This window comes from Achromobacter sp. RTa, from assembly GCF_000757485.1.
Taxonomy (GTDB): domain Bacteria; phylum Pseudomonadota; class Gammaproteobacteria; order Burkholderiales; family Burkholderiaceae_B; genus Achromobacter.
Genome location: NZ_JPYO01000027.1, coordinates 280,958 through 335,481, shown reverse-complemented (window position 1 = coordinate 335,481; position 54,524 = coordinate 280,958). Strand labels below are relative to the sequence as shown.

General features: G+C 67.2%; 59 protein-coding genes (2 of these 59 running past the window's edge). 30 read left to right on the top strand and 29 right to left on the bottom strand.

Annotated elements, in window-relative coordinates; genetic code table 11:
• A protein-coding gene (locus tag JL37_RS09655; RefSeq protein WP_043543611.1) for a LysR substrate-binding domain-containing protein crosses the window boundary here: on the bottom strand, nt 1–256 show its 5' portion. The gene continues 617 nt to the left of window position 1, outside the view; only the first 256 of its 873 coding nucleotides appear in the window; the start codon lies at nt 254–256; its stop codon lies beyond the left edge, outside the window.
• A gap of 141 nt (nt 257–397) precedes the next feature.
• Between JL37_RS09655 and JL37_RS09650 the strand changes: the two genes are divergently transcribed.
• Genes JL37_RS09650 through JL37_RS09615 form a run of 8 tightly spaced genes read left to right on the top strand, consistent with a single transcriptional unit; the run spans nt 398 to nt 7,232 of the window.
• Nucleotides 398–1,396: a tripartite tricarboxylate transporter substrate binding protein gene (locus JL37_RS09650; protein ID WP_043543610.1), complete on the top strand. Its 999-nt coding sequence runs from the start codon at nt 398–400 to the stop codon at nt 1,394–1,396.
• A gap of 34 nt (nt 1,397–1,430) precedes the next feature.
• Nucleotides 1,431–2,810: an MmgE/PrpD family protein gene (locus tag JL37_RS29695; protein ID WP_197064588.1), complete on the top strand. Its 1,380-nt coding sequence runs from the start codon at nt 1,431–1,433 to the stop codon at nt 2,808–2,810.
• A gap of 58 nt (nt 2,811–2,868) precedes the next feature.
• Nucleotides 2,869–3,852, top strand: a complete 984-nt coding sequence (locus tag JL37_RS09640; RefSeq protein ID WP_052097036.1) for a tripartite tricarboxylate transporter substrate binding protein — start codon at nt 2,869–2,871, stop codon at nt 3,850–3,852.
• A gap of 36 nt (nt 3,853–3,888) precedes the next feature.
• Nucleotides 3,889–4,788: an NAD(P)-dependent oxidoreductase gene (locus JL37_RS09635; RefSeq protein ID WP_043543609.1), complete on the top strand. Its 900-nt coding sequence runs from the start codon at nt 3,889–3,891 to the stop codon at nt 4,786–4,788.
• Nucleotides 4,789–4,815: 27 nt separating this feature from the next.
• On the top strand, nt 4,816–5,559 hold the full coding sequence (locus JL37_RS09630) for an SDR family NAD(P)-dependent oxidoreductase (protein WP_043543608.1): 744 nt from the start codon (nt 4,816–4,818) through the stop codon (nt 5,557–5,559).
• A gap of 34 nt (nt 5,560–5,593) precedes the next feature.
• Nucleotides 5,594–6,487 carry an NAD(P)-dependent oxidoreductase gene (locus JL37_RS09625; RefSeq protein WP_043543606.1) on the top strand — a complete coding sequence of 298 codons (894 nt, stop codon included), beginning with the start codon at nt 5,594–5,596 and terminating at the stop codon, nt 6,485–6,487.
• A 14-nt stretch (nt 6,488–6,501) separates the two neighbouring features.
• Nucleotides 6,502–6,909 carry a cupin domain-containing protein gene (locus tag JL37_RS09620; protein ID WP_043543605.1) on the top strand — a complete coding sequence of 136 codons (408 nt, stop codon included), beginning with the start codon at nt 6,502–6,504 and terminating at the stop codon, nt 6,907–6,909.
• The gene (locus JL37_RS09615; RefSeq protein ID WP_043543604.1) at nt 6,906–7,232 is read left to right on the top strand and encodes an NIPSNAP family protein; all 327 of its coding nucleotides are present in this window, start codon (nt 6,906–6,908) and stop codon (nt 7,230–7,232) included. Before JL37_RS09620 ends, JL37_RS09615 begins: the two co-directional genes overlap by 4 nt.
• Nucleotides 7,233–7,273: 41 nt before the next feature.
• On the opposite strand, the gene JL37_RS09610 is transcribed toward JL37_RS09615, so the two are convergent.
• Together JL37_RS09610 and JL37_RS09605 are read right to left on the bottom strand one after the other, a co-directional pair.
• Nucleotides 7,274–7,618 (bottom strand): hypothetical protein, encoded by a 345-nt coding sequence (locus JL37_RS09610; protein ID WP_156124257.1) that lies wholly within the window; start codon nt 7,616–7,618, stop codon nt 7,274–7,276.
• A gap of 79 nt (nt 7,619–7,697) precedes the next feature.
• On the bottom strand, nt 7,698–8,579 hold the full coding sequence (locus JL37_RS09605; RefSeq protein WP_043543602.1) for a LysR substrate-binding domain-containing protein: 882 nt from the start codon (nt 8,577–8,579) through the stop codon (nt 7,698–7,700).
• Nucleotides 8,580–8,727: 148 nt separating this feature from the next.
• Between JL37_RS09605 and JL37_RS09600 the strand changes: the two genes are divergently transcribed.
• The 4 genes from JL37_RS09600 to JL37_RS09585 all read left to right on the top strand — a co-directional run bounded on the left by JL37_RS09600 (nt 8,728) and on the right by JL37_RS09585 (nt 11,026).
• Nucleotides 8,728–9,123 carry a RidA family protein gene (locus JL37_RS09600; RefSeq protein WP_043543601.1) on the top strand — a complete coding sequence of 132 codons (396 nt, stop codon included), beginning with the start codon at nt 8,728–8,730 and terminating at the stop codon, nt 9,121–9,123.
• A 1-nt stretch (nt 9,124) separates the two neighbouring features.
• The gene (locus JL37_RS09595; protein WP_052097031.1) at nt 9,125–10,279 is read left to right on the top strand and encodes an NADH:flavin oxidoreductase; all 1,155 of its coding nucleotides are present in this window, start codon (nt 9,125–9,127) and stop codon (nt 10,277–10,279) included.
• 154 nt (nt 10,280–10,433) lie between these two features.
• Nucleotides 10,434–10,664 carry a hypothetical protein gene (locus tag JL37_RS09590; protein WP_156124256.1) on the top strand — a complete coding sequence of 77 codons (231 nt, stop codon included), beginning with the start codon at nt 10,434–10,436 and terminating at the stop codon, nt 10,662–10,664.
• 32 nt (nt 10,665–10,696) lie between these two features.
• The gene (locus JL37_RS09585; protein WP_043543599.1) at nt 10,697–11,026 is read left to right on the top strand and encodes a YciI family protein; all 330 of its coding nucleotides are present in this window, start codon (nt 10,697–10,699) and stop codon (nt 11,024–11,026) included.
• Nucleotides 11,027–11,052: 26 nt separating this feature from the next.
• Here the strand turns inward: JL37_RS09585 and JL37_RS09580 are convergent, their stop codons facing one another.
• A complete protein-coding gene (locus JL37_RS09580) occupies nt 11,053–11,982 on the bottom strand; it encodes a LysR family transcriptional regulator (RefSeq protein WP_052097029.1) in 930 nt (309 codons plus the stop codon).
• A gap of 92 nt (nt 11,983–12,074) precedes the next feature.
• Between JL37_RS09580 and JL37_RS09575 the strand changes: the two genes are divergently transcribed.
• Genes JL37_RS09575 through JL37_RS09560 form a run of 4 tightly spaced genes read left to right on the top strand, consistent with a single transcriptional unit; the run spans nt 12,075 to nt 15,251 of the window.
• Nucleotides 12,075–12,869: an SDR family NAD(P)-dependent oxidoreductase gene (locus JL37_RS09575; RefSeq protein WP_043543598.1), complete on the top strand. Its 795-nt coding sequence runs from the start codon at nt 12,075–12,077 to the stop codon at nt 12,867–12,869.
• 13 nt (nt 12,870–12,882) lie between these two features.
• Nucleotides 12,883–13,704 carry an SDR family NAD(P)-dependent oxidoreductase gene (locus JL37_RS09570; protein ID WP_043543597.1) on the top strand — a complete coding sequence of 274 codons (822 nt, stop codon included), beginning with the start codon at nt 12,883–12,885 and terminating at the stop codon, nt 13,702–13,704.
• A 23-nt stretch (nt 13,705–13,727) separates the two neighbouring features.
• Entirely contained in the window at nt 13,728–14,240 is a 513-nt protein-coding gene (locus JL37_RS09565; RefSeq protein WP_043543595.1) for a carboxymuconolactone decarboxylase family protein, read from the top strand.
• Nucleotides 14,241–14,285: 45 nt separating this feature from the next.
• On the top strand, nt 14,286–15,251 hold the full coding sequence (locus tag JL37_RS09560; RefSeq protein WP_043543594.1) for a tripartite tricarboxylate transporter substrate binding protein: 966 nt from the start codon (nt 14,286–14,288) through the stop codon (nt 15,249–15,251).
• A gap of 20 nt (nt 15,252–15,271) precedes the next feature.
• On the opposite strand, the gene JL37_RS09555 is transcribed toward JL37_RS09560, so the two are convergent.
• The 3 genes from JL37_RS09555 to JL37_RS09545 all read right to left on the bottom strand — a co-directional run bounded on the left by JL37_RS09555 (nt 15,272) and on the right by JL37_RS09545 (nt 18,844).
• Nucleotides 15,272–17,185, bottom strand: a complete 1,914-nt coding sequence (locus JL37_RS09555) for a YncE family protein (protein WP_156124255.1) — start codon at nt 17,183–17,185, stop codon at nt 15,272–15,274.
• Between the two features lie 157 nt (nt 17,186–17,342).
• Entirely contained in the window at nt 17,343–18,320 is a 978-nt protein-coding gene (locus tag JL37_RS09550) for a tripartite tricarboxylate transporter substrate binding protein (protein ID WP_043543589.1), read from the bottom strand.
• 38 nt (nt 18,321–18,358) lie between these two features.
• The gene (locus tag JL37_RS09545) at nt 18,359–18,844 is read right to left on the bottom strand and encodes a MaoC family dehydratase (protein ID WP_052097027.1); all 486 of its coding nucleotides are present in this window, start codon (nt 18,842–18,844) and stop codon (nt 18,359–18,361) included.
• Between the two features lie 250 nt (nt 18,845–19,094).
• On the opposite strand from JL37_RS09545, the gene JL37_RS09540 reads away from it, so the two are divergent.
• The 7 genes from JL37_RS09540 to JL37_RS09510 are packed head-to-tail and all read left to right on the top strand — an operon-like array spanning nt 19,095 to nt 25,952.
• On the top strand, nt 19,095–19,841 hold the full coding sequence (locus JL37_RS09540; protein WP_043543587.1) for an SDR family NAD(P)-dependent oxidoreductase: 747 nt from the start codon (nt 19,095–19,097) through the stop codon (nt 19,839–19,841).
• Between the two features lie 22 nt (nt 19,842–19,863).
• Complete coding sequence (locus tag JL37_RS09535; RefSeq protein ID WP_052097026.1) at nt 19,864–21,060, top strand: CaiB/BaiF CoA-transferase family protein; 1,197 nt, start codon at nt 19,864–19,866, stop codon at nt 21,058–21,060.
• A gap of 27 nt (nt 21,061–21,087) precedes the next feature.
• Entirely contained in the window at nt 21,088–22,341 is a 1,254-nt protein-coding gene (locus JL37_RS09530) for a thiolase family protein (protein ID WP_043543586.1), read from the top strand.
• A 24-nt stretch (nt 22,342–22,365) separates the two neighbouring features.
• Nucleotides 22,366–23,226: a MaoC/PaaZ C-terminal domain-containing protein gene (locus JL37_RS09525; protein ID WP_043543585.1), complete on the top strand. Its 861-nt coding sequence runs from the start codon at nt 22,366–22,368 to the stop codon at nt 23,224–23,226.
• Nucleotides 23,227–23,251: 25 nt separating this feature from the next.
• Nucleotides 23,252–24,403, top strand: a complete 1,152-nt coding sequence (locus JL37_RS09520) for a CaiB/BaiF CoA-transferase family protein (protein ID WP_043543582.1) — start codon at nt 23,252–23,254, stop codon at nt 24,401–24,403.
• A 52-nt stretch (nt 24,404–24,455) separates the two neighbouring features.
• Nucleotides 24,456–25,328, top strand: a complete 873-nt coding sequence (locus JL37_RS09515; protein ID WP_043543581.1) for an IclR family transcriptional regulator — start codon at nt 24,456–24,458, stop codon at nt 25,326–25,328.
• A 36-nt stretch (nt 25,329–25,364) separates the two neighbouring features.
• Nucleotides 25,365–25,952, top strand: coding sequence for a GrpB family protein (locus JL37_RS09510; RefSeq protein ID WP_043543580.1), 588 nt, complete (start codon nt 25,365–25,367; stop codon nt 25,950–25,952).
• A gap of 7 nt (nt 25,953–25,959) precedes the next feature.
• Here the strand turns inward: JL37_RS09510 and JL37_RS09505 are convergent, their stop codons facing one another.
• Entirely contained in the window at nt 25,960–26,139 is a 180-nt protein-coding gene (locus JL37_RS09505; protein ID WP_043543579.1) for a hypothetical protein, read from the bottom strand.
• Between the two features lie 246 nt (nt 26,140–26,385).
• On the opposite strand from JL37_RS09505, the gene JL37_RS09500 reads away from it, so the two are divergent.
• The 6 genes from JL37_RS09500 (at nt 26,386) to JL37_RS09475 (ending at nt 32,284) form a co-directional block, all read left to right on the top strand.
• Entirely contained in the window at nt 26,386–27,516 is a 1,131-nt protein-coding gene (locus JL37_RS09500; RefSeq protein WP_043543577.1) for a CaiB/BaiF CoA-transferase family protein, read from the top strand.
• A 40-nt stretch (nt 27,517–27,556) separates the two neighbouring features.
• Complete coding sequence (locus tag JL37_RS09495; RefSeq protein ID WP_043543576.1) at nt 27,557–28,198, top strand: TetR family transcriptional regulator; 642 nt, start codon at nt 27,557–27,559, stop codon at nt 28,196–28,198.
• A 94-nt stretch (nt 28,199–28,292) separates the two neighbouring features.
• A complete protein-coding gene (locus tag JL37_RS09490; protein ID WP_043543575.1) occupies nt 28,293–29,063 on the top strand; it encodes a crotonase/enoyl-CoA hydratase family protein in 771 nt (256 codons plus the stop codon).
• A gap of 10 nt (nt 29,064–29,073) precedes the next feature.
• A complete protein-coding gene (locus tag JL37_RS09485) occupies nt 29,074–30,084 on the top strand; it encodes an NADPH:quinone oxidoreductase family protein (RefSeq protein ID WP_043543574.1) in 1,011 nt (336 codons plus the stop codon).
• 66 nt (nt 30,085–30,150) lie between these two features.
• The gene (locus JL37_RS09480) at nt 30,151–31,107 is read left to right on the top strand and encodes a tripartite tricarboxylate transporter substrate binding protein (protein ID WP_043543573.1); all 957 of its coding nucleotides are present in this window, start codon (nt 30,151–30,153) and stop codon (nt 31,105–31,107) included.
• 37 nt (nt 31,108–31,144) lie between these two features.
• Nucleotides 31,145–32,284: a CaiB/BaiF CoA-transferase family protein gene (locus JL37_RS09475; RefSeq protein ID WP_043543572.1), complete on the top strand. Its 1,140-nt coding sequence runs from the start codon at nt 31,145–31,147 to the stop codon at nt 32,282–32,284.
• 11 nt (nt 32,285–32,295) lie between these two features.
• Here JL37_RS09475 and JL37_RS09470 read toward each other — a convergent pair whose 3' ends face one another.
• The 13 genes from JL37_RS09470 to JL37_RS09410 form a co-directional block, all read right to left on the bottom strand.
• Nucleotides 32,296–32,937 (bottom strand): hypothetical protein, encoded by a 642-nt coding sequence (locus tag JL37_RS09470; RefSeq protein ID WP_043543570.1) that lies wholly within the window; start codon nt 32,935–32,937, stop codon nt 32,296–32,298.
• A 36-nt stretch (nt 32,938–32,973) separates the two neighbouring features.
• Entirely contained in the window at nt 32,974–33,606 is a 633-nt protein-coding gene (locus JL37_RS09465; RefSeq protein ID WP_081955023.1) for a helix-turn-helix domain-containing protein, read from the bottom strand.
• A gap of 87 nt (nt 33,607–33,693) precedes the next feature.
• Nucleotides 33,694–34,620 carry an N-carbamoyl-D-amino-acid hydrolase gene (locus JL37_RS09460; RefSeq protein ID WP_043543568.1) on the bottom strand — a complete coding sequence of 309 codons (927 nt, stop codon included), beginning with the start codon at nt 34,618–34,620 and terminating at the stop codon, nt 33,694–33,696.
• Complete coding sequence (locus tag JL37_RS09455) at nt 34,617–36,071, bottom strand: amidohydrolase family protein (RefSeq protein ID WP_043543567.1); 1,455 nt, start codon at nt 36,069–36,071, stop codon at nt 34,617–34,619. Before JL37_RS09455 ends, JL37_RS09460 begins: the two co-directional genes overlap by 4 nt.
• Before the next feature lie 12 nt (nt 36,072–36,083).
• Nucleotides 36,084–37,088 (bottom strand): ABC transporter ATP-binding protein, encoded by a 1,005-nt coding sequence (locus JL37_RS09450; RefSeq protein WP_052097021.1) that lies wholly within the window; start codon nt 37,086–37,088, stop codon nt 36,084–36,086.
• Nucleotides 37,089–37,096: 8 nt separating this feature from the next.
• A complete protein-coding gene (locus tag JL37_RS09445) occupies nt 37,097–38,110 on the bottom strand; it encodes an ABC transporter ATP-binding protein (protein ID WP_043543566.1) in 1,014 nt (337 codons plus the stop codon).
• A gap of 8 nt (nt 38,111–38,118) precedes the next feature.
• Nucleotides 38,119–38,994 (bottom strand): ABC transporter permease, encoded by an 876-nt coding sequence (locus tag JL37_RS09440; RefSeq protein ID WP_043543564.1) that lies wholly within the window; start codon nt 38,992–38,994, stop codon nt 38,119–38,121.
• 12 nt (nt 38,995–39,006) lie between these two features.
• Nucleotides 39,007–39,942: an ABC transporter permease gene (locus JL37_RS09435; protein WP_043543563.1), complete on the bottom strand. Its 936-nt coding sequence runs from the start codon at nt 39,940–39,942 to the stop codon at nt 39,007–39,009.
• Nucleotides 39,943–39,994: 52 nt separating this feature from the next.
• Complete coding sequence (locus JL37_RS09430; protein WP_043543562.1) at nt 39,995–41,566, bottom strand: ABC transporter substrate-binding protein; 1,572 nt, start codon at nt 41,564–41,566, stop codon at nt 39,995–39,997.
• Nucleotides 41,567–41,619: 53 nt separating this feature from the next.
• On the bottom strand, nt 41,620–43,065 hold the full coding sequence (locus tag JL37_RS09425; RefSeq protein ID WP_043543561.1) for a M81 family metallopeptidase: 1,446 nt from the start codon (nt 43,063–43,065) through the stop codon (nt 41,620–41,622).
• 121 nt (nt 43,066–43,186) lie between these two features.
• Nucleotides 43,187–43,603 carry a RidA family protein gene (locus tag JL37_RS09420; RefSeq protein ID WP_043543559.1) on the bottom strand — a complete coding sequence of 139 codons (417 nt, stop codon included), beginning with the start codon at nt 43,601–43,603 and terminating at the stop codon, nt 43,187–43,189.
• Between the two features lie 24 nt (nt 43,604–43,627).
• On the bottom strand, nt 43,628–44,764 hold the full coding sequence (locus tag JL37_RS09415; protein ID WP_043543558.1) for an FAD-binding oxidoreductase: 1,137 nt from the start codon (nt 44,762–44,764) through the stop codon (nt 43,628–43,630).
• Between the two features lie 177 nt (nt 44,765–44,941).
• A complete protein-coding gene (locus tag JL37_RS09410) occupies nt 44,942–45,313 on the bottom strand; it encodes a tRNA-binding protein (RefSeq protein WP_043543557.1) in 372 nt (123 codons plus the stop codon).
• Between the two features lie 159 nt (nt 45,314–45,472).
• Here JL37_RS09410 and JL37_RS09405 point away from each other — a divergent pair, with 159 nt between their 5' ends.
• Entirely contained in the window at nt 45,473–46,072 is a 600-nt protein-coding gene (locus JL37_RS09405; protein ID WP_043543863.1) for a nitroreductase family protein, read from the top strand.
• Nucleotides 46,073–46,154: 82 nt separating this feature from the next.
• On the opposite strand, the gene JL37_RS29690 is transcribed toward JL37_RS09405, so the two are convergent.
• From JL37_RS29690 to JL37_RS09365, 8 genes are all read right to left on the bottom strand, one after another.
• Nucleotides 46,155–47,090 (bottom strand): hypothetical protein, encoded by a 936-nt coding sequence (locus JL37_RS29690; protein ID WP_052097018.1) that lies wholly within the window; start codon nt 47,088–47,090, stop codon nt 46,155–46,157.
• Nucleotides 47,091–47,364: 274 nt separating this feature from the next.
• Nucleotides 47,365–48,717, bottom strand: a complete 1,353-nt coding sequence (locus tag JL37_RS09395; protein ID WP_197064587.1) for a CsgG/HfaB family protein — start codon at nt 48,715–48,717, stop codon at nt 47,365–47,367.
• A 61-nt stretch (nt 48,718–48,778) separates the two neighbouring features.
• Complete coding sequence (gene lpoB / locus JL37_RS09390; RefSeq protein ID WP_043543554.1) at nt 48,779–49,393, bottom strand: penicillin-binding protein activator LpoB; 615 nt, start codon at nt 49,391–49,393, stop codon at nt 48,779–48,781.
• 18 nt (nt 49,394–49,411) lie between these two features.
• Entirely contained in the window at nt 49,412–50,755 is a 1,344-nt protein-coding gene (locus tag JL37_RS09385) for a COG3014 family protein (RefSeq protein WP_043543553.1), read from the bottom strand.
• A gap of 388 nt (nt 50,756–51,143) precedes the next feature.
• On the bottom strand, nt 51,144–52,505 hold the full coding sequence (locus JL37_RS09380; protein ID WP_052097013.1) for an MmgE/PrpD family protein: 1,362 nt from the start codon (nt 52,503–52,505) through the stop codon (nt 51,144–51,146).
• Nucleotides 52,502–53,380 (bottom strand): alpha/beta fold hydrolase, encoded by an 879-nt coding sequence (locus tag JL37_RS09375; protein ID WP_043543551.1) that lies wholly within the window; start codon nt 53,378–53,380, stop codon nt 52,502–52,504. Before JL37_RS09375 ends, JL37_RS09380 begins: the two co-directional genes overlap by 4 nt.
• Nucleotides 53,377–54,270, bottom strand: coding sequence for a polysaccharide deacetylase family protein (locus JL37_RS09370; RefSeq protein ID WP_043543550.1), 894 nt, complete (start codon nt 54,268–54,270; stop codon nt 53,377–53,379). The genes JL37_RS09375 and JL37_RS09370 overlap by 4 nt, the downstream gene beginning before the upstream one ends.
• A 15-nt stretch (nt 54,271–54,285) precedes the next feature.
• Nucleotides 54,286–54,524 carry the 3' end of an ABC transporter ATP-binding protein gene (locus JL37_RS09365; RefSeq protein ID WP_043543549.1) on the bottom strand. The gene runs 511 nt beyond the window's last position, so only the last 239 of its 750 coding nucleotides appear in the window; its start codon lies off the right edge, out of view; its stop codon occupies nt 54,286–54,288.

The following is a 54,524-nucleotide window of genomic DNA, read 5'->3' as shown; positions in this document are numbered from 1 at the left end:
TGGCCAGCACGCCTTCCAACTGATCGAAAAGTTCTCCCGCCTGTAGCGCCAGCTCGGCTCCGACCGCGGTGAAGGCGATGTCGCGGCCGTCTTTTTGCACCAGTTGCACGCCCAGTTCAGTTTCCAGCCGGCGCACCTGGTGGCTGACGGCGCCGGGGGTGACATGCAGAACCTCGGCGGCCCGGCCGACGCCGCCGCTCCGATACACGGCGTCCAGCACCCGGAGCGGGCCGAGACGATTTCTGAGCTTGTGCATTGTTGAAATTAACTAAACATTAAAAGAATAAGTTTCGACAGACGCCTGAGGAGAACCCGCCTACAGTCTGCCTTGTACGACAAAACTAAATCAAGTGTCCGGGCGCGATGTCCTGTCGGGCCGCGGCAAGGAGGAGACGGAATGAGCGGGTTTTATCGGCGCAAGGCAGGCATCTGCGCATTGCTGCCCATTTTCTGCGCGGCATTGTGGGGCGGGGGCGCCCAGGCGGCCTATCCGGAACGTTCCATCCGGTTGATCGTGCCTTTCGCGGCGGGCAGCGCGGCCGATACGTTGTCGCGCGTCGTGGCGTCGGCCCTGGCCGACGAACTGGGCCAGCCGCTGGTAGTGGACAACAAGGCCGGCGCGGGCGGCACCATCGGCACGGCGGATATCGCCCGCGCCAAGCCGGATGGCTATACCTTGGGCATTGCGGCGCAGGGGACCTTCGTCAACAACCAGGTGCTTTATCGAGAGCCGGGCTACGACTCGGTAAAGGATTTCAGCTTCATCGGCGAGATCGCCGACGTGCAGAATCTGCTGGTCGTGGCCGAGAAGTCGCCCTATCGAAATGCGCCCGCCTTGCTGGCCGACATCAAGGCCAAGCCTCCGGAGGCTTTCCGGTTTTCTTCCAGCGGGGTGGGAACCAGCCACCACATCGCCGGCGCTACCGTGTCGCAGTACCTGGACAAACCGCTGATGCACGTGCCCTATACCGGCGCGCCCCAGGGCCTGAGCGCCATCATCAGCGGCGATGTGGATATGGGTTTGTACAACCTGCCCGTGGCCATCGGCCTGGTGAAGGCGGGCAAGCTCAGGGCGCTGGCCGTCACCGGGCCCAAGCGCTCCACCTTGCTGCCGGAGGTGCCCACGCTGCAGGAGAGCGGCTTGAAGGACTACTCCGTCACCCTCTGGTGGGGGCTGGTCGGCCCGGCGGCGCTGCCGGCCGACGTTTCGACGCGCCTGTACACAGCCCTGGACAAGGTCATGAGCCAGGCCGCGTTGCGTGAAAAGTTGATCGGCCAGGGCTTCACCTTGCCCGGCATGCCGCTTCCCAAGCCCGCGGATTTCGAGGCCCTGGTGCGCCAGGACCTCGCCAAATGGGTCCCTGTCCTCAAGGAACTGGGAACTGCCGCGCAGTGATGCCGGCGCAACGCTTTCGTCAAGGAATCTACCTGTGCAATCCCCCTCCTTGGCCCGCCCCTTGGCGCGCCAACTGGCTGACTTCGTCCTGTCCACGCCCGCCGACGCGCTGCCGGCGCTGGCCATCGAGCACGCCAAGATGAGCCTGGCCAGCACTTTGGCCAGCGCCTCCATGGGCTACGGCATCGAATCCGCCCGCATCATCCGCGAGCTCGCGCTGGCCGATGGCGGCACGCCCGCGGCAGGCCTGTGGTTCGACGGAGGCCGCCTGCCGCTGGCCAGCGCTGCGCGCGCCAATGCGGCGGCCAGCGATGCGGCGGCGTCGGACGACAGCGACATGCGCAGCATCGCGCACATCGGCACCATTGTTTCCAGCGTGGCGCTGGCGGTGGGCGAACGCGAGGGCGCAAGCGGCAGGGACGTGCTGGCCGCGATGGTGCTGGGCTATGAAGTCGCCGGGCGCATCGACGAATCCCTGACGCCGGGCCGCATGCAGCGGGGGTTTCATGGGTCGTGGTCCACGGTGTTCGGCGCTTGCGTCGCCGCGGGCCTGCTTTTGCGCCTGGACGCGCCGCGGCTGGCCCACGCCATCGCGCTTTCCGCGACCTCGGCCAGCGGCATGGCGATTGCGGCCGACACCAGCTGCGCGCGGGAATATCACGCCGGCCAGGCGGCAAGCGCCGGCATCGCCGCCGCGCTCGCGGCGCAGCGGGGATTCGAGGGAGAGCTGGGCGTGCTGGAGCAGCCGCGCGGCATGCTCGATGCCCTGGGAGGGCAGGCGCGCGAGGACATCACGCGCGAGTGGGGCGCGTCCTGGGACATCGTGACCGACATGGCCATCAAGCTCATGCCGGGCGCACACCCCTTCCACGCAACCGCCGAGGCGGCGGCCGAGGCTGCGCGCGCCGGCGCCGTCCAACCGGACGGCATCGCGCGCATCGTCGTGTCGGCAGCCGTGCAGTGGACCAATTTCAAGGGCGAGCCCCATCCGCGCAATCTGGTGGACGCGGCGCATAGCCTGCCGTATTTCGTGGCCGCGTCGATTGCCGACGACGGCTTCCGCTGGGAGCACATGGACGTGGCCAGGATGGCCGACCCGGTGATTGCAGCGTTGCAGGACAAGGTCGAATTCGACCCGGACCCGCCGCCCCTGCCGGATCGTTTTCCGCACCGGCACGGCGGCACGGTGACGATACACATGCGGGACGGCGCAGCGCATCGCGCCACCTGCCGGGCGCCGCGCGGCTCCGGCGCGCGCGGCATCGACTGGCGCGACGTGGAGGCCAAGTTCCTGCAGCTCTTTCCGCTGGCGGGCCTGCCGGCGGGAACGGCCGGAGCCTGCCTGGAGGCCATCGCGCAGTTGGACAGGACGGACTCCGTCCGCACGCTGGCGGGGTTGCTGAGCCGGCGCTGAACCGCTTTTTCCACCGAGGCACAAGGCCGCAAAGGCCGTCCCATAGAGAGGAGACAACATGAAACGACGCATCGTATCCGCGCTTGCCGGCATCGCCCTTTGCCTGGGCGCGGGCCAGGCGGCCAAGGCCGAGGAGAATTTCCCGTCGAAGTCCGTCACCATCATGGTGGGGGTGGCGCCGGGCGGCAGCCTGGACGCGCTGGCCCGCTTGATCGCCAGCGAACTGGGCAAGGCCACCAAGACCACTTTCGTGGTGGAGAACGTCACCGGCGCGGGCGGGCTGCTGGCCTTCCAGCGGCTTTCCAGGTCGGCGCCGGACGGCTACACCTTGATGTTCAGCAATCAATCCATGGTGCTGATCCCGCTGTTGTATCCCAAGGCCGGCCTGGACATCGTCAAGGATACGACCGCGGTAGGCACTATCGCCAATGTGCCCATGGTGCTCAGCGTGAGCAACCAGAGCGGCATCCAGGACCTGCCCTCCATGCTGACGGGCATGCGCAGCGGCGAACTCAAGCTGAACTTCGGTTCCGGCGGCCCGGGCACCACCGCCCACCTGGCCGAGGCGATGTTCCTGCAGATGGCGGGCGTGCAGGCCGAGCTGGTGCAGTACCGGGGCTCGGGGCCGGCCATTACCGACCTGATGGGCGGCACCATACAGTCGGTGCTGGACCAGACGGTCACCATGCTGCCCTTGCACCGGGGTAAGCAGATCAAGGCCATCGCCGTGGCATCCAAAGAGCGCTTGCCCCAGATGCCGGACGTGCCGACCTTCGCCGAGGGCGGCGTGCCTCAGTTCGATCTGCAGATCTGGAATGGGCTGGTGGCGCCCAAGGGCACGCCCAAGGCCGTGGTCGACAAGCTGGCCCAGGCCTTGACCGAGGCGGTCCAGTCGCCTGATTTCCGCGCCCGCATCGACAGCCTTGCCGCGCAGATTCCCTCGGCCGGGGACCGCAGCCCCGAGGCCTTTTCCCGCGTGCTCCAGCGCGATCAGAAACAGTTTGCCGAGCTGGCCAGGCAGATCGGCCTGCAGGCCCGCTAACCCCCGCCGCCAGCGGCATATCTCGAGGATGGAAAGATGAGCGAGACGATTTACGGATTCATCGGATTGGGCAATATGGGCGGCCCCATGGCGGGGCGCCTGCTCGATGCCGGCTACTCGCTGCACGTGGCCGACAGCAACCCCGCCGTGCGCCAGCAGTTGGCGGCCCGCGGCACCGTGGCGCACGATAGCGCGCGGGCCGTGGGCGACGCGGCCGACGTGGTCTTCCTGAGCCTGCCCGACGGCAAGGCGGTGGAGCAGGTGCTGGAAGGCGAGCGGGGGCTGGCGCGGGCCAGCCGCGCCAAATGCGTGGTGGACCTGTCGACCATCGGGCCGGCGGCGGCGCGCCGAGCGTTCGGCACGCTTGCCGCCCACGGCATCGACTACGTGGACGCCCCGATCAGCGGCGGGCCGACCGGCGCCGAGCGCGGCACCCTGGCGGTCATGGTTGCTTGCCCGCCGGCGCGCTACGAGGCGCTGGCGAAGGTGCTGGGCCATTTCGGCAAGCCCTTCTATCTGGGCTCCGAAGCCGGGCAGGCCCAGGTGATGAAGCTGGCCAACAACCTGCTGTCGGCCACCGCCGTGGCGATCACCTCCGAAGCCATGGCGCTGGGGGTGAAGGCCGGCCTGGATCCCAGCGTCATGATCGACGTCATCAACGCGGGGTCCGGGCGGAACTCGGCCACCATGGAGAAGTTTCCCAAGGCCGTGCTGACAGGCACCTTCAACGTGGGGTTCGCCGCGCGGCTGGCGCACAAGGATGTGCGCCTGTGCCTGGAAGAGGCCGAACGCCACGGCGTGCCCATGGTAGTGGGCTCATCGGTGCGCGAGATGCTGGTGATGACCACCGCCATCCGCGGCCAGGACGCCGACTATGCCGACGTGGCCCGCGTGGTCGAGGACTGGGCGGGCGTGAAGGTCCGCGCCAGGCAGTAACAGCCGTCGGCAGAACAAGGAGGCGTCATGGGAGTGCTGGAAGGCAAGGTGGCGATCATCACCGGGGGCGCGGGCGGCATCGGCCGAGAGATCGCGCGGGCCTATGCGCGCGAAGGCGCCAGGGTAGGGCTGCTGGATATCGACGAAGCGTTGCTGGCCGAGGCCGCGCGCGATGTGCCGGGCGCGCGGCCGCTGGCATGCGACATACGCGACCGCAAGCAGGTCTTGCGTGTGGTCGACGCCTATGCGGGCGAAGCGGGAGGCCTGGACATCCTGGTCAACAACGCGGCGTATTTCTTCTATGCGCCCTTGGTCGACATGCCGGAGGACGAAGTCGGCAAGATGCTGGACGTGGGCCTGAAGGGGGCGCTCTGGTCGCTGCAGGCCGCCACCCCGCATCTGATCGCGCGTGGCGGCGGCGCAGTGATCAACCTGTCGTCGGTGGCGGTATCGGTGTCGATTTCCCGGGCGGGGGTCTACAGCGCCATCAAGGGGGCTCTGGACGCTCTGACCCGGCAACAGGCCGTGGAGCTTGGCGGCCACGGCATCCGCGTCAACGCGCTGGCGCCGGGACCCGTCGTCACGCCGGGCGCGAGTTCGGTGATTTCCCAGGAGGGCTGGGCCGCGCGCCGCCGCCGCACGCCATTGAACCGCCTGGCTACCGGCGCCGACGTGGCCGATGCGGCGGTGTTCCTGGCATCGGAATCGAGCGCGACGGTGGCCGGCATCACGCTCAAGGTGGACGGAGCGATGACCGTCCAGGGTTATTAGCGCCCGGGCGGCTCCCGGGCAAAGGAGAAAGCAGATGGACAGGAAACGTGTCGGCTTCATCGGCCTGGGCAATATGGGCGGCCGGATGGCGCGGCGGCTGGTCGGCGCGGGGATTGCCGTGCGCGGGCATGACAGCGATCCGGCGCGCGCGGCGGCGGCCGGCGCCGAGCCGGCCGCGACGATCCGCGAGGTCATGGAATACGCCGACGTCGTCATGCTGTCGCTGCCCGACAGCAAAGCGGTGGAGTCCGTGGCCGAGGGCCCGGGCGGCGTCCTGGAGCACTGCCGGCAGGGCCAGATTGTGATCGACCTGAGCACGGCGGCGGTCAGCTCAACCGTGCGCCTGCACGCGCGCTTCGCCGGGCGCGGCGTGCGGTACGTCGATGCCGGGATATCGGGCGGCGCGGCCGCGGCGGAGAAGGGCGCGCTGACTTTGATGGTGGGAGGCGATACCGGGGCGATCGAGGCCGTCGGCTGGGCGTTCGAACCGATCAGCGCCAAGGTCGTGACCATGGGCGGAAGCGGCGCGGGGCACGCCACCAAGCTGCTCAACAATTTCCTGAACGCGGTCAGCCTGGCCGCTACGGCCGAGGTCATGGTGGCGGGCAAAAAGGCCGGGCTGGACCTGCATCGCCTGCTTGATGTGATCAATAGCAGCAGCGGGGTGAACTTCGCCTCGCTCAACCGCTTTCCCTTCATCGTCGATGGCAACTACCTCGAGGGGGGATTGACCAGCAAGCTGATGAGCAAGGATGTGGTGCTGTATGTGGACATGGTGCGCGAGCTGGGAGTGGCCTCGCTGAATGCGGCCGGCCCCGTGGCCAGCTTCGGCCTGGCCACGGCGCTGGGCTATGGCGACCAGATCAGCAATCGCGTGGTGGACGCCATCGGCGACGTGTCGGGCGGCGTCCGCCTGCAATCCATTTGAACCAAGGAGCTTTGATGCAAGTCTTTCATGGCAGGGACGAAGGCAAGCCTTCTGAACAGCGCAGCGCGACATTCTCCGGCGTGGTCTGGGCCGATCCGGTCATGCCTGCGGCGGACAACGTCGGCATCAACCACGTGTTTTTTTCGCCGGGCGCGCGCACCTTCTGGCACACGCATGAGCACGGGCAGGTCCTGCACGTGACCTCGGGCCGCGGCTGGATCTGTGTCGAAGGCGAGACGCCCCAGGCGATCCGCCAGGGCGACGTGGTGTGGATACGGCCGCACGAGCGGCACTGGCACGGCGCCGCCGCCGATACCTTCATGGCCCATCTGGCCATTTCTCTGGGCAAGGCCGACTGGCAGGAAGCGCTGCCGGAGGCCGACTATGCGCGCGCAGGGCGCGGCGCCATGGAGCAACCATGATCATCGAAACACGTATCTACCACTGCCTGCCCGGGCGGCTGCCGGCGCTGCACGAACGGTTCAGCACGGCGACGCTGGGCTTTTTTAAGAAGCACGGCATCCAGCCCCTGGGGTTCTGGACGACGCTGGCGGGCCCCAGCAACCATGCCCTGACCTACATGCTGCAATGGGAAAGCCTGGCGGAGCGCGAGCGCAAATGGAATGCCTTCCAGGCCGATCCCGAGTGGATCGCCAAGCGTGCCGCCAGCGAGGCCGAGAGGCCCATCGTGGAGCGCATCGAGAACTTCTTCCTCAGCCCGACAGACTATTCACCCCTGCGCTGACCGGCTTGACCCGGGGTCTTGCTCGCCCGCCGGACGGGCGCTCATGGCAAGGTCAGATGCTTGATCCAGGACGGGGCGAAGAAACCCAGGATGAGGCCTAGCGCCACCGCCAGCCCATAGCCTTCGGCGTCCGCGCCCAGCAGGGCGGCGACCAGCAGGCAGCCGGCGACGGCGAAGCCGATTTGCCACAGGACCGGACGACGGAAGGCCCGGGGTTCGATCTCCGGCGCGGCGATGGCGCCGAACAGCGCGCCCGCAACGGACAGGAGAGCGAGGGCCGGCGCCGAGAATCCGATGCTAAGCCCGCCCAGCAGCGCGAACGCCAGGGCGAAGCCCGCCACGATAGCGATGATCAATCCGGTATTCGAGCGGCGGGTATTTCGCATGGAGTGCCTGGCAGGCGAAAAATCAGGGTTCCCGGGTGGAAAACGAAGGTACGGGGGACGGATGATCTTACCAGTATGACTACGCGGCCTGGGCACGCAGCCAGTCCGCAACGGCCTGGACGGGCGCCGAGGGAGGACGGCCGGCGTACATGGCCAGGTGATAGGTGTGGCCGTCTATCACCGGCCCGAAAGGCTGCACGAGGTGGCCGGCTTCCAGTTCTTCGGCGATCAAGGCCAGGCTGACCAGTGCAACGCCATGGCCGGCGACGGCCGCCTGTATTGCGTGTCCTTCATCGGAAAAGCGCAATTGGCCCGTTTCGCTGGGCTGCGGCAACTGCGCGACCGTGAACCAGCGTTCCCAGGTGGGGTTCTCCGGCTGGGGGCGCCGCCAGTCGAAGCGGATCAATGGCGCACCAGCCAGATCCTCCGGGGACTTGATGCCCAGCCGCGGATTCGCGACGGGCGCGAACCGGTCGGTGAACAGCGGCTCGACGGCCAGGCCGGGATACGGCCCCCGGCCATAGCGGATCGCGATGTCGACCGCCGCCGACCGCAGGTCTACGACGTCGTCGCTGGCCTGCAGCTGCAAGTCGATGCCCGGATGCCGGCTGCGGAAGTCGGCCATGCGCGGCACCAGCCATTTCACGGTAAATGCATTCGTCGCGGAGATGGCCACCTGGACCCGAGTCCGCTGCTGCGTCAACCGCGCCAGCGCCGCTTCGAATGCATCGAACCCGTCGCGCAGGACAGGGTAGAGCTGCGCCCCTGCATCCGTGAGCGATACCTTGCGCACCTGGCGATCGAACAGCACAAGCCCGGTCTGCGCCTCCAGCGCGCGGATCTGGTGGCTGACGGCCGTCGGCGTAACGGCCAGCTCTTCGGCGGCGGCCTTGAAACTGCCCAGGCGCGCTGCGGCTTCGAACGCGCGCAGCGCGGAGAGCGGGAGAAATCGGCGTTGCATGGCCGGCACCTGCGTATGGATGAGTTTATCTCTTCTTATAGCTGACAAATGAACCTTTGTCACAGGGGCGCGGCATTCCTAAATTAGAGGCATGGATCGGCTGTTCATGCAGATCCTCCGATAAATCATAAGTGAAGGAATTCGCACCATGCTGCAACGTGTCATCACCCAGCCCGACAACTACGAGCCCTTCCTGCTCTCGCAGGGCATCCGGTTCGGAAACCTGCTGTTCATCTCCGGCCAGGCGGGCGCCGGCGACGACGGCAAGATCGTTACCGGCGGTTTTCCTGCCCAAGGCGAGCAGGCTTTCCTGAATCTGCAGCGCGCGCTGGAGGCGGGCGGTTCGAGCCTGAAGGACGTAATCAAGGTCACCATCTTCGTTACGGACATGGGGCATTTCGACGACGTGGTGGCGTTGCGCCGCCGCTTCTTTTCGGCTCCCTATCCGGCCGACACGATCGCGGAGATCAAGGTGCTTTACGACCCCGCCGCCATGATAGAGATCGAGGCGATCGCGGCGGTGCATCCGCAGGAGGGCCGTTGACATGAGCGCGCTGCCAGATCGTCCGGCAGGCGATGCGCAGGCCGCGCACGCCAGACTGTTCACCCCGCTGCGGTTGGGCAGGGCGCTGAGCCTGCCCAACCGTCTCGCCGTCGCGCCCATGACCCGGGTCAGCGCCACGGCGGACGGCCGCGCCACGCAGCAAATGGCCGATTACTACGCCGCCTTCGCTGCCGGCGGCTTCGGCCTGGTGATCACCGAAGGCATCTATACGGACAAGGCCTACGCGCAAGGCTATCTCTTCCAGCCTGGTCTGGCCGACGACGCGCAGCGCGACGCGTGGCGAGTCGTCGTGGACCGTGTGCATGCCCATGGCGGCCGCATCGTCGCGCAACTCATGCATGCGGGCGCGCTGTCTCAGGGCAATCGCCACCGCAGCACGACGAAGGGCCCCTCGGCCGTATTGCCAAAGGGGCAGCAGATGGTCTTTTATCGGGGCGAAGGGCCTTACCGGATGCCCGAAGCGATGTCGGAGGAGGACATCGCCGAGGCGATAGAAGGCTACGCCCTGGCCGCGCGCCGGGCGCAGGAAGCCGGGTTCGACGGAGTGGAGATACACGGCGCCAATGGATACCTGCTGGACCAGTTCCTCACCGCGCACACCAACAGGCGCGAGGACCGTTACGGCGGCAGCCTGGACAATCGCCTGCGCCTAACGGGGGAAGTCATCCGGGCTGTCCGGCGGGAGGCGTCGGAACACTTTGCCGTGGGGGTGCGCTGTTCGCAAGGCAAGGTCAACGACTTCACGCACAAGTGGGCAGGCGGAGAAGAAGACGCGGCCCGGATCTTCCGTACGCTGGGCGCGCTGCCCATCGATTACCTGCACACGACCGAGTTCGAGGCATGGCGCCCCGCCTTTGGTGAACAAGGCCCCAGCCTTGCCGCGCTGGCGCGCGAGCACGTTCCGGTTCCGGTGTTGGCGAACGGCTCGTTGCATGATGCGATGCAGGCGGATGGTCTGATGGCGCGCGGCGAGGCCGACTTCGTTTCGCTGGGGCGCGGCGCGCTCACGCATCCCGATTGGCCCGAAAGGCTGCGCGCCGGTGCGAGGCTGGAGGCGTTCGATCGAGGCCTGCTGGCGCCGATCGCCGACCTGGAGAATGCGGCGCGGCATCGGGAGGGCCGCGGCCGGGAATGACTCGGCACATGCGCGAAGCCGGCCGCTCGACAAGTTGAGCCCATGCAAGGAAAATCGTTGCACGTATCCCGAATGTCCTTGTGGCTCCAACGCGATGCTCTATCTGTGCGAAATCGAAGACGTGTTTGAATTGAATGGACGGGGATGCGTAGTCGTGCCTGGAGTCCCGCACGCATTGGCGCCGGATGCGCGGGTCCGCGTGGGCACGGCGCTGCTGATCGTGACGCCGGCCGGCGATGAACTGGGCACTACCATCTCCGGCATCGAGATGATCGATCGGGGCAGGCCGCTGAGCCACGCTCCCTTCAGCGTGCCCCCGGCGATTACAAAGAAGCAATTGCCGATCGGGTCCAAGGTGTACGCGCTTCAAGATCCGGCAGCGTGATACGCCCGGAAGATCCGAAAAGGAGACCACCCATGCCTAAGTTCGTGACGATCGGATATGGAACCCGCGAGGGGTATGACCGAACCCCGATAGCCGTCCGGAACGCGGCGCATGCGCACGACGCGAAGTTGCAGAAAGACGGCGTGTTGATGGGCATCGCGGGCAAGCCGGTGCAGGTGCGCAATCCGGACGCCGCCGGGGCGGTTACGGAGGATGGTCCATTCATGGGGGCGCCCTTGCCGGTGGCGGGCTTTGCCATCATCGAGGCGGCGGACCTGGCAGAGGCGGTGGACATGGTGTCGCGTACGCCCTGCGCGGTGGCGCATGGCGTGGTCGAGGTGTGGCCGCTGGAACAGCCGTAGCGTGGCGGGGTGAAGCTCGCTGCCGGCTAACGCGGCGCCGGGCGCGGCCGGGTTTCGGACGGGGACTGCCGGTCCCGGCCCAGGCGGCGCAATTCATCCAGGGTGAGGCGCAGCAGCCGGGTGGGCTGCTCATCGCGGCGCATGTACATGCCTACCGAGCGCGATAGCGCCTGTTGCAGCCGGGTCTTGCGCACGCCGCGCTGCGTGGCGTTGTCCAGCGAGGACTCCGGCAGCAGCGCGATGCCGCAGTTGTGCTGCACGAAGCGGGCGATGGTGTTCAGGTCCCGCAGGGAATATACGGGATGGAAGGGCTGGGACGCGGCCTGGAAGGCGCGTTCCGTCAAGACGCGCACGCTGGTGCCGGGCGGCATGCTGATGAGCGGCAGCCGAGCCAGTTCCGCGGGCGCCCAATGCGTGATGTCCGGCTTGACCTGGGCGCTGTGAAACAGCACGAAGGGTTCGGTGAACAGTTCCTGGTAGACGAGGTCCGAGGCGCCTACGTCGTTCTTGGTGGTGACCGCGATGTCCACGCGCCGCTCGCGCAGCAATTGCAGGGCTTCGTTGGCGATGGGATCGAACACGTCCACCTGGATCCGCGGCTGCCGGCGCCCCAGGCTCTGGATCAACAGGGGAATGAGCGAGGCCGCGAGCGTGGGCAGGGCCGCGACGGCTACGCGGTTGTTGCGGTCGCGCAGCCGCTGCTCCAGTTCCAGCATGCCTTTTTCATGCAGCGCCGTGATCTTGCGCGCGATGTCCAGGATGTCCTGGCCTTCGCGCGACAGGCGCACCATGCGGGTGGTGCGCTCGAAGAGTTTGACGCCCAGCGTCTCTTCCGTTTCCTTCAGCAGTTTGCTCAGCGTGGGCTGGGTGACGTGCAGCATTTCGGCCGTTCTCTGAAAACTCAGCGTTTCGGCCAGCAGCACGAAGATGCGCAATTGTCTCGTCGTCAGATTCATTCTTTTTGTCTATCAATCCCGTCCAAATTGGAACTTAACCTCGGCGCCTTGCTGCCTTAGCCTTTGCATCACGGACTTTCTCTGGAGCTGGGATGTTTCGTCTTGATGGAAAGGTAGCCCTCGTGACCGGATGCGGAACGCTGGGCGAAGGATGGGGCAATGGCAAGGCCGCCGCCGCGGTCCTGGCCAGGCAGGGCGCGGCGATCTACGGCTGCGATATGAATATCGACGCGGCGCGCCAGTCCGCCGAAGCGGTGGCCGCCGAGGGCGGGAAGATCGTGGTCCGGCAGTGCGACGTGACGGATGGCGCGCAGGTGGCGGAGCTGGCGCGGGCCTGCATCGAGACCTATGGCCGCATCGACATCCTGGTCAACAATGTCGGCCGCTCGGAACCAGGCGATCCGGTCTCCATGACGGAGGACCTCTGGAACGACCAGATCCAGGTGAATCTGACGTCCGCGTTCCTGTGCTGCAAGCACGTCATACCCCTCATGAAGAGAGCCGGTGGAGGCTCGATTATCAACATTTCGTCCATCGCCGGGTTGCGCTATGCGGGCAAACCCCAGGTGGGCTACGCGGCCGCGAAGGCGGCCCTGATGCAGATGACGGCCACCACCGCCGTCATCTATGCGGCCGATGGCGTGCGGCTGAATTCGGTGGTGCCCGGATTGATGTTCACGCCGCTCGTCGAACGCCTGGCGCAGAAATACGCCAAGGGCGATTACGACGGCTTCGTGGCGCACCGGCACGCGCAGGTGCCGTCCGGACGCATGGGCGACGCCTGGGACGTGGCCCATGCCGTGGCCTTCCTGGCCAGCGATGAAAGCCGCTACATCACGGGGCAGCAGATCGTGGTGGATGGCGGCATCACCATGGCCACGCGCTGAACGGAGCCGGCTGATGAATACATGCGAGCAAGCGGGCGCGGGGCGCCTGGCAGGCAAGGTGGCCTTGGTTTTCGGAGCGGGCTGCGTGGGGCCGGGGTGGGGCAATGGGCGCGCGATCGCCGTGCGCTTCGCCCAGGAGGGCGCGCTGGTGGTGGCGGTGGACAAGCGGCCCGAATCGCTGCCGGAGACCCTGGAACTGGCGGGCGAGTGCCGTTCGCGCATTCATACCCACATCTGCGACGTCGGCGACGCGGCCCAGGTGGCGGCGCTGGTCGCTGCGGTGGTCCAGCGCCACGGCCGGATCGACATTCTGGTCAATAACGTGGGCGGCCCGATCCCCGGCGGTCCGGTTGCCCTGTCGCAAGACGATTGGCACAGGCAGCTGGACCTGAATCTGACGTCGGTGTTCATGACCTGCCAGCAGGTCCTGCCCATCATGGAGGCGCAGGGCGCCGGCGCGGTGGTCAATGTGTCCTCGACCTCGGCCATACGCTGGACCGGCGCGCCGCAGGTCGGCTACGCGGCGGCCAAGGCCGGCGTGATGCAGTTTGGACGGGTCGTGGGCGTGGAGTACGCCAGAAAGGGCGTGCGCATCAATACCGTCCTGCCCGGCCAATTGCATACGCCGCTGGTGGATGCCTTCCTGGCCGGCCAGCAGACCGAAGGCGATATCGAGGCCTTGCTGGAACGGCGGCGGCGGCGCATTCCGCTGCCGCTCTCCGGGGACGGCCGGGATACCGCCAACGCCGTGCTCTTTCTCGCCTCGGACGAGGCGCGTTTCATCACGGGAACCGAACTGGTAGTGGATGGGGGCATGAGCGCCCGTTGCGACTGAAGATCACTCAAAGGGAAATCACGATGGCGCGCATTGACTACGCGGATATCACCAAACCGGAAACGAAGCCGCTGGTGGAACGCATCGAACGGGAACGGTCCAGCCTGCCGAATCTTTACCGGATGCTGCTCAACAGCCCGCCGGTGGCGCAGGGCTGGCTGGCCTATCTCACGGCGATACGCCAGCAGAGCGGCCTGCACGCCAGGCTTCGGGAGATGCTCATCCTGCGCGTGGCGGTGCTGAACCAGGCCGACTACGAGTTCGAGCAGCATCTGCCCATTGCCCTGCAGGCGGGGTGTAGCCAGGCCCAGGTGGCGGGGCTGAAGGCCGGCGATTTCGCGCCGCTGGATGCGGGCGAGCGCGCGGCGATGGCGTATTGCGACGAGATGACGCGCGAGATCCGGGTCCGGGACGCGACGTTCGCGGCGGTGCGCGCGGCCTACGACGACAAAGAGATCGTGGAGATCACGGCCACGGTGGCCGCCTACAACATGGTGTCGCGTTTCCTGGAGGCGATCCAGATAGATCACGAATGAACGGCTCGCTTGAAGGCCGGCGAACAACGATACAGGGAGACAAGCATGCATAGCTTCAAAGGACTGCGCGGCGCGTTCGCGTCCATCGCTCTGGGCCTGGCCTTGGGCGCACCGGCACATGCCGACTATCCGGCAAGACCGGTGCAGTTGATCATTCCGTTCGCGCCCGGCGATACCGACCAGATGCTGCGACCCATCACCGAGAAGATGGGCCAGTACCTGGGGCAGCCTATCGTGATGAACTACAAGCCGGGCGCGGGCGGAGGCATCGGCGCGGCGTTTACGGCGTCGGCCGCGCCGGACGGCTACACCATTGTCGGAAGCTCGCCGGGGGCGCTGGTGGTGGTGCCGCTGGCCAACAAGGAAATCAAGTACACGACGGATTCCTTCGCGCCGGTCGCGGCGATTTCGCTGGGCGGCATGATGATCGTTGCCTCGGGCAAGTCCAAGTACAAGACGCTGGCCGACGTGGTGGCCGATGCGAAGGCGCGCCCCGACGGGATTTCCTACGGCACGTCGGGCGCCATGGGCATCAGCCACTTGCTGGGCGAGACTTTCGCGTCCGAGGCCAGGATCCAGCTGCGCCATATTCCTTTCCAGGGCAGCGCGCCGGCGGTCACGGCCCTGCTGGGCGGGCACACGGATATCGCGGTGTCCGCCGTGGGTCCGGCCCAGGCGCACATCCAGTCCGGCGGCCTGCGGCCCCTGGCCGTTTTCAGCAGCAAGCGGCTGGCCGCCTATCCCGATGTTCCCACCCTGCGCGAGCTGGGCTATGAGGTCGGCAGCCCGACCATCTACGGCCTCATGGCGCCCAAGGATACGCCGCCCCAGGTGATCGACGCCCTGTACCAGGCCGCGCGCAAGGTCGTTGCCGACCAGGGCGACGAGGTGAGCAAAACGCTGGGAACGATAGGCGCGGAGGTCAGCGTGCTGAGTCCGCAGGAGTACGGCGCCTACTTGCAGGGGCAGCGCGCGCTGTTTTCCAAGGCGATCGGCCTGATCCGTGAATGAACGGCCGACCGGGCGCGGCGCTACCGGCAATCCATCGAATACCCGCAGCGCAGCTGGTCGGGAAAGTCGGCTGCCGCGGCGCCGTCGGCCAAGCCGTCCGGCACGTTCCAGGCGATGAGCCTCGCGCCGTCGGCGGCTCCGACCTTGCGGGCGTAGATCCACAGCTTGTCGCCTTTCCAGGAGAACGCCATGGCGCTTGCGCTTTCGTTCTTGGGTAGGCGCAGGTTGAGCACGGGCTTTTCTTCTGCCATGTCGAGCACGGTCACGGCGTTGTCGGAGCCGCTGACCGCCAGCAGGCGGCCGCGGGCGGAGCGCGCCAGGCTGGAGGTGTTGTGCACAGTCGGCGTGTCCACGTCGAACCGAGGCAACCCGGTGGCCAGGTCGATGACCCGGAACCGGCGGCCGCCGTTGCCGGTGATTGCCGCCAGCGCCCAATTGCCCGGCAGGCTGCCGAAGAACAGGTTTCCCGTTGCGGCCTTGAAGCTGCGGGCGACGCGCGCGCTGCCGGGGTCGATGCCGTAGGCGCCTCGGCCGGCGGACCAGAACAGGCTGTCGCCGAAATGGATGCGGTTGCTGCGCGCCCGCGGCATCGCCTGTTCCAGGGCGTCATCGACCTCGCCGCGCAGGGCGCTGTTCCAGGCGCGCTGGCTCCATTCGCCCTGGGGCGAGAGGACGAACAGGCTGTCGCCTGCCCGGACGGCGACGCCGCCCGCCGGGCGCGGGGACCAGCCATCCGCAGGCCAGTAGCGCAGGTCCTGCGGCGGTGCGTAGGAATGGGGCTTGCCCTGTCCGGGCCGCCACGCCACCAGTGCGTGGGCGCCGTCGTTCCCCATGCTGCTGCCCCACACCAGGCCGTCCGCGGCAATCTTGAGCTTGAATGCCTGCCCGAACCCGGGTGCTGCATCGCGCCGCTCCACGGCATCGCCTTGAGGCAGGTAGAGGTGGGATGCGTTTCCGGAGGCCAGGAGGCTGCCGTCGGGCAAGGCGAGCAGGCTCCAATCGTGGTTGTCGTAGCGCCGCAGCATCGATTCGTCGGCGGGCAGCTCGGCGCCCGGCAGCGAGGTCTCCGGCAGCGATGCGCTCCGGACCACGGGAACCGCAGCGGGACTTACGCCGTAGCCATAGGCGTCGAAATAGCCCTGCATGATCCGGTCCGCATCGGAGGGCGGCAGGGCCTGCATGCGTTGGGCGAATTCCGCCACCGCGCGCTCCAGCGCGGGGTCGGTGCGGGATGCGGACTCGGTCTTGCGCTCGATGTGCGGATTGGGAACGCAGGTCACGCCCACCATGCAGCTGAACAGGTTGAATTGGCGCGATACCGTAGTGGATGTGCCGCCGAACCAGACCAGCGTCATGGGGCTGCGGCCCGCCATGGGGGAGACGTCCATGACCGTGCCGTAGTCCTTTTGCGCGGGCCGGGATTTGGCTTGTTCGCGGTAGAACGACCAGCGCGGAATCGTCTGCGCGAAAAAAGGCGCCTGACCGATGGTCTTGTCCGCATGCCCGGGTTGCGCGGCAATGGCCCGGGCGAAATCCGCGTGCTCGGTTCTGGTGATGACGCCTGCGCGCAGCGCCCGTTCCAGGACCGGCGCCGCGGCTTGCGACGCCTGCTGGCTCAGGGTTTCGCGCAGCGCGGGATCGTGTGTTGCGCTGACCCGCGCCCAGTAGAACTCCATGCGGGACAAGGCCGCGCTGTCGTTGCGCCATTGAAAGCCGCTCAGGCCGGGCGATGCCAGGTCCTGCTCCAGGCTCGTCTTTACCGCCTCATAGGGCTGCGGAATCAGGTAATAGATGCCTTGTTCATACGAGGCGCCGGGCCCGGGCCGCATCATTATCGGCGCGGCGTCCGCCGGGCACATCAGTACCGCGGCGGCCAGCCCCGCCGACAGCCGCGCTGCGGCCCTATGGCTGCTCTTGGGGAGGATATCCGTCACTGCGTAGCTTGGGCGTCGATGAAGAGGATCCGATTGTAGATCGGAGGCCTGGAGGCGAGACGCGAAATCGGACTGATGCGTCCGCGGAGGGCGGCGGACGGAAATGCGAAGGCCGGCTTTCGCCGGCCTTCCTATCGTTGCCGTCGAGGCGGCGCGCCTATTGCGGCTGCAGCCCGGCTTTCTTGACGATGTCTCCCCAGCGCGGCAATTCCTGGCGCAGCATGGTTTCGAAGCCTTCCGGCGTGCTCGTTTGCGCCACCACGCCCAGCCCTTCCAGCTTCTCGATCACTTCCTGGTCCTGAAGCACCGCGTTGAACACGCTATTCAGCTTCTGGACTACCGCAGGCTGGGCCCCCTTGGGCAGGAGGAAGCCGATCCAGACGTGGGCAGGCACGGTGTCAAAGCCGCTTTCCTTCATGGTCGGCACTTGCGGGAATAGCTTGAGGCGCTGCTCCGAGCCGATCGCCAGCGCTTTCAGCTTGCCGGAAGCGACGAAGGCCTGCACGGCGGGCACGGTATCGAAGGCGATGTCGACCTGCCCTGCCAGCAGGTCGGTCATTGCGCGCGCGCTGCCCTGGTAGGGAATGTGCTCGATGCGCAGGCCGTTCTGGAACTTCAGGGTTTCCATCGCCAGGTTGGACGAAGTGCCTGTGCCTGGGCTGGCGTAGTTCAGCTTGCCGGGGTTCTGCTTGGCATAGGCGACCAGTCCGGCCACGTCGTTGAATGGCATGTCCGGGCGCGCCACGAGCACCAGCGGCAGATTCGCCACCTGGCCGACGGGAGTGAAGTCTTCCGGGGTCTTGTAGTTCACTGACTTGTACAGAAAGTGATTGGTGACCGCCGCCCCGGTTGCGGCGATGGTCAGGGTATAGCCATCCGGCGGCTGGCGCACGAACGACGACAGCAGCACGCTGCCGCCCTGGCCAGGCTTGTTTTCCACGATCACGGGTTGTCCCAACCGGGTCGAGGCGCGCTCGGCCAGCATGCGGGCCACGGTGTCGGTGGCCTGGCCTGGCGGGAAGCCGAGCTGCAGTGTTATCGGTTTCTGCGGATAGCCATCCTGGGCCGCATGCGCGCCCAGCGGAACCGCGGCAATGCACGCGGCCATGATGAGGTGGACTGCCGACTGCTTCATGTTGTCTCTCTCCTGTACGCCGGCTTGAGCGTTATTCGTTATTCGGTGGGGCGCTTTCTCAGCAAATATGTCTGCGAGCCTTCCATGACGGTCTCGCCGCGCTGGTTCACCACGCGAGTCGCCATGCGCACCGTGCCTGTGGTGCGGCCGGGCTTGAGTTCCACGATTTCCAGCGTGCTGTACAGGGTGTCGCCTACGTAGACGGGGCCCACGAAGCGCGAGCTTTGCTCGATGAAACCCTTCATGGATGCTTCGGTCATGTGCGGAAACAGCCCGGCGCCCGCTGCCGTCTGGATAGCCACCTGGAAGCCATGGGCCAGCATGTGCGGCATGCCGTTGGCGCGGCAGTACTCCGCGTCGTAGTGAATGGGGTGGTTGTCGCCGCTGGCCAGCTGGAACGCGGCAAACAAGGCGTCGGTCATCGTGCGCGACGGCAGGATGAAGCGCTCGCCTACCTTGAAATCGTCGAAATAGCGTTGTTCGCACATCTGGTGCGAAGTGGGGTCGAAACCGTTGTTCGGCATTGCTCGTCGTCTCCTGTCCGTGTGGTTGAAAGTCGGATCAATGTACATTACGGAAATGGTTTTCGCAATATTCAAAACTGTAGGCGTGTAGATAATTCCCTTCAGGATCTTCGTTTGTTGCCAGGGAAACAATGGTTGGGATATATTGCGAAAATCATTTCTGCAAGTGTTCGACGCGATGATCGGGCGCAGGCCCGGCAGTCGGGCCGAGGCGCCGGACCCCATCAACAAAACAAGACTGGAGACCTGGATGGATTTGGGACTGAAGGGAAAAGTGGCTGTCGTCACGGGCGGCGGCAGCGGCATCGGCGCCGCGATATGCGCGCAGCTGGCTCGCGAAGGCGCGTCGGTCGTCGTTGCCGACATCAACGGACCGGCCGCCCAGGCCCGGGCCGAGGCGCTGGTGCGTGAAGGCGGACAAGCCTGCGCCTGCCAGGTGGACGTCACCGACGAGGCTTCCGTGCTCGGGCTTTTCCAGCGCGCGGGGGCGGAATACGGCGGGGTGGACATCCTGGTGAACAACGCCGGCTTCACCCGCGACATGCGCATTACCAAGATGGGCCTGGGGGATTGGGACAGCGTCGTCGACGTCATTCTCAAGGGCGCATTCCTTTGCACTCGCGAAGCGGCTCGGGATTTCGCCAGGAAGAACTGGGGGAGAGTCATCAATATTTCGTCGCGCGCCCATCTGGGAAATCCGGGCCAGGCCAATTACTCGGCCGCCAAGGCCGGCCTGATCGGCTTTACGCGCGCCATGGCCCTGGAACACGGCCGCCACAACGTGACGGTCAATGCGGTGGCGCCCGGCATCATCGATACCGAGGCGGTGCAGCGGCTGCCGCATTACGCAAAGATCCGCGAGGCGGCGCAGGCGACCACGCCCATTCCCCGCATCGGGCATGTGAACGACGTGGCCAGCGTCGTCACGTTCCTGGCCTCGGAGCCGGCCGGCTACCTGACCGGGGACGTCGTTCACGTCACCGGCGGCCGCTACTGACCGGCCCGGGAGGAACCACACCATGTCCATCAAGCCTCTCACGGGCATACGCATCCTGGACTTCAGCAAGGTGCTGGCGGGTCCTATCTGCACGCAGGCGCTGCAGGACCTGGGCGCCGAGGTCATCAAGGTGGGAGCCGGGGATTCCGGCGACGATACGCGCGGCTGGCCGCCGTTCCGCAACGGGGATGGCGCGGTCTTTCACTATGCCAACCGGGCCAAGCGCAGCATTGCGCTGGATCTGAAATCTCCCGAGGCGCTCGCGGTGGTGAACAAGCTGGTAGAGCGCGCCGACGTGGTCGTCGAGAGCTTCGGGCCGGGCGTGGCCGAGCGGCTCAAGATCGATTTCGCGACGCTGTCGGCCATCAATCCACGCCTGGTGTATTGCAGCATTTCCGGCTATGGGCGCAGCGGCCCCATGGCGCACGGCAAGGGCTACGACATGATCCTGCAGGCCTTTGTCGGCATGTGCTCGATCATGGGCGAGCAGGGCAGCGGCCCGGTGCGCGCGCCTTTCTCGCCGGTGGACCAGGGCACCGGCATGCAGGCCACCAGCGCCATCCTGGCGGCCTTGATGGAGCGGGGGCGCACCGGCCAGGGATGCCGCATCGAAGCGTCGTTGTTCGAAACCGGCATGGCCTTCCTGGGCTATATGTTCCAGAGCTTCTGGGAGCGCGGCACCGAGCCGCAGCGATTCGGCTGCGCGCACGAATCGCTTTGCCCCTACGAGGCCTACCAGGCCCGCGACAGGCAGATCCTGATCGGCGTGGCCAGCGAACCGCTTTGGCGGCGCTTGTGCGAGGTGCTGGGCCTGGACGATATGCGCGACGATCCCAGGTTCGAGAGTAATGCCAAGCGCGTGCAGCACCGAGGCCTGGTCGCGCAACGCTTGAATGAGGTGCTGGCCCGGCAGGATGCCGCGCACTGGCAGGACCTGCTATTGCAAAACGGCATCCCGGGCGCGCAGATCAATACGTTCGCCGATGCCCTCAATCACCCTCACACCCTGGCCAGCGGCATTCTGGTCGATGTGGATAGCGAGCGCCATGGCCCTATGCGCACCGTCGGACAGCCGGTCAAGTTCAACGGTCAGCGCAGCATGGCCAGCGGGCCGGCGCCCGCGCACGGCGAACATACGCGCGCCATTCTGGGCGAACTGGGATACGGCGACGAGCAGATCGAGGCCCTGCGCCAGCGCGGCATGATCAAACTGGCCTGATCGGCCGATCACAAGAAAGAGAGAGATATGAGCGAGACGTATATCGTGGGCATAGGCATGACGCCTCTGGCCAAGCACCTGAGCCTGAGCGTGAAGCAATTGACGGCCATGGCCGTGGACCAGGCCTTGCAAGACGCGGGGCTGGAACGGGGAGCGGTCGAGGCGGCGTGGTTCTGCAATACGCGCCAGGGCGCGCTGGAAGGCCAGCATGGAGTGCGCGGGCAATGCGCGTTGCGCGCCTATGGGTTCGAAGGCATCGCCATCTTCAATACCGACAACGCCTGCGCGAGTTCGAGCTCGGGCCTGCTGCAGGCGCACGCCGCGGTCAAGGCGGGGCTGTACGACGTCGCCTTGGTCGTGGGCGCGGAAAAAATGAACTACCCCGAAAAGCGGCAGCAGATGTTCGAGGCTTTCAAGGGAAGCTGGGACCGCGATCTGGCCGAGCAGCATATGCAGGGCCTGCTGGCCATGGGCGAGGGCATGGCGTTGCCGCCCGAGGCGTTGGCCGATACGGGAGAGCGATCGGTGTTCATGGACATCTACGCGGCGCAGGCGCGTTTCCACATGAAAACCTTCGGCACGACGCAGCGCCAGATCGCTGCCGTGGCCGCCAAGAACCACTGGCATTCGCAGTTCAACCCGCTGGCGCAGTACCGGACCCCGATGACCGTCGAGGAGGTGCTGGCCGACAAGCTCGTTGCCTGGCCGATGACGCGCTCGATGTGCGCGCCCATGAGCGACGGCGCGGCGGCCCTGGTGGTCGCGTCGGAAAAGGCGCTCAAGCGCCTGGACGCCCGCCGGGCGGTTCGGATCCGCGGGATCGCCGCGAGCAGCGGTTCGCAGCGCACCGCCGAACAGGTCGACCGCCATTTGACGAGAGTTGCGGCATGGCGCGCCTATGAGGCGGCGGGGGCCGGCCCGGAGGACATCTCGCTGGCCGAGCTGCACGACGCATCGGCCATCGCCGAGATCCTGCACAGCGAAAACTGCGGTTTCTGCGACTACGGCGATGGCGGAGCGCTGGTTGAAAGCGGGGCGACGCGCCTGGGCGGCCGCCTGCCGCTGAACGTGTCCGGCGGCTTGCTCTCCAAGGGCCACCCCATCGGGGCCACCGGCGCCATCCAGGTACATGAGATCGTGACGCAACTGCGCGGCGAGGCGGGCCAGCGGCAGGTCGCCGGCAGCCCGCGCCTGGGCATGACCGAGAACGGCGGCGGCTTCTACGGGCTAGAGGAAGCGGCATGCGTGGTCGGCATCTTCGAAGCGCCGTCGCGCCACTGAGGCGCGGGCAACGGGAGCAATGAGATGCCCATCGACCGCGAGCAATTGTTGAACTGGAATATTCCCGAAGTCCGGCACGCCTATACGGAGCGCGACACCATGCTGTATGCGCTGGGTCTGGGCGTCGGCGACGATCCGCAATCCCCGCAAGCCTTGCGTTTCGCCTTCGAGCGCGACCTGCTTGCGTTGCCCACGATGGCGGTGGTGCTGGGCTATCCCGGCCTGTGGATGCGCGATCCGGCGCTAGGCCTGCAATGGCATAGGATGCTGCACGGCGAGCAGGGCATGGCGCTCTACCGGCCTCTGCCCACGGCCGGCACCGTGATCGGCCGCACCCGGGTAACGGAGGTATACGACCGCGGGCCGGAGAAGGGCGCCGTCGTACATACGCGCCGCGACGTCGTCGACGCGGCGACGGACGAGCTGCTTTGCAGTCTGTTCGCCACTTCCATGCTGCGAGCCGATGGCGGCTTCGGCGGGCCGCCGCCGCCGGCGCGCCCTGGCGCGGCGCTGCCCGAGCGCGCGCCCGACTGCGTGCGGGACCTGGCCATCCTGCCGCAGGCCGCTTTCATCTATCGGCTTTCGGGTGACTACAACCCACTGCACGTGGACCCGCAGCTGGCGGCGGACGCGGGCTTCCAGGCTCCCATCCTGCATGGCCTGTGCACCTTCGGCATGGCGGGCCGCGCCCTGCTCGACGCCGTCTGCGGCAACGACCCGCGGCGCCTGCAGTCCATGGACGTGCGCTTTTCCACGCCGGTGTACCCTGGCGAAACCCTGCGCACGGAAATCTGGATCGAGCAAGGCGCGGCGGTATTCCGCAGCACGGCGCTGGAGCGCGGCGCCGCAGTACTGACCAATGGCAACGCCAGGCTGGCGGCCTGATATGACACCGGACAAGGAGAAGACAATGGGTCCCCTGGCAGGACTGAAAGTGGTGGAGTTCCCGGCTATAGGCCCCGTGCCGATGTGCGGCATGCTGCTCGCGGACCTGGGCGCCACCGTCATACGGCTGGAGCGGCAGCAGCCCCTCGCCGACCTGGGGGTGGAACGCCCGCTCAAGTTCAACCTGCTGCTGCGCAACCGGCCCAGCATCGGCGTGGACCTGAAGGCCGCCGACGGCGCGCGCTTTGCGATGGAGCTGCTCGGCTCCGCCGACGTGCTGCTCGAAGGTTTCCGGCCCGGCACCATGGAACGCATGGGCTTCGGGCCCGAGGCCTGCCTGGCGCGCAATCCCCGCCTGGTGTATGGCCGCATGACGGGATGGGGGCAGAGCGGTCCCTATGCCGCCATGGCGGGCCACGACCTCAACTACATTGCTCTCACCGGAGCGCTCAACGCCATCGGGCGCAAGGGCGCGCCGCCCACGCCGCCGCTGAATCTGGTCGGTGATTTCGGCGGCGGGGCGCTGTATCTGGCCCTGGGCGTCATGGCAGCCGTTTTCACGGTGCGCAACGGGGGCAAGGGCCAGGTGGTCGACGCCGCCATGGTGGATGGGGCGGCCTCGCTCATGACTCCATTCTTCGGCATGGCGGCCGCTGGCCTGCTCAATCCCGAGCGCGGCACCAACGTGCTGGATTCAGGCGCGCCGTACTACGACGTCTATCGCTGCGCCGACGGCAAATACCTGTCCATCGCGCCCATCGAGACCCGTTTCCGGAAAACGTTCCTTGAAAAGCTGGGGCTGGAAGGCGACGTCCAGGCCGGCGGTCCAGGCGCCGGCTGGGACGCCCTGCGCGAGCGGATCGAGGCCCGCGTCGCCACCCGCACGCAGGAGCAATGGTGCGGGATCTTCGATGGCTCCGACGCCTGCGTCGCGCCGGTCCTGTCCATTGCCGAAGCGCCCGCGCATCCGCACAACCAGGCCCGCGGCACCTTCATAGAAGTTGACGGGGTTCCCCAGCCCGCGCCGGCGCCGCGCTTCAGCGGCACGCCCGCCGGCACGCCCCGTCCTCCCGAACCCGTCAACAGCCGCTACGAAGAATGCCTGCGCGACTGGGGCTGGTCGGCCACGGATATTTCCGGTTGGCGCGGCAACCCTGCGGTGGGCCCCGGCGCCTAGGCAATTCCGCCGACCCGTCTGCTAGACTCATACGCCTGAATCCGGAACTTCCATGAGCAAGACCGACCCCAACTCCGCGCCCGCGAAAGGCCGGCGCCGCAAGGCGATGGACGCCAACCCCGCGGGCCACGCGGCCCGCGATGATCTGAAAGACAGTTCCGACCGGCAATTCGTCGTGGCCCTGGCACGCGGCCTGGACATCCTCAAGGCCTTCCGGCCTCGGGAAGGCCCGCTGGGCAACCGCGAACTCTCCGAACGTACCGGCATGCCCGCGGCCACGGTTTCACGGCTTACCTACACCCTGTGCCGCCTCGGCTACCTGGAATTCAATGCGCGCCAGGAAAACTACGAGCTCGGAAGCAGCACGCTGGCGCTGGGGCAGGTCGCGCTGGCCCGCCGCAATATCCGCAAAGTCGCCGCGCCCCTCATGCAGGAGCTCGCCGACCGCACCAACGGCAACGTCGGCCTGGGCATCCTGCACAAGCGCATGATGCTTTACATCGAAACCTGCGAAGGTTCGGGCCTGCTCGGCCTGCGCCTTTTCAATGGCTCGCGCATCCCCGTCATCACCAGCGCCATGGGGCGCGCCTATCTGGCCCGCATGGAAGACGCCGAGCGGGAAAGCCTGCTGGAAGTCCTGCAGCCGCAGTTTGGCGCCGACTGGGCCACCGCCATGGTCGGCCTGCAAAAAGCCATGCGCGACATGGACCGCTACGGCTTCTGCACGTCGCTGGGCGAGTGGCAAAGTTATATCCACGGCGCCGGCACGGCCATACGTCTTTCCGACGGAAGCCTGTACGGCTTGAACCTGGGCGGCGCCGCCTATCTGCTGCCCGAGCGCGAGCTGATGGAAGTCCATGGCCCGCAATTGGTGGAAGTGGCCGAGAAAATCCGCAAGGCCATGAGCGCGCCGGAAGAGGTGTGACTCTTAGGTATGCTGCCGGCAAGGAGGACCCATTGCATGGCCACGCCCGAACAGATAATGAAGCATTACGACGCCGACCCGGACGAGGATCCATGGGTCCGCGCCAAGCCGGCGCCCGCGCCCGTCGAAGTCGTTTCCTACGATCCCGAATGGCCCGAACGCTACGGGGATCTCGAGGCGCGGATACGCCAGGCGCTGGGGCCGGCGGCGCTGGACGTGGAACACATGGGATCGACGGCGGTGCCGGGCCTGGCGGCCAAGCCCGTGATCGATATCGACCTTACCGTGGCGGATCCGGTGCGGGAAGAGGCGTATGTTCCGGCCTTGCAGGCGATCGGCTATGTCCTGGCGCTGCGGGAGCCTTCCTGGCACCAGCATCGGCTGCTGCAACTGGACGAGCCGAAAGTGAATCTGCACGTGTTCGGCCCGGATTGCCCGGAGAATATCCGGCACCGGATGTTCCGGGATTGGCTGCGCGGCCATGACGAGGACCGCGATCTGTATGCCCGCGCCAAGCAGACGGCGGCCGGAGGCATGATGGAAGTGATGGCGTACAACAAACGCAAGGAAGCGACGGTGCGCCGGATCTACGAACGCATGTTCCGCGCGGCCGGATTCCTGTGACGGGCGCTCAGGCGCCGGGCAGCATGTAGCGGGCGGACACGGCGAGGATCCGCTGGGCGGATTCGCGCAGCAGGCGCGCTTCGCGGTAGGCCTGCAGCGATACGACGGCGTCGTAGCGGCGGGAACTGCGCGGACCGGCCAGCAGCGCGGGGCGGCGGGTCAGAATTGGGGAGATCAAGCGTTGCATGAGGAACCTTCCTGCGGGCGCCAGGCCCGGGGTATATGGCTGGCATCGTAAGCCGGCCGGGAATGCGCGCCAACGATTTACCTTTCATATGGATATCCGGGCTTTCCCCGAGGAATAACGGGGCTTGCGCGCACTGCGCCGCCAGTATCGCCGGCGCATATGACAGTCTGATGCCAATGGCGGGCATGTCTTGCGAATTCACATACTACGCGGTAGCATTAAAAAAACACAGGATCGGAGACAGGAATGCCCTTGCCCTTGGAAGGTCTGTTGGTGATTGCCGTGGAGCAGGCTGCCGCGGCGCCTTACGCCTCGTCGCGGCTGGCCGACGCCGGCGCGCGGGTGATCAAGATCGAACGCGCGGCCGGCGATTTCGCGCGCGGCTACGATGGCGCTGTCATGGGCGACAGCACGTACTTCGTGTGGCTCAACCGGGGCAAGGAATCCATCGTCCTCGATTTCGCGCGGCCCGAGGACATGGCGCTGCTGCGCAAGCTGATTCTCCAGGCCGACGTGCTGATCCAGAACCTCGGGCCCGGCGCGGCCGCGCGCGCGGGCATCGGTTGGCAGGAGATGCGCGCCGCCAATCCCCGCCTTATCACTTGCGATATCAGCGGTTACGGCGAAACGGGTCCGTACGCGGACATGCGGGCCTACGATCTGCTCGTGCAGGCCGAATCGGGAATCGCCTCGGTCACCGGCACGCCGGAGGCGCCCGGGCGCATCGGCATTTCGGCCTGCGATATCGGCACCGGCATGTATGCGCACGCGGCCATCCTGGAAGCCCTGTTGCAGCGGGAACGCACCGGGGAGGGCAGTGCGCTGCATGTGTCGCTGTTCGACGCAATGGCCGACTGGATGACCGTGCCCCTGCTGCACTACGACTACGCCGGCACGGTATGGCCGCGGGTGGGGCTGGGGCATCCCACCATCGCCCCGTATGGCGCATTCGCCTGCGGGGGCGGGCAGCAGCTCCTGATCGGCGTGCAGAACGATGGCGAATGGCGCCGCTTTGCCGGCGAGGTGCTCGGGCGCCCCGAGTGGGCCGACGACGCGCGCTATCGCAGCAATCAGGACCGCGTGCGCCACGCGGCCGAGCTGAAGTCCGAGATCGAATCCGTGCTGCGCGAAATGGACGTGGACGCGCTGCGGCAGCGCCTGGCGCAAGCGAAGATCGCGTACGCCTCGGTCAATGGCGTCAAGGAATTGTCGTCGCATCCGCACTTGCGCCGCGCGCAGGTGCGCACCGCGCATGGCGAGGCGTCCATCGTGGCGCCGCCCGTCCAGGTGCGCGGCGAGCCGCGCCAGCTCGGCGAGGTGCCGGCCATCGGCGCGCATACCGAGGCGGTCCGCGCCGAATTCGGCGGCGGGGCCTGAGGGTAGAATTTCGCGTTTGACTCGGCACATCAAGGAAACCATGGGACGGCCTAGCCTGATCGACAGCACGGAAGGAATCGAGAAGCGGCTCGCCATTCTCGACGCCGCCGCGTCCGTGTTCATGAACCTGGGCTTTTCCGCGGCCTCGCTGGATGACATCAGCGACGCATATGGCGCCACCAAGGGCATCATCTATTACTACTACCGCAATAAGTCGGCGCTGTTCTTCGCCGTGCAGCGGCGCGCCATGGAACTGACGCGCGAGGCCATCGAGCCCCATGCGCTGGCGGACGGGCGGCCCGCCGTCAGGTTGCGCAGCATGGCGCACGATCACACGCTGCTGATGATGGAGCACCTGGCCTATCTGCGGGTGGCTGCGCAGGGGCTGGAACTGCACCTGACCGGCCGCACCACGGCATCCGAACGCGCCGAACTCGAAGAAATCCTCAAGCTGCGGGCGGCGAACGAAGCCCTGTACGTGCGGGTAATCGAAGAGGGCGTGCAGTTCGGCGATTTCCGTCCCATGGATTCCAAGCTGCTGGTCAAGCCTTTGCTGGGGGCCTTGAACTGGACGTCGCGCTGGTACCACCCGCGCAAGAACGAAACCGCCAAGGACCGCGAACGCGTCGCCGACGAACTGGCCGGTTTCGCGGTCAGCGCGCTGTTGCCGCATCCCGGGTAAATCATGGCCGCGCGGCCGGGCAGGTCCGCGCGGCTTTTTTTAATCAATTTTGATACTAATCGGTATTATTTAAATAACAGGACGACAGCGATCTATGGCTCCGAAAATCCTGGTGGAACGCACCGGCTTTGTGACGACGGTGATCATCAACCGGCCCGAAGTGCGCAATGCGCTGGATCGCGAAGCCGCGGCCGCCCTGGCTCGCGCCCTGCGCGAGTTCGACGCCGACGAGGAGGCGCGCGTGGCCGTGCTGTGCGGCGCGGGAGGGGCCTTTTGTTCCGGCGCGGATCTCAAGGAACTGGCGGGAGGCACCGACTACGAGCCGTGGGCCGGCAGCGCGGAAGGCCCGTTGCATGCGCCGCTGTCCAAGCCCGTGATCGCGGCGGTGGCGGGCCATGCCTGCGCCGGCGGCCTGGGCGTGGCCTTGTGGTGCGATCTGCGGATCGCGGAGGAGAGCGCCTCGTTCGCGGTGCTGTCGCGCCGCTGGGGCGTGCCGATGAGCGACGGCACCACCGTGCGCCTGCCCCGCTTGATCGGCATGAGCCGCGCGCTGGACATGCTGTTGACCGCGCGCGTCGTGTCGGCGCCGGAGGCCGAGCGCTACGGGCTGGTCAACCGCGTCGTTCCGGATGGACGGGCGCGCGCCGAGGCAGAGGCGTTGGCGCGCCAGATGGCGCAGTTTCCCCAGATCGCCCTGCGCTCCGACCGGCAATCGGCCTACGCCCAGGCGGGCATGGCGGAGCCGGATGCGGTCGCCGCTGAAATGGCCTACGCCGCCGAGGCGCGCCGCCTGGAGGCGCGGGCGGGCGCGCAACGTTTCGAACAGGGCTCGGGCCGCCACGGCGCCCTGCCCGACGCCGGCTAGGAGAATGCGCATGCGAGCCGTAGTTTGCCGAGGGCTGGACGATCCCAGCCAAGTCAGCGTGGAGACATGCGCGCCGCCGCCGATGACGCCGGGCGCCGTGCGGATCGCCGTGCACTCGTGCGGGGTGAGTTTCGCCAACCTGCTGGTGCTGCAAGGCAAGCACCAGAACCGGCCGCCGCTGCCGTTGACGCCGGGCACCGAGGTCGCGGGCATCGTCACCGAATGCGCGCCCGGCGTAACCCTGTTCCGCCCGGGCGACCGGGTGGTGGCCGGCGTGCGCTCGGGCGGCTTCGCCAGCGAAGTGGTGGCCCCGGTGGACACCACGTTCGCCCTGCCTGACGGCGTGGATTTCGACAGCGCGGTGCAATTCCCCACCATTTACGCCACGGCCTATGGGGCGCTGTGCTGGCGCGCGCGCCTGCAGCCCGGCGAGACCGTGCTGGTGCACGGCGCGAGCGGAGGCAGCGGGCTGGCGGCCATCGAGATCGCCAAAAAGGCGGGGGCGCGGGTCATCGCCTGCGCCAGCACGCAGGCCAAGCTGGACGCGGCGCGCGCCCACGGCGCCGATGAGGGGCTGAACTACCGCGACGGCGACTTCCGCGACGCGGTGCTGTCGCTGACCGGCGGCCGCGGCGCGGACGTGATCTTCGATCCGGTGGGAGGCAAGATCTTCGAGGAATCGCTGCGCTGCGTGGCCCCGGAAGGCCGGCTGATCCCCATGGGGTTCGCCGGCGGCGAGATTCCACGGATTCCCGCCAACATCCTGCTGGTGAAGAACGCCACGGCCATCGGCATCTATTGGGGCTACTACATGGGCTGGGGCCGGGTGCCGGTCCCGCCGGAACGCCGCGCGGCGGTGCGCGCGGCGTTCGCCACCCTGTTCGACTGGGTGGTCGAAGGCGCGTTGAAACCCTATACGCAGCGGACCTTCGGCCTCGAGTCGTACGAAGAGGCGCTGGCCGTCCTGGCCTCGCGCGAGGTGATCGGGCGCGTCGCCCTGCATCCCCAAATTTCCCCCTGACAGCGGGCGCCCAGACCCGTATTCCGACAAAACCGACCATAAAGCACCATCACAGGAGCTGGAGACATGAAACGACTGATCAAGCTGCTCATCGGCGTTACGCTTGCCGCGGGCGCGCAGGCTAGCTATGCCTTTCCCGACAAACCTATCCGTCTGATCGTCCCGTACCCGCCGGGCACGGGCACCGACACGCTGGCGCGCTACACCGCGCGCCAGCTGGAGGCCCGGCTGGGTCAGCCGGTGATCGCCGAGAACCGGCCGGGCGCAAGCGGCATCATCGCGACGCAGACCGTGGTGTCCGCAGCGCCCGACGGCTATACGCTGCTGCTCGCGGCCAATGCGCCGGTTGCGACCAATGTGGCGGCTTTCGCCAAGCTGCCCTACGACCCGCTGACCGATCTGGCGCCGGTGGCCGTGCTGGCCCAGGCTCCGATGGGTTTCTACGTCTACCAGGACTCGCCCTACAAATCCGTGGACGACCTGGTGCAAGCGGCAAGAAAGGACCCGAAGAAGCTGAACTACGGCGCGGGCAGCGCCACGTACCAGATCGCCACGGAGTGGTTCCTGTCACTGGCCCAGGCTGGCGCCAACGGCATTTCCTACAAGGGCGCGGGCCCCGCGCTCAATGACCTTGCAGGCAAACAGGTGGACTTCGTGATCGCGGAGTACAGCGGCGCGCAAGCCCTGGTGCAGGCGGGCAAGCTGCGGCTGCTGGCGGTGACGACGAACGAGCGGCTGGCCAGCGCGCCGGACGCGCCGACCTTGCAGGAGCTGGGGTACAAGGACTTCTTCAAGGTGGCGTGGTGGGCCATGTTCGCGCCGGCCAAGACGCCGGCCCCGGTAGTGAAGACCTTGCAGGACGCACTGCTCGCGATCTATGCCGAACCCAAGACCCGGGAGTTCCTGGCGCAGAGCAATTTCATTTCCTTCATCGGCGACGCCGAAGCGCTGGCCAGGTTCCAGAAGAAGGAGATCGAGCTCGAGATCGCCACGGCCCGGAACGCCAATATCCCCAAACAGTGATCCGCCGCTTGCGGGCGATATCCAACCAGGAACAGATATGACAGGTCCTTTGTCCGGCGTGCGCGTCGTCGACGCCAGCAATTTCGTTTTCGGGCCGATGGCGACCCAGCTGCTCGCCGACATGGGCGCGGAGGTGATCAAGGTCGAGCCGCCGCAGGGCGATCCGATGCGCATGGTCGGCCAGTCGCGCAATCCGAAGATGGGGTCGTTCTTCCTCAACCTGAATCGGGGCAAGCGCAGCGTGGTGCTGGACCTGAAGCAGCCGGGCGACGTGGCGCGCCTGGATGCGCTGCTGGCCACTGCCGACGTGTTCGTGCACAACATGCGTCCGGCCGCCGCGCGGCGGCTGGGCATCGCCTACGAGGATCTGGCGCCGCGCCATCCCGGGCTGGTCTATGCGGTGGCGCTCGGCTTCCATCAGGACGGCCGCTATGCCGAACGCCCCGCCTACGACGACGTGATCCAGGGCATGAGCGGGGTGTCGGGCCTGCATGCGCGCATGTATGGCGAGCCCGGTTTCGTGCCCATGCTGTTCACCGACAAGCTCTGCGGCGTGTACCTGGCCGGCGCGATCGCATCGGCGCTGGTTGCCCGCGCCGCCAGCGGGCAGGGGCAGCAGGTGGAGGTGCCCATGTTCGAAACCATGGCGTCCTTCAATCTGGTCGAGCACCTGGCCGACGGCATTTTCGGCGGCCCGCAGGCGGAGGCGCCGCCGCCCGGCTACGAACGGGTCTTCAGCCGCTATCACCGGCCGCTCAGGACTCGGGAGGGCTATGTGTGCCTGGTCGCCAACACGGACGCTCAATGGCAGCGCCTGTTTTCCCTGCTGGGACGGCCCGAACTGGCCGCGGATCCGCGCTTCGCCACGATGGGAGACCGTATCCGCAACGCGGAACCGCTTTACGAGGCGGTCAGCGAGAGCCTCCTCGGGCGGGGCGCGGCCGAATGGCTGGCGCTGTTCCTGCAGCACGATATCCCCGCCGGGCCCGCCAATGGCCTGGACGAGCTGCTGAACGACCCGCACCTGGCCGACGTGCGGTTTTTCGAAACCGTGCAGCACCCGACCGAGGGCGAATTGCGCTGCGCGCCCACGCCCTTCCGCTTTTCGGCCAGCGCGCGGGCCGCGGCGGGCGGCGCGCCAGGACTGGGCGAGCACAACGCGGAGATCCTGGGGTAGGGGAGCGGCGCCTACATGCGCACGGACGCGATGCCCGCGACCCACACCCAGCGCCCGCCCCGCAGCTCGAAGTCGTAGGTCATGGCGTCGGACGGCATATGCAGGAACGGCGCGAACCAGACGCGCACGCGGCTGGGCGCCTGGACGTCCCATAGCGAAACGCCGCCGATGGGGCTGTCGGGAGACAGGCCCAGCATGGAAATATAGGCTTCATCCCGGGGGCTTTCGCCTTCCGGCTCGACCGGCCATTCGCCCAGCTGCTGGCTGCCCGAGTAGAAGACCAGCCCCGTGGCGAACGGATCGGCGGCCTCGCCGCCGAAGCGGGCGATGTTGAGCTGGCCCATGCCGTCGTCGGATCGGGCGCACAGGATGCGCTCGAACAGCGCAAGCAGGCTTTCTTCCTGCGCAATGCCGAGACGGCCGCGCATCAGCGCGGACACCGGGGCCTGGCCCTCGACGCAGTGGCGTGTTTCCAGCAGCAGGCCGCGTTCGGTGCGCTGGACCGAATCGTCGGGCTTGGCGCCGGTCAGCATGCCGCCGATGTCCCGCAGCACGGATTGCTGCCCGGACGCGTGCGCGAGGGTCGAGGGGCCGGCCGTCAGGCCGGCAATGATAAGGGCCCCGCAAAGGGCCGACGTGAGGGTGATGCGCATTGCTGTTTTCTGTTGATTTACCGATAGGGGGAGGCGTCAGGACGCCTTCAGGCGGGAAGGCACTTCGTCCGTGTCGCTGCAGACGGCCAGGACTTCCGCCGGTTTCTTGCTGAGCGACAGGTAGACGTGTCCGATGCTGCTGTCGAAATAGGCGGTCTCGAGCTTGCCCAGCACGACGCTGTCGCCGTTCTCGAACTGGATGCGGACCTTGCCGGACAGCACCACGGCGAATTCCTGGCCCGGGTGCCGGATGTAGTCCTCGAATTCCACCACTTCGCGCGCATCGATCAGGGCGAACATGGGCGTCATCTTCTTGCCGGGATATTCGCCCATCAGCAAGCGGTAGTGATAGTTTTCCGTGACGTAGTCGCGGGCGTCGCCGAGCTTGTTCTTGACGAAGGTGGGGGCGACGGCGGCCTGGGGGGCGTCGCCGAGCATGAACATGCGGGTCATGTCGATGTCCAGCGCCCGGGCCAGCGCGGCGAACTTTTCGTAGCTGAGGGCGATCTGCCCCAGCTCGGCCTTCGAGAGCGTAGACACCGCGATGCCGCTGGCGCGGGATACCGCCTGCAAGGTCAGTTTCCTTGCCTTGCGCTCTGCCCGCAGGCGAGCGCCCATTTCTTCCTTGCCCACGATCTCGGGCGGGGATGTATTGCCGGATAGGGCCATGTAGCTGTCTGGCATCAAGGGTTGAGGGCTGGGGCAGGGCCCGCAAGCCCCGCCGCGTGTATGCCGGATTGTAAGGGGTGGGCGGGTTCAGGCGGGAGGCAGGGCTCCGGTGCGTTCGACGATCATTCCGTAGTGCTCCGGACGCCGGTGGGCGGCGAAATTGAAGATGTTGGCCCGGTAGTGCTCCGACACCGACAGGTCGCAGACGAAATTGATGACCTCGTCGTCTTCGGAGAACGCTCGCACCATGATCTCTCCCGTGGGCGCGACGATGCAGGAGCCCCCGATCATCGGGTTGCCTTCCTCGACCCCGGCCTTCGCAGCGGCGGCGACCCAGCAGGCGTTCTGGTAGGCGCCCGCCTGCAGGGACAGCAGGTGGTGGTGCATGCGCAGGTGGATCGGCTCGTTCCATTGCACATAGCCGGAAGGGGTGTTGTAGCCGGCCATGACCACCTCCACGCCCTGCAGGCCCATGACGCGGAAAGTCTCGGGCCAGCGCCGGTCGTTGCAGATGCACATGCCGATGGCGGCGTCGGGCGTCCGCCAGACGGGAAAGCCCCGGTCGCCGACGGCGAAGTACTTTTTCTCCAGGTGCTGCAGCGCGGCGCCGTCGCGCGCCTGGGCGTCGCCGGGGATATGGATCTTGCGGTACTTGCCGACGATGCCGCCGTCGCGTCCCACCAGGATGCTGGTGTTGTATTGCCTGCCGTCGGCCAGTTCGGCATAGCCCAGATAGAAGCCGATGCCTTTTTCGCGCGCGGCGTCGAACAGCGGGCAGGTCAGCGGGCCGGGCATTTCGGTTTCGAAGAACGCCTGCACTTCCGCGGGGTCGTCCAGCGACCAGCGCGGAAAGAAGGTGGTCAGCGCCAGTTCCGGAAAGACGACCCAGGCGGCGCCGCGGCTGTGGGCGTCCTCGAGCAGGCCGAGCAGCCGGCGCACGACCTGGGCCCGGGTATCGCCGCGCTGGACGGGGCCCATTTGCGCGACGGCCAGGTGGAGCTTGCGCGCGCTCATGCCGCGCTCCGGTTCAGCACCCGGCCGGCATGCTCGCCGGTGAAAGCCTGGTCCCGCCAGACCGGCGCGCCGTTGACGTAGACGGAATGGATGCCGGCGGCCCGTTCAGTGGGGCGTTCGAACGTGGCGGAATCCGCCACGGTGTCCGGGTCGAAGACCACCAGGTCCGCGAAGTAGCCGGGCTGTACCTGGCCCCGTTCGGCCAGGCCGAACTTGGCGGCGGTCAGGCCGGTCATCTTCCAGACGGCGGTTTCCAGCGGGAAGAGGCCCAGGTCCCGGGAGTAATGCCCCAGCACGCGCGGGAACGTGCCCCAAAGCCGCGGATGGGGACGCTCATCGTGGGGCAGGCCGTCCGAGCCGATCATGGTGGGGCCGAACGCCAGGATGCGCTGGACGTCGGGCTCGTCCATCATGAAGTAGATGGCGCCGGCGGGCTGCAATTCCTGCACCACGTCGTACTTGGACTTGCCCCGTTCGGCGGCGACCTCGTCCAGGTCGCGTCCGCTCAATTCGGGGAAGGGCTTGCACCAGGTAATGAGGGTGCGTCCGGCCAGCAGGACCCGGTCCTGCTTGAGCATGGTGGAGCCCGCCACGTAGGGGTAGGCATCCAGAGAGACGTCTTGCGCCGCCATGGCGGCCTCGATCAGGCGCAGCGTTTCCTTGGAGCGTCCGAAGTTCGGCTTGCCCATGACCTTGTGGTGCGAGATGACGACGGGCACGCCCAGCTCACGGCCGATGCGGAAGGTTTCCTCCAGGGCCGGCACGATGTGCTCGCCTTCGTCGCGCATGTGCGTGGCGTAGATGCCGCCATGCGTGCCGAGCGGGCGGCACACCTCGATGATTTCCTCGGTGCTGGCGCTGGCGGCCGGAGGATAGAACGTGCCAGTGGAGATGCCGATGGCGCCGCTGGCCAGCGCGTCGTCCGCCAGCGCCTGCATGGCCTGGACTTCGGCGGGCGTGGCTTCGCGCTTCAGGTCGGGCATGACCGCGGCGCGTAGCGTGGAGTGGCCGACCATGCAAGCCGCGTTGACCGCGGCGGGCGCGGCGCGCAGAGCGTCCAGATAGTCCGAGAAGCGCTCGAAGCGGTAGGAGCCGCCTTCGTCCAGCAGGTCCAGCGGCGCGGGCGGGCTGGCATGCGCCAGCGGCGCCAGGCTGATGCCGCAATTGCCGGTGACGACCGTCGTGACGCCTTGCGAGATCTTGGGCGTCATGTCGCGGTGCTTGAGCAGGTAGTTGTCGTCGTGCGTGTGCGAGTCGATGAATCCTGGGGCCACCACCTTGCCGGCGACGTCGATGCGCCGGCCTGCGGCGCTGCCGCTCAGGTCGCCCACCGCGGCGATCCGGTCTGCGCGCACGCCGACGTCGGCGCGGCGGCCAGGGGCGTTGGTGCCGTCGATGACGGTGCCGCCGGCGAGGATGTAGTCGAACGGGGTGGCGTCGGGCTGGGTCATGCGTATCTCCGGCTAGGCAAAGTGGCAGGCAACCTGCTGTTCAGGGGCGATGTGACGGGGCTGCGGGGCTTCTTCGGCGCAGCGCGGCTGGGCCATCGGGCAGCGGGTGCGGAACGCGCAGCCCGAGGGCGGCGACAAGGGGCTGGGGATTTCGCCTTTCAGCACCTCGACCGGCGTGCGTTCTCCCTGGCGCGCGGACGGCACCGCCGCCAGCAAGGCGCGGGTATAGGGGTGGGCGGGGCGCCCGAATATCGCATCGCGCGTGCCGGTCTCCACGATCCGGCCCAGGTACATCACGGCGACCCGGTGGCTGATGTGGCGCACGACGCTCAGGTCGTGCGAAATGAACACATAGGTCAGGCCCATATCGCGCTGCAGGTCCATCAGCAGGTTGATGACCTGGGCCTGGACCGAGACGTCCAGCGCCGATACCGGTTCGTCGCAGACGATCAGCCCCGGGTCCAGCGCGAGCGCGCGCGCGATCACGATGCGCTGGCGCTGCCCGCCGGAGAATTCGTGGGGATAGCGGTCGGCGGCGTCGGGCCGCAGGCTGACGCGGGCCAGCAACTGCGCGACGCGTTCGCGGATCGCGGCGCGGCCGTGGCCGAAGTTGCGCAGCGGCTCGCCGATGATGTCGCGCACCCGCATGCGCGGATTCATGGAGGAAAACGGGTCCTGGAAGATGAACTGCATCCGCTGGCGCATGGCGCGCAGCTGGCGTCCGTTCATCCCCGCCAGGTCGTGCCCTTCAAGGAGGATGCGGCCCTCGGTGGGCTCGGCAAGCCGGATCAGGCACTTGCCGGTGGTGGATTTGCCGCAGCCGGATTCGCCGACCAGGCTCAGCGTCTGGCCGCGCGGGACCGACAAGGACACGCCGTCGACGGCGCGCAGCACTTTCGCGCCGCCGGCGCCGTCCACCGGGAAGTGCTTCTTGAGGCCGATGACCTCCAGCATGGGTATCGCGCCGGGGGCGGGCGCGGACACGGCGGGAGCAAGGGGAATGTCGTGCAGGTTCATGGCGGGCCTCAGGCAATCGTGGCGTTGGTCGCGGGCGCCGTCTCCGCCTCGCGGGCCCAGCACCAGGCCCGGTGCCGGCTGCCGGCGTCGACGGCGGGCGGGGCGGCCTCGCTGCAGCGCGGCAGGGCTTGGGAGCAGCGCGCCGCGAAGGCGCAGCCGCGCGAGGCAGGCGTCATCACCGGGACGATGCCGGGCAGCTCGGCCAGCCGCGCGTCGTGGCCCTGGCCATCGACGAAGTCGGGCAGGGAGCGGATCAACGCCTGGGTATACGGGTGCTGCGGACGGTCCAGGACGTCGTCCACGCTGCCTTCCTCCACCTTGCGGCCGGCATACATGACGATGACGCGCTGGCACATCTGCGCGACCACGCCCAGGTCATGCGTGATCAGCACGATGGCGGTGCCGAGCCTGGCCTGGATGTCGCGCAGCAGATGCAGGATCTGCGCCTGGATGGTGACGTCCAGCGCGGTGGTGGGCTCGTCGGCGATCAGGACCTTGGGCTGGCAGGCCAGCGCCATGGCGATCATGGCGCGTTGGCGCATGCCGCCCGACAGCTGGTAGGGGTACTCGCGCACGCGGCGCGCGGGGTCGGATATCTGCACCAGGTCCAGCAGTTTTTCGGCCTGCGCCATGGCTTCGCGCCGCGACATGCCCTGATGCAGCATGAGCGATTCGCTGATCTGCCTGCCCACGGTGAAAACGGGGTTCAGGGAGGTCATCGGTTCCTGGAAGATCATCGAGATCCGGTTGCCCCGGATCTCGCGCATGGCTTTCTCGGGCAAGGCGAGCAGGTCGCGCCCGTCGAACTCGATCCGGCCGCCCGCGACGCGGCCCGGCGCGCGCAACAGGCGCATGATGGACAGCGACGTGACGCTCTTGCCGCAGCCGGACTCGCCGACCAGGCCCAGGGTTTCGCCGGGCAGGAGGTCGAAGGAGAGGCCATCCACGGCGACCACGGTGGCCTCGTCGCCGTCGAAGCAGGTCGTGAGTTCGTGCACGCGCAAGACAGGTTGGGTTTGCATGTGCGCTCCTACAGCTTTTTGGCCAGGCGGGGGTCGAGCATGTCGCGCAGGCCGTCGCCCACGAGATTGACGGCCAGGACGGCCACGCCCAGGAACAGGCCCGGATACAGGATGATGTGGAAGGCCACGGCCACGAAGTTGCGGCCTTCGGCCATGATGTTGCCCCAGCTGGGGGTCTGAGGCGGGATGCCCACGCCCAGGAAGCTCAGCACGGCCTCGGTCAGGATGGCCGAGGCGGCGATGAAGGTGGCCTGCACCATCAGCGGCGCGAACAGGTTGGGCAGGATGTGGCGCAGCAGTATCGCGGGCACGCGGGTGCCGGAGGAGACGGCCGCTTCGATGTAGGGCTGCTCGCGGATCGTCAGGACCAGCGCGCGCACCAGCCGGACGACGCGCGGCACCTCCGGAATGACGATGGCGATGATCACGGTGCCCAGGCCGCCTTTCAGCGTGGCCATCAGCGCGATCGCCAGCAGCACGCCGGGGATGGCCATCAGGCCGTCCATGATGCGCATGATGAACGCGTCCAGGCGGCGGAAGTAGCCGGCCGCCATGCCCAGGGCGACGCCGCCCACGGTGGACACCACCGCCACCACGATGCCGACCACCAGCGAGATGCGGGCGCCCCAGACGGTGCGTGAGTACACGTCGCGGCCGAGCGCGTCGGTGCCGAAGAAATGCTCTGACGAGGGCGGCTTCATGCGCGCCATCGGGTTGATGTCCTGCGGATCGACCGTGGCGATCCAGGGCGCGGCCAACGCAATCGCGGCCAGGACCAGCAAGATGGCGCCGCCCACATACAGCATCGGATGGCGGCGCAGGGACTTGAGGGCCCGGCGGTAGCGCGGGCGGCGGACGGACAGCGGCAGGGTAGCGGTAGTCATGCGTGTCCCCGTTCAGTAGCGGATGCGAGGATCGAAGAGCCGGTAGCTCAGGTCGACCAGCAGGTTGATCAGTACGTATATGCCCGAGGCCACCAGCAGCACGCCCTGGATGACGGGGTAGTCGTGGCGCAGCACGGCGTCGATCGTCAGGCGGCCCAGGCCCGGAATGGCGAACACCGTTTCGGTGACGACCACGCCTCCGATCAGCAGGGCGACGCCCACGCCGATGGTGGTGACGATGGGGTTGGCGGCGTTCTTCAGCGCATGCCATACGATGGGGCCGGCCGACAGGCCCTTGGCGCGGGCGGTGCGGATGTAGTCCTCGGACAGGGCCTCCAGCATGGTGGCGCGCGTCATGCGCGTCAGCAGCGCCATATAGACCAGGCCCAGCGACAGGCAGGGCAGCACCAGGTGGCGCAGATAGGGCGCCACGCCCGCGGCCAGCGGTTTGTAGCCCTGCACGGGCAGCCAGCCCAGCTTGATGGAGAAACCGTAGACCAGGCTGTAGCCGATCAGGAACACGGGCACCGAGAAGGCGCATACCGCTCCGATCATGACCAGCCTGTCGAGCCAGCGGCCCGCGTTCCACGCCGCCAGCACTCCCAGCGGCACCGCCGCGATCACGGCGAACAGCATGGTGAAAATGGCGATGGACAGCGTGGGGCCCATGCGTTGGCCGATCAGCTCGGATACCGGCATCTGGGTGGAGATGGAGGTGCCCAGATCGCCGGTGGCGATGTGGGCCACCCAGATGCCGAACTGCTGCAGCAGCGGCTTGTCCAGGCCCAGGTTCTGGCGGATCTTCTCCACGTCGTCGGCGGTGGCGTTGTCGCCAGCGATCACCGCGGCGGGGTCGCCCGGCGACAGATGGATCAGCAGGAACACCACGACCGCGACGACGGCCATGACTGGAATGACGGCCGCGATGCGGCGCAGGATGTATTTCACGCTGGTTTCCCCCAGGCTTGCGGCCGGGCGCGCGAGGCGCCCGGCGTCCGCCTTACGGTTTTTCGATGTTCCACATCACCGGGATGCCGGTCTTCAGCAGCTCGGTGTGTTTCAGGCCGCGCACCGCGGATACCGGCTTGAACTCGCCGAACATGACGTACGGCACGGTCTGGTAGGCGCGCTCCTGCATCTGGGTGGCGATGTCCTTGCGCTTAGCCGGGTCGGTTTCGCGTATCCAGCTGGTGCGCAGCTTGTCCAGCTCTTTGTCGCAAGGCCAGCCGGGCAGGCTATTGCCGCAGGCGGCGGACAGCCAGGGGTTGGTCACCGGCGTGCTCGCGTCGAAGTAGCCGCCCCAGGTGAGGAATACGCTCCAGCCGCCTTTTTCGGGCGCGTCCTTCTTCAGCCGGCGCGCGGCCAGCGAGGCCCAGTCCATGGATTGCAGGTCGACATTGAGGCCGGCCTTCTTCATGTTCTGCGTCAGCACCATCACGGCCGGGGCGCTCAGGTGGTCGGTCGGGTACAGGACCACGACCTTCTCGCCCTTGTAGCCGGCCTCCTGCAACAGCTGCTTGGCGCGCGCGGGATCGGCCTTGGCGTAGGGGGCCGCGCCGGCGTCGGTGGCCAGCGGCGAGCCGCAGACATAGAGGGTAGGACAATAGTCCACACGGTATTTCTCCGGATACCCCATGGCCGACAGCATTTCCTTCTGGTTGACCAGGTGGTACAGCGCCTGCCGGGCGAGCTGGTTGTCGAATGGAGGATGCAGCGAGTTGACGATGACCATGCCCTGGGAAGCCACCGAGGTGCCCAGGGTGATGTCCGGGTTGGTTTCCAGGACGGGAAGGAAGTCGGGCGTGGTCTGCTCGATCATGTCGACCTCGCCGTTCATCAGCGCCGCCGTGGCCGTGTTCCCGTCGGGGATGTAGACCCACTCCACGCGGTCCACCTTGACGTTCTTGCCGCCCGCCAGGCCGTCCGCCGGTTCGGCGCGGGGCACATAGGCGGGATTCTTCACGTACACCACCTTGTTGCCGGGCACCCATTCGTCGCGCTTGAACAGGAACGGGCCGGAACCGACCATTTCCGTGACCTGCGTGTTCGGGTCCGTCATCGCCAGGCGCTTGGGCATGATGAAGGGCGGCATGCCCGAAGGCTTGGACAGGGCGTCCAGCACCAGGCCGAAAGGCTCTTTCAGCGTCAGCGTGAAGGTATTGTCGCCCGTGGCCGCGAGTTCGGCGCCGGCGGCCATCATGGCCTGGCCGAGCGTGTCCTTTTTCGCCCAACGCTGGATCGAGGCGACGCAGTCCTCGGCCTTCACCGGCGTGCCGTCATTGAATTTCAGGCCGGCGCGCAGGGTGAAAGTCCAGGTCTTGCCGTCTTCGGAGGTGGTCCAGGTGTCCACCATCTGGGGTTGGACCCGCCCTTTGCTGTCCTGCGAGAACAGGGTGTCGAACACCATGTAGCCGTGGTTGCGCGTGATGTAGGCCGTGTTGAACAGCGGATCCAGCGTCTTGAGGTCCGCGTGCGGCACCAGGCGCAGGGTCTTGGATTGCGCGAGCGCGCCCGAGGCGGCGCCCATGGCCAGCAGGGCGGCTGCGCCCAGCAAACTTAAACGTCTGATCATTTTTGTCCCCTTGGTCATTCCGCCGCCCGTCCCGGGCGGCAATGGATGGCGCCTTATGCCGTGAACGGCCATTTCGGCAATTTGCGTTTGGCGTAAGGCAAGGCGTTGTAGTCCTGCGTGATCGCGCCGGGCGTCTCGACGTAGATGACGTGGCGGCCGACCTGCGAGTACGAGGCGTAGAAGTGCTGCGACGATTTCACGATGATCAGTTTCATGGCATGCAAGTCCACCCCGAACTGCGTGAACAGGTCGGTGCCCATGGCCTGGGTGCGGTTGGTGGTCAGCGCGAGGGTCACTCCCTGGCTGCGCACCACCGCGACATCGCCCAGCAGCGCCGGCGTGCCTGCCAGCCCGGTCATGACGGCGTCGCGTTTGAGCGCCACGATTTCGCATTCCAGGTCCAGCGGCTGCCCTGAAACCGGGGCGACCTTGCCGCCGATGCGCAGCTTGATCTGCGCGGCTTCGCCGGCCTCGAAGCAGAGCTGCACCGCGACCGGATCCCAGAACGGGCCCGTCGCCACGTCGCGGATGCCGCGAGCCAGCACGCGCTCCAGGATGAAGGTAGCGTCGCTGGGCGCGCCGCCGCCGGCGTTGTCGGCCGAGTCGGCCAGCACCACCGGGAAGTCGTTCAGCGCCAGCGCCTGGTCCAGCGCCTCGTCGGCGCCGGGGTAGGGAGGAGCCAGCCGGTCGCGGAAACCGATGATCTCCTCGCCCAGCGAGCGCGCCAGCGCGTCGGCCTGGGCCTGGTCGCCGTCGGTGTAGACCAGCACCTTGGAGCCCATGTCCGGCGTGTCGCCCCAGGGAAATCCATGCGCGATGGAAACGGACAGCACGCCTTTCTTGCCTTCCATGGCGAGCAGGCGGTCCACGAAGCCGCGCATCGGTTCGCGGCTGGTGTGCATGATGGAAATCATCTCGCAGTCGTACACGGCGCGCTTGGGCTGGATGCGCCCTTCGGCCCGTGCCACGCAAAGGTCCACCAGGTCGTAGGCGCGGTCCAGGATGTCGGTGTGGGGGTATTCCTTGAAGCAGACCAGGAAGTCGGCGCTTTCCATCATGGCGTCCGTCATGTGGCAATGCGGGTCCAGCTCGGCGCCGATCACCGTGTCGGGGCCGACGATCTCGCGCGCCCGGCTCAGCAGGTCGCCTTCGCAGTCGTCGTAGCCGTCGGCGACCATGGCGCCGTGCAGGCCGAACAGGGCGATATCGACCTTGCCCGCGCGGCGCAGGTCTTCCAGCAGTTCGTCGCGCAGGGTTTCGTAGGCGTGGCGGGTCGTGATGCCGGCGGGCGTGGCGCCCGCCGTCATGCCTTCGATGAGCGTCCAGTCCTTGCCCTGCGCGCGCTGGCGCGCGGCCCAGAGCGGACCTGAGAACATCTGCATGCGGTCGGGGTGCTGGCCTGCGGGGTAGTAGCCGCGCGCACGATAGGCGGACAGGCCCGTCGGAATGGGGGAGAAGGTGTTCGTTTCGGTCGCGAGGGACCCGGAAAATATTTTCATGCTGCCGCTCCGCGTGAAGGTGGACGGGGCGCGGGCGTTGCCGCGCGCGCCGGGGGAATGCTGCGCCGCGCGGCGCCGGGCCGCGCGGAATACCAGCCGATCGAACCGGCCCGGGGCCGGTTCAGGCTTCGGACACGGGCCCCGGCGCCGAGGAGCCGCCGGCCGCGGCGCCGCCCAGCCAGGCCTGCACTTCGATTTCCACGTCCACGTCCATGGCGAGCTTGGCCTCGACCGTCGAACGGGAAGGAAAGTCGGACGGGAAATGGCTGCGATAGGCCTCGTTGAACTGCGCGAACAGCGCCAGGTCCGACAGCCAGACCGTTACGCGCACCACGTCCTTGAGCGTGGCGCCAGCCAGCGCCAGCGTTTCCTTGATGCGATCGAGCGCGGCGTGGGTCTGGCCGGCGATGTCGCCGCGCACGACCTGGCCGCTGGCATCCATTGGGATCTGCCCCGACAGGAACAGGAAGCCGCCCGCCTGGGTGGCGCGCGAAAACGGCAGGGGAAGGGAGCTGGGGTAGCGGGTGATGGAGTTCATGGCGTGTCCGGATGATGGAAAGGGTCAGCGCAGGCGCGCGGGACGCACGGCTTCGGCATCGACGCCGTGCGCATGCAGATGGGCGGGCACCGGCTGGCGCAGGAGCAGCGCGGCGGCGAGTTCGGAGGTCGCGGCGGCGGTCTGGATGCCATAGCCGCCCTGCGCCGCCAGCCAGAAAAAGCCCGGCACATCGTTGTCCCAGCCGACCACGAAATCCCCATCGCGCACGAACGAGCGCAGGCCGGCCCAGGTGTGCCTGGGGCGGCGGATGGTGAGCGAGGTGGCGGCTTCGATGCGGTAGATGCCGGTGGCGACGTCCAGTTCCTCGGGCACCACATCGTGCGCGGCGACCGGGTCGGCGTTGGCGGGCGAGCCCAGCAACTGGCCGGCGTCGGGCTTGAAGTAATAGCTTTCGTCGACGCCGACGACGGCGGGCCACAGGGAGAAATCCACGCCCTCCGGGCCGGAGAAGGTGAAGGCGGTGCGGCGGCACGGCTGCAGCCCCACCGGGCGCGCGCCGCACAGGGCGGCGGCCTGGTCCGCCCAGGCGCCGGCGGCGTTGACCAGCACGCGGGCGCGCAGGCGGCGTCCGTCCGCCAGGGTGAGCGTCCAGGCGTCGTCAGCGCGGGCGGCCGACACGACTTCGGCGTTGTTGTTCAGAACGGCGCCCTGCCGGGCCATGGCTCGCAGGAATCCCTGGTGCAGGGCGTGTACGTCGATGTCGCGCGCGTCCGGCTCTTCGATGGCGCCGCAGATCCGGTCGCCGCGCAGGCAGGGCACGCGAGCAACGGCCTGCGTGGCGTCGATCAGGGCGACGTTGGGCGATTGGCTGTGGAAGTCGTCGAACACTTCCTGCAGCAGGCCCTTCTGGTCAGGGGTTGCGACGTACAGCACCCCGCGCGGGCTGAGCAGGGGATGTTCGCTGAATCCTTGGGGGGGCTTTTCGTAAAAGGCGCGGCTGGCGCGCGTAAGCGCCTTGATCTGCGCGGTGCCATACGTCTCCATGAACATGGCCGCGGAGCGGCCGGTGGAGTGATAGCCCGGCTGGGCCTCGCGTTCCAACACGGCGACGGACGCCGTGGCGCTCAGGCGGTAGGCCACGGAGGCGCCGGCGATGCCCGCGCCGATCACGGCGTAATCGAATAGGGGTTCTGCTGTCATTTTGTCGGAAGCGAGAATTCTCTTATTTGATAATTCTCGAATACGATAGTTTCTGGACGGCGGACGGGTAATAGGGGAATGCCCTGATGGCGAGGAAGGAAGGCGAGAAGAAGGTGGGCGCGCGGGAAGGCGCGCCGGAATGCGGAAGGGGAGTGGCGGAGAGCGCGCCAGCCGGCGTCAGGTCAGGCGCGTGCCGTTCGGCACCTCGCCATCGGGCACGCCGAGCACGATTCCGCCTTCGGCGTCCGCGAAGCCCAGCACCAGCACTTCCGACTTCACCGGCCCGATCTGGCGCGGCGGGAAATTCACGACCGCCATGACCCGCTTGCCGGGGAGGTCCTGCAGCCCATAGTGCGCGGTGATCTGCGCGGAGCTTTTCTTGACGCCCACGCCCGCGCCGAAGTCGATCGTCAGTTTGTAGGCGGGCTTGCGCGCCTCGGGAAAGGCCTCGGCCGATTGGATCGTGCCGATGCGGATGTCCACTTTGAGGAAATCGTCGAAGGCGATGGCCGGGGCGGGAGGAGAGTCGGGGTCCTGCGTGAAATGCATGCGTGCTCCGCAATGTCGAGGATTCGCCGCATGAATGGAACGGTTTGTTCCGTCCAAAATTGCGGTTTTATGGTCCGGGCATATGCTTTGCGCAAGTGCCCGCCGGTAGAATTCATCCGTGCATTTTCCCCTATCTACCAGTCGGAAGGCTATATCGTTATGAGCAACGCTTATCTCGACGCTCTGAAGAAGCGTCGTACGCAGTATTCGCTGGGCCGCAACCTGTCGACCTCCAAGGAGGAGCTGGCATCCCTGATCCAGGAAGCGATCAAGCACAGCCCCTCGTCCTTCAATTCGCAAAGTTCGCGCGCAGTGATCCTGTTCGGCGCGGAAAGCGAAAAGCTCTGGGACATCGCCATCGAAGAAGTGCGCAAGGTCGCGCCGGCCGAAGGCTTCGAGAAGACCGAGGCCAAGCTCAAGAGCTTCGCCGCCGGCGTGGGCACCGTGCTGTTCTACGAAGACCAGGACGTGGTGCGCAGCCTGCAGGAGAAGTTCGCGCTGTACGCCGAGAACTTCCCCGTCTGGTCCGAACAGGCGGGCGGCATGGCCCAGCTGTCGGCCTGGACGGCCCTGGCCAATGCCGGCGTGGGCGCCAGCCTGCAGCACTACAACCCGCTGATCGACGCGGCCGTGGCCAGCCAGTGGAATGTGCCGGCCTACTGGAAGCTGCGCGCGCAGATGCCGTTCGGCTCCAACGAAAACGGCTTCGGCGAAAAGCCGTTCATGGACGACGCCGAGCGCTTCCGCGTGGTGGGCTGATCGGCCATCGTCTCTGAAATGCCCGCCTTCCCTCAGGAAGGCGGGCATTTTTTTGGGTGGCTCCAAGCCTCCGGAACTCTTCCTAGCGTGACAGGCAAGCCGGCGGCGTGATCTCTTCGGCGCCGTAGTTGATTCCGGGCCGCACGTCGAAGCCCGCGGCGCGGGCGGCGCATATCATCGGCGCCGTGCTCATTTCGTTGACCGCGCGGCTCAGCTGCCAATACAGGTGCCCGGAAGAACGGGGGCCATCCAGCCACCACAGGTATTCCTCGGTCGCCATCATGCGTTTGAGCGCGGCGGGATCATCCCATTGCGCGCGCGGCAGCAGGGACAGGCGGTTCAGCTCGAAAAACAGTTCGCGGTCCGCGGAAGACAGGCGCAGCGGAAATGCGGCGAGCAGCGCGGGATCGTAGGCCAGCGGCACGCTGGTGCGTTTGCCGGGGGCATCCAGCATGCCGGACAGGCTCACCCGCAGATCGGTGCCGCGCAGGTTCAACACGCCGCCCGCGCGGAAATACTCCAGCATGATGGCGCGATCATCCAGCGCCAGTTCCAGGACCTGCGGGCTCTTTTCCCCGTATTGGCGCGCGACCAGGGGGCGCGCCAGCGCCAGGTAGCGCACCGATTCGGCCAGGTCCGCGCCCCTTGCCAGGATCCGGTAGGCCGACAGCAGCACGGCGTCGTCGATGGCGCGGCCCCCTTCATGCGCCTGCGCCACCAGGGTTGCCGCGCGCCAATAGATCTGCCCCCAGGTGGGGCCGCCTTTGACTTCGCGGCGATCGCCGGTGTAGCGGGTGCCCGCCAGCAGGCCGATGGCGGCGTCCACATCGTTGCGCTCCATGGCGCGGGCTGCGGCGGAGTGCGTGCCCAGGGCGTTGAAATCGCCTGGAATGGTGGCGATGGCCTTGCCCGTCATCGCGACGAGGCCGCAGCCGCCCAGGCCGGCCAGCGGGGACAGCGCAAGCGAGGCCAGCAGCAGCCGGAGTGCGGTTGCGCGCAGGCGGGCTGCGGAGAACATGCGGGTGCGGGTGCGGGGAAAGCGGCGAAGCGCCTGGCAGGGGGAGGGACTGCGTGGGGGCAAGGAGGCTGTCACGGATTCGGATGCATGAGGGCTTCGGGAGTGGAGGTGCCCGAAGTGTACGCAAGAATTCCGTGGACCAGACGGCCCAGGCCGCGCAGGCAGAGTCCTATTTCCGCTTCCTTGTCCTGAAGCGGTCCCGGACCTGGGCAGGCATCGGGGCCGGCGCGCCCTCGGCACAGGCGTGCCCGCAGGCGGCCGGCCTGGCGGGACGTCAGAGAATGACGCCTCCGGCCGGGTCGATCTTCTGGTCGGACTTGGGCGGCGCGGCGCGCTTGGGCGGCGTCTTCTTGGCCGGCTCGGCGGGCGGCGCGGCCATCCGCGCGATCGAACCCTTGGCGACCGATTCCAGCTGGCCGTTCAGCAGGGCGCCATAGGCCACTTTGGCCTTGATCTCGCCGATCTTGATCGAAGCCACTTTTTCTTCGGTGGCGCCGAGTTTCTCGCCGGTGTCCGGGTCCACCAACTCTTCGCCGGTGGCGTAGATGTCGTAGACCTGGCCTTCCTTCACGCTGCCCATGCCGCGGTTGATGATCACCCGGCCGTTCTGCACGGCCACGACCTTGGCGGGATTCACGATTTCAATGATGTCGCCGACCATCTTGCCCTGGAACTGTTCCATGGCGGCGCTGATCTTGTTGCCGCCCGAGGCGAACGACGCCGAGTCCGACCATTTCACGGCGCGGGTCGCGGCCTCGACCAGCGTGTAGCGCACCGAGGCGCGCGTGGACTGCGAGACTTCGCGGGTGGTTTCCCCGGTCAGGTCGATGTTGTTCTCCTGGACCCGGGTGGACACGCTGGCCTGGGTCAGGTCGATGATCAGCAGGAAATCCGCGCCGGCCGCCTGGCCGAGCCTGGCGCGCTGCTGGTCGGACACGTTGTCGCTGGCCAGGAAATCGTTTTCCTTCTCGAATGCGTCGTCGTTGCTGCGGTCCAGCACGGTGAACCGGCCGCTCTTGACCAGCTTGTCGGTGACCGACTGCCGCATGTCGGCGGACAGCGCGCTGCGGCGCAGCTTGCCGGTCGTGACGATGGCGATGCTGTCGCGCTCGAGCTTGGGCGTCTTCGCCTGGTATTCGAACTTTTCGATGGTGACGGACAGTTCGACCATGCAGCCCTTGCTGCCGCCGCATTCCTGCTTGGTGACGGAATAGCCCTTCACCTTGCCTTGCGCGCGCACGTCGTTCGTGCTGCCGACGCCGGCCTCGACCGTCGTCTTGCTGGACATCTCGGCTTGCGACGAGGCGTTGGCGTTCAGGCTCTGCTCGTTGTTCGTGACCGTATCCTTGATCAGGCCGCCTTCCGTGTTCTGTTCGGTGCGCTTGGCGTTGAGTTCGGCCGAGGCCTGGCCTTCGGCATCCCGCTTCACCTGTACATAGGCCTTGGGGCTGGCGGAGCGCGTGGCGACCGCCGCGCCGTTGACCTGCTTGATGGCGTTGCCCAACGCCGACTCGACGGCCTGTTCGAAGGTATCGCCGTACCCGACCGCGGGCACCGTGACGTCCTCGGCGTTGGCCGCCTGGACGGCGCAGAACAGCACCGTGCCCAACATCCATTTCTTCATCATGAATCTGCTCTCGAAAAAAAGACCGCCTGCTGCAGGCAGGCGGTCCATTCGTCCATGGCCCTTACCAGGTCACCGTGCGGTTGTCGCCGCGCTTGATGATGGCCTCTTCGCCTTCCCAATAGGCCAGCCCGTTGTCCAGGTTGGTCAGCGTCAGCTGGAAGTAGTAGTCGACCTGCTGCATGCGGCTGTCGACGCGGTTATTGCGCTGCATGATCTTGCCCGAGAGCGAGAAGTCCGGCGCGACGACGCGGCCATCCTTCTTCACCGTGGCCTGGTTCATCATCTTCGAACCCTTCAACGCCCGCGACTTGGCGGTCATCGCGTCTTCGGGGCCGTTCAGGCCCACGGCCGTCGTGATGACGAAGCGGCCCGAGTTGAGCAGGCTCACGCGGATCTTCTTGGTCAGCTGGTCGGTGTCGATGCGCTGCGCCGTGTCGTTGGTGATGTTGGACATCGCGACCACGAAGCGTCCGCCCTGGGCGGCCTTCGGATGCACCATCAACGGCGAGTTCAGCATGTCGTTGACCATCTTGTTGGCGGCCGACTCGAAGTCCTTGTAGTCGAGGCCCATCACCGCGACCTTGTCGTTCTTCTGGTCGACGTATTGGGTCGTGGGGGCGCAGCCGGCCAGCGTAGCCGCCAGCAGCGCGGCCGAAAGAGAAAGCTTCAGGCTCATGGTTTTCCTTGTAGATCGTTATTTGGAAGCGAGGATGTCGACGCGAGGCGGCGTGGCGGCATTGATCGCACGCACGTACACGACTACCGGCCTTTTTTCCTGGGGCAAGTCGACCACGATGTCCTCGTGGCCGGGGACGCCCAGCTTCAGCTGGTTCGACTGGGGATAGGGCACGCTCATCAGCTGGAAGTTGTGCGGCAGCGTGGACCACGAGCGCAGGTCGGCCTGCGTCGAAGCGGCCTGGGCGATCGCGGCCAGCGTGCCGAGCAGCGGGCTGGAATCGTTCAATTGCTTCTGCAGCACGGTCTTGGCCGTGGCGCGCACGATTTCCTTGATGAGGATCGCGTTGAAACGGGTCTTGAATTCGCCGCGGATGATGGTGTCCATGTCGGCCAGCATCTGCGTCTGCTGGCGGCCGACGGTCAGGTACGGATAGGCGGGCGCGCCGTCTCGCATCACGGGCAGGGCGATGCCGGTGTATTTGACGTTGCCGCTCACCAGGAACAGGGGCAGGTCGATCCGCAGCTGTTCCTTGTGCGCCGCCGTGCCGTTCTCGAACACGACCCAGACCGCGGGCTTGAGCTTGCCGCCCTTGCGCTGGGCCGCGGCCATATCGATCTTGACCTGCGTGTTCTTGGTAAGCGCGTACGCCCGTTCCAGGCTCTTGCGAGCCTTATCCAGGTCGGATGGTTCTTCGCCATTGAAAAGGAAATACAGGCCGTGCAGGTAGAGCGCCGCCGGGTTCACGTACCCGGCGTAGGGCGCCCACTGGGAAAGGTCGACGCCGGCCTTGAGCAGGGCTTCGTCCGTGCTGGACATGCTGCGATTGACCAGGTCGGCGTTTTCGCCTTCTTTCACTTCATCGCGCTGCTTGGCGATTTCCGCTTCGAAATGCTCGGCGGCGCGGCGCTGGCGATCGTCGCTGCGGTTCCATTCGACGCGGGCATTGGCGTAATCGCCCTGTTGCCAGAAATTCAAGGCCTTGTAGGTATTGAGCATGACCGTGTCGTACACGGCCGGAGCGTAGGGCAGGACGTTGTCATTGGCCACGAGCGACAAGGCATGGTTGCCGGCGCTGGCGGCGATATTGCGCGTGTCGTCGTCCTTCATCAGTTCTTCGGCGCCATCCAGCATCTGGGTGGAACGCTCCGACAGGCCGCTGTGCCGCAGCAGGGCGCCCGCTTCCAGGGCCCACGGCAGATCGGTGGGCGGAGCGTCCTGGGGGCCGGCGGCCAGGACCGCGCTGCTGGTGGCGGCAGGCAGGTTCCCGGCCGCCAGATCCCGTGAAAAATCCTTACGCGCTTGGGGATTGGCGCAACCCGCCAGCACCAGAGCCAAGCCTGCAACAGCAGCCCACTTCATCGCTTCTCCGCCGAATGATACTATATGTTAATAAACGTGAATGTATTTAGCATTTTGTTCACATTTAATCACAATATTAAATCATCAGCAATTTATAGATGCTTTTGGTTTTATTTTGTTGAGATTCATCCAATTGCGGTGAATGCTTGCGGATGCCGGTTCCGCGCGCGTCAGCCGCCGGTTTATTCCCGGCAAATGGCGCGAAAAAGGGGGCGGCGGGGATTTTCTCCAACGCCGCATGAGAGGCGGGCAGGCGGCCGCTTTTGCGTTATCCGGGCCGCGGCTGAACGCGGGAACCGAGTTTGGAAAAGGCGCTTATCCGCCTATTTCGATTACCGCCGGAAAATGCGATTTATATTGCGCGCCGCGCAAGACGCTTTGGGCCGGATCAAACCTGCGGCGCCGACGGCGGGAGCGGCCTGAGTTCAACGCTGCCCGGGCCAGCAAGGGAATCCAGTTGCATGATCGTCCCCAGGCGCCGGCTTGCCTGGGCGGGCGTCCAACCGGCCGAGATCATCAGGCGCCGTGAAATGTCCAGCACCTGTTCCGCTGTCAACGCCCGTTCCGGGTCGCCGAGCGCATCCCGCAGCTCTTGCCGCATTTCGCGGCCATTCTTGAGCGATACCGTCACGGCGGCGCCGAAGTGCCGGGGATACCGCGCCGAGCAGCCTGCGTCCGGCACGGCGTGGACCAGGGCGCGCAAGCGCGCGTGCCCGGGGTCCGCGATGGCACTGTCCGAGAAGTCCTCGGCCTCGGGCCAGCCCTTGGACAGGGCGACCGCGACGGCATGCTGCAGGCTGAAGCGGGCTTCCTGCGGGGATGCCGGCTGCGCGCGATCGCAGAATGCAAGGGCGTCGTCATAGCTTTCCACGCGGATGGAACGGATGTCGCCTGCCGGCAGTTCGCGCCAGCCATCCTGAGCGCGCCAGGCGTCGCGTAGCCCCAGCGCGGCGTCGATGGCGGGATGGGCGTGGCGGCAGGCCGCCCAGGGCTTGAACGTGGTCTGGTGGATTTTCCATGCGCCGCCCGGATCGGCGCCTATCCGCTCCGGGCGGGGATCCGGACACGTGGCGGCGTAAAAGCCTTTTTCTCCTTCCAGCGCGCGGGCCGGACCGCGCACGCCGGCCTGGGCCAGCAGGGCCGCCTGCACGCCCGTCTGCGAGGCGCGCGCCATGCTCCAGGGCTTGGCGTCGCAGGGATCCAGGCGGATCTGCCACAGGCCCGAGGACTGCGTGATGGCCAGCGCGAGCGCGTGGGAGGTTTGCGCGGGATCCAGGTTCAGCAGGCTCGCGGCTGCCGCGGCGGCGCCCGCCGCGCCGCAGGACGAGGTGTTGTGCCAATGTTCGTAATGGCCGGCGCCCACGGACTCTCCGATCCGTATCATGGCCTCGTAGCCCCGCAGGACGGCCAGGAGCAGGGCCGCGCCGCTGGAGGCCTGGCGGCGGGCGATGCACAGGACGGCGGGAATGACGACCGGCCCGGGATGCAGCAGCGCTTCGCGATGGAAGTCATCGAGCTCGTGCATGCAGCCCAGCGATGCGTCATGCAACAGGTCGGCCCATGCGTCGCCCGCGCGGGAGGCTGCATCGCCCGGGAGGGAATAGCCCGCGCGCAGCGCCTGGGCCAGCGGGGTGGCCGCACCCAGCGCCGCCGCGCCCGTCCACGCAGCCACGTGCAGCGCGGCGCGGGCGCGGTCGGCGGCCGCAGCTGGGCGCAGGCAGATCCGCGCGAGTTCGCCGACGAGGTTCATGAGAGCTTCATGACTTCGCCGCTGGCGCGCGGATCGCGCGCCGTCCAGCTGCCGGCTTCCACGGCGGCGATGAAGTCCAGCACGGCCCGGTTGAACGCCTCGGGCTCCTCCAGGTTCAGCGTGTGGCCCGTCTTGGGCAGCATGAGCAGGCCGCTGGCGGGCAGCGTGCGCTTGAGGAACAGGGCCGGTTCCAGGGCATGGTCGTCCTCGTCGCCCGCGATGATCAGCGCGGGAGCTGCCAGCGCGCCAAGCGGCCCGGCCAGCGTATCGAGGGCGGGGCGCGCCGCCTGCACGCCGCGCAAGGTCAGCGCGGCGCCGGTGGCGTCATGCTGGCCGAGGGCGTCGGCGAACGCTTGCCAGCCGCGCGGATCCTTGTTCTGGTATTGGACGCGCGCCGGGCCGGCGGCATAGATCGGCCCGTAGCGGGCGCTGCCCAACGTCTCGAAGCGTTCGGCCGCCTGCAGCGAAGCCTCGCGGAATGCGGCGTGGCCGGACGCGAGAGCGCCGTAGCCGACCCCGGCGATGGTCAGCGAACGGACGCGCTCCGGATGGGCCAGCCCGAAATGCAGGGCGGCGAAACCTCCCATGGACAGTCCGACGATATGGGCCCGGTCGATGCCGCAGGCCGCCAGCACCGAGCGCAGGTCCCGGACGGCGTTTTCCTGCGAGTAGGCGGCGGGATCGGCCGGCACGTCGGATGGAGGATAGCCCCGGGCGGCATAGGCGATGCAACGGTGGCGGCGCGCGAAGGCCCGCAGCTGGGGCTCCCAACTCCTGTGATCGCCCGCGAATTCATGGACGAACACGACGGGCGAGCCCTGCCCGCTTTCTTCCAGGTGCAGGCGGTATCCGTCATGCGTGGCGGCGGTGGTCATGGCAGCTCGGGAGCGGACGGGGGAAGGGGGCGGCGTTGCTTGAACCAGTCGGCGATCTGGCTGCCGGTCATGAAGTCGACCTTGGGGTGGCGCGCCAGCAGGTCCAGCATTTCCTCGAAATAGCCGTAGCGGTGCGGCACCCCCATCAGGTGCGGGTGCAGGCCGAGCGCAAGCACCCTGGGCTGGGCTTCGCATTCGCGCTCGAACAGCGCCAGCGTGCGCGTCAGCCGCAGCAGGAATTCGGGAGAGGAGTGCTTTTCGATGGCATAGATGATCGAATCGTTGAGTTCCAGGTTGTAGGGCATCTGGATCAGCGACCCGCGCTTGACGCGCATCCAGTTGGGCAGGTCGTCCAGCACCCAATCGCACACATACTCGACGCCCGCGTCGGCAAGCAGATCGGGCGTGTCCGGCGTTTCGCGCAGGCCAGGGCTGAGCCAGCCGCGGGGGAGGCGGCCGGTGAAGGCGCGCAGCTTCTCCAGGCACGCGCCGATGAGTTCGGCCTCGCCGTCGCCGTGGTTCAAGGACTTCTGGTGCATGCCGTGCCCGATGAATTCCCAGCCGGCCGCAAGCATGGCTTCGGCGGCTCGGGGATAGGCGTCGATCACGCTGGCGTTGCAGCTGGTGGAGGCGGGCAGGCCGCGCGACTGGATGGCGGCGAGCATGCGCGGCAGGCCGGCGCGCATGCCGTATTCCGCCCAGCTGAAGTTGGGCACGTCCGGCACGGTCTCGCGGCCGTGCGGCGGGGTGATGATGGTGCGCGGCATGGGCTGGTCGAATGGCCAATGTTCGACGTTGATGACCAGGTGCACCATGATCCTGCCTTGGCCGGGCGCGGCAAGAGGAGGCGAATCGGCCGAGAATGCGTAGGGGATGCGGGGCGTTGCCATGGGGGATCCTGGAGGTCAGTGCCGCATTTGCTTGAGGATTTCGCGCTTGAGCCCGTTGAACGCTTCTCCGGTGATCAGGTCGAGCGAGCGGGGGCGCTCGATGGGCACCGTGATGCGAGTGGCGATGCGGCCGGGGCGGGCGGACATGACGTAAATCGTGTCGGCCAGCAGGATCGCCTCGTCGATGTCGTGCGTGACGAAGACGACCGTGGTTCGCAGCGTCTGCCATACGGAAAGCAGCAGTTCCTGCATGG

Excerpts from the sequence above, each read along its gene's own strand:
- JL37_RS09490 (WP_043543575.1), top strand. The coding sequence starts at position 28,293 with ATGGCTCCGAAAATCCTGGTGGAACGCACCGGCTTTGTGACGACGGTG.
- lpoB (WP_043543554.1), bottom strand. The coding sequence starts at position 49,393 with ATGAGCCTGAAGCTTTCTCTTTCGGCCGCGCTGCTGGCGGCTACGCTG.
- JL37_RS09395 (WP_197064587.1), bottom strand. The coding sequence starts at position 48,717 with ATGATGAAGAAATGGATGTTGGGCACGGTGCTGTTCTGCGCCGTCCAG.
- JL37_RS09440 (WP_043543564.1), bottom strand. The coding sequence starts at position 38,994 with ATGACTACCGCTACCCTGCCGCTGTCCGTCCGCCGCCCGCGCTACCGC.
- JL37_RS09385 (WP_043543553.1), bottom strand. The coding sequence starts at position 50,755 with ATGAAGTGGGCTGCTGTTGCAGGCTTGGCTCTGGTGCTGGCGGGTTGC.
- JL37_RS09640 (WP_052097036.1), top strand. The coding sequence starts at position 2,869 with ATGAAACGACGCATCGTATCCGCGCTTGCCGGCATCGCCCTTTGCCTG.
- JL37_RS09470 (WP_043543570.1), bottom strand. The coding sequence starts at position 32,937 with ATGCGCATCACCCTCACGTCGGCCCTTTGCGGGGCCCTTATCATTGCC.
- JL37_RS09560 (WP_043543594.1), top strand. The coding sequence starts at position 14,286 with ATGCATAGCTTCAAAGGACTGCGCGGCGCGTTCGCGTCCATCGCTCTG.
- JL37_RS09405 (WP_043543863.1), top strand. The coding sequence starts at position 45,473 with ATGAGCAACGCTTATCTCGACGCTCTGAAGAAGCGTCGTACGCAGTAT.
- JL37_RS09505 (WP_043543579.1), bottom strand. The coding sequence starts at position 26,139 with ATGCAACGCTTGATCTCCCCAATTCTGACCCGCCGCCCCGCGCTGCTG.
- JL37_RS09525 (WP_043543585.1), top strand. The coding sequence starts at position 22,366 with ATGCCCATCGACCGCGAGCAATTGTTGAACTGGAATATTCCCGAAGTC.
- JL37_RS09465 (WP_081955023.1), bottom strand. The coding sequence starts at position 33,606 with ATGGCCCTATCCGGCAATACATCCCCGCCCGAGATCGTGGGCAAGGAA.
- JL37_RS09445 (WP_043543566.1), bottom strand. The coding sequence starts at position 38,110 with ATGCAAACCCAACCTGTCTTGCGCGTGCACGAACTCACGACCTGCTTC.
- JL37_RS09635 (WP_043543609.1), top strand. The coding sequence starts at position 3,889 with ATGAGCGAGACGATTTACGGATTCATCGGATTGGGCAATATGGGCGGC.
- JL37_RS09480 (WP_043543573.1), top strand. The coding sequence starts at position 30,151 with ATGAAACGACTGATCAAGCTGCTCATCGGCGTTACGCTTGCCGCGGGC.
- JL37_RS09550 (WP_043543589.1), bottom strand. The coding sequence starts at position 18,320 with ATGAAGCAGTCGGCAGTCCACCTCATCATGGCCGCGTGCATTGCCGCG.
- JL37_RS09515 (WP_043543581.1), top strand. The coding sequence starts at position 24,456 with ATGAGCAAGACCGACCCCAACTCCGCGCCCGCGAAAGGCCGGCGCCGC.
- JL37_RS09650 (WP_043543610.1), top strand. The coding sequence starts at position 398 with ATGAGCGGGTTTTATCGGCGCAAGGCAGGCATCTGCGCATTGCTGCCC.
- JL37_RS09520 (WP_043543582.1), top strand. The coding sequence starts at position 23,252 with ATGGGTCCCCTGGCAGGACTGAAAGTGGTGGAGTTCCCGGCTATAGGC.
- JL37_RS09570 (WP_043543597.1), top strand. The coding sequence starts at position 12,883 with ATGAATACATGCGAGCAAGCGGGCGCGGGGCGCCTGGCAGGCAAGGTG.
- JL37_RS09380 (WP_052097013.1), bottom strand. The coding sequence starts at position 52,505 with ATGAACCTCGTCGGCGAACTCGCGCGGATCTGCCTGCGCCCAGCTGCG.
- JL37_RS09415 (WP_043543558.1), bottom strand. The coding sequence starts at position 44,764 with ATGACAGCAGAACCCCTATTCGATTACGCCGTGATCGGCGCGGGCATC.
- JL37_RS09565 (WP_043543595.1), top strand. The coding sequence starts at position 13,728 with ATGGCGCGCATTGACTACGCGGATATCACCAAACCGGAAACGAAGCCG.
- JL37_RS09410 (WP_043543557.1), bottom strand. The coding sequence starts at position 45,313 with ATGCATTTCACGCAGGACCCCGACTCTCCTCCCGCCCCGGCCATCGCC.
- JL37_RS09630 (WP_043543608.1), top strand. The coding sequence starts at position 4,816 with ATGGGAGTGCTGGAAGGCAAGGTGGCGATCATCACCGGGGGCGCGGGC.
- JL37_RS09455 (WP_043543567.1), bottom strand. The coding sequence starts at position 36,071 with ATGACCCAGCCCGACGCCACCCCGTTCGACTACATCCTCGCCGGCGGC.
- JL37_RS09510 (WP_043543580.1), top strand. The coding sequence starts at position 25,365 with ATGGCCACGCCCGAACAGATAATGAAGCATTACGACGCCGACCCGGAC.
- JL37_RS09370 (WP_043543550.1), bottom strand. The coding sequence starts at position 54,270 with ATGGCAACGCCCCGCATCCCCTACGCATTCTCGGCCGATTCGCCTCCT.
- JL37_RS09585 (WP_043543599.1), top strand. The coding sequence starts at position 10,697 with ATGCCTAAGTTCGTGACGATCGGATATGGAACCCGCGAGGGGTATGAC.
- JL37_RS09625 (WP_043543606.1), top strand. The coding sequence starts at position 5,594 with ATGGACAGGAAACGTGTCGGCTTCATCGGCCTGGGCAATATGGGCGGC.
- JL37_RS09500 (WP_043543577.1), top strand. The coding sequence starts at position 26,386 with ATGCCCTTGCCCTTGGAAGGTCTGTTGGTGATTGCCGTGGAGCAGGCT.
- JL37_RS09420 (WP_043543559.1), bottom strand. The coding sequence starts at position 43,603 with ATGAACTCCATCACCCGCTACCCCAGCTCCCTTCCCCTGCCGTTTTCG.
- JL37_RS09605 (WP_043543602.1), bottom strand. The coding sequence starts at position 8,579 with ATGCAACGCCGATTTCTCCCGCTCTCCGCGCTGCGCGCGTTCGAAGCC.
- JL37_RS09485 (WP_043543574.1), top strand. The coding sequence starts at position 29,074 with ATGCGAGCCGTAGTTTGCCGAGGGCTGGACGATCCCAGCCAAGTCAGC.
- JL37_RS09535 (WP_052097026.1), top strand. The coding sequence starts at position 19,864 with ATGTCCATCAAGCCTCTCACGGGCATACGCATCCTGGACTTCAGCAAG.
- JL37_RS09430 (WP_043543562.1), bottom strand. The coding sequence starts at position 41,566 with ATGATCAGACGTTTAAGTTTGCTGGGCGCAGCCGCCCTGCTGGCCATG.
- JL37_RS09425 (WP_043543561.1), bottom strand. The coding sequence starts at position 43,065 with ATGAAAATATTTTCCGGGTCCCTCGCGACCGAAACGAACACCTTCTCC.
- JL37_RS09595 (WP_052097031.1), top strand. The coding sequence starts at position 9,125 with ATGAGCGCGCTGCCAGATCGTCCGGCAGGCGATGCGCAGGCCGCGCAC.
- JL37_RS09545 (WP_052097027.1), bottom strand. The coding sequence starts at position 18,844 with ATGCCGAACAACGGTTTCGACCCCACTTCGCACCAGATGTGCGAACAA.
- JL37_RS09475 (WP_043543572.1), top strand. The coding sequence starts at position 31,145 with ATGACAGGTCCTTTGTCCGGCGTGCGCGTCGTCGACGCCAGCAATTTC.
- JL37_RS09450 (WP_052097021.1), bottom strand. The coding sequence starts at position 37,088 with ATGAACCTGCACGACATTCCCCTTGCTCCCGCCGTGTCCGCGCCCGCC.
- JL37_RS09615 (WP_043543604.1), top strand. The coding sequence starts at position 6,906 with ATGATCATCGAAACACGTATCTACCACTGCCTGCCCGGGCGGCTGCCG.
- JL37_RS09580 (WP_052097029.1), bottom strand. The coding sequence starts at position 11,982 with ATGAATCTGACGACGAGACAATTGCGCATCTTCGTGCTGCTGGCCGAA.
- JL37_RS09575 (WP_043543598.1), top strand. The coding sequence starts at position 12,075 with ATGTTTCGTCTTGATGGAAAGGTAGCCCTCGTGACCGGATGCGGAACG.
- JL37_RS09610 (WP_156124257.1), bottom strand. The coding sequence starts at position 7,618 with ATGCGAAATACCCGCCGCTCGAATACCGGATTGATCATCGCTATCGTG.
- JL37_RS29690 (WP_052097018.1), bottom strand. The coding sequence starts at position 47,090 with ATGTTCTCCGCAGCCCGCCTGCGCGCAACCGCACTCCGGCTGCTGCTG.
- JL37_RS09600 (WP_043543601.1), top strand. The coding sequence starts at position 8,728 with ATGCTGCAACGTGTCATCACCCAGCCCGACAACTACGAGCCCTTCCTG.
- JL37_RS09495 (WP_043543576.1), top strand. The coding sequence starts at position 27,557 with ATGGGACGGCCTAGCCTGATCGACAGCACGGAAGGAATCGAGAAGCGG.
- JL37_RS09375 (WP_043543551.1), bottom strand. The coding sequence starts at position 53,380 with ATGACCACCGCCGCCACGCATGACGGATACCGCCTGCACCTGGAAGAA.
- JL37_RS09620 (WP_043543605.1), top strand. The coding sequence starts at position 6,502 with ATGCAAGTCTTTCATGGCAGGGACGAAGGCAAGCCTTCTGAACAGCGC.
- JL37_RS09460 (WP_043543568.1), bottom strand. The coding sequence starts at position 34,620 with ATGAGCGCGCGCAAGCTCCACCTGGCCGTCGCGCAAATGGGCCCCGTC.
- JL37_RS09530 (WP_043543586.1), top strand. The coding sequence starts at position 21,088 with ATGAGCGAGACGTATATCGTGGGCATAGGCATGACGCCTCTGGCCAAG.
- JL37_RS09540 (WP_043543587.1), top strand. The coding sequence starts at position 19,095 with ATGGATTTGGGACTGAAGGGAAAAGTGGCTGTCGTCACGGGCGGCGGC.